At 72.0% G+C, this 57537-nt stretch carries 50 protein-coding genes, 1 pseudogene and 1 riboswitch (1 of these 52 cut by a window edge); of the genes and pseudogenes, 31 read left to right on the top strand and 20 right to left on the bottom strand.

Annotated elements, in window-relative coordinates:
• Both CF165_RS32185 and CF165_RS32180 read left to right on the top strand, forming a co-directional pair.
• Positions 1 to 353, top strand: the end of a protein-coding gene (locus tag CF165_RS32185) for an LCP family protein (RefSeq protein ID WP_093951339.1). Its footprint begins 1057 nt before the window's first position; the window shows 353 of its 1410 coding nt (coding positions 1058–1410); its start codon lies off the left edge, out of view; the stop codon is at positions 351 to 353.
• Between the two features lie 238 nt (positions 354 to 591).
• Positions 592 to 1206: a hypothetical protein gene (locus tag CF165_RS32180; RefSeq protein WP_240521893.1), complete on the top strand. Its 615-nt coding sequence runs from the start codon at positions 592 to 594 to the stop codon at positions 1204 to 1206.
• Here CF165_RS32180 and CF165_RS32175 read toward each other — a convergent pair.
• The 5 genes and pseudogenes from CF165_RS32175 to CF165_RS32155 all read right to left on the bottom strand — a co-directional run bounded on the left by CF165_RS32175 (position 1197) and on the right by CF165_RS32155 (position 6812).
• Complete coding sequence (locus CF165_RS32175) at positions 1197 to 3548, bottom strand: FdhF/YdeP family oxidoreductase (RefSeq protein WP_093951338.1); 2352 nt, start codon at positions 3546 to 3548, stop codon at positions 1197 to 1199. The two genes, CF165_RS32180 and CF165_RS32175, sit on opposite strands and share 10 nt — an antisense overlap.
• A gap of 42 nt (positions 3549 to 3590) precedes the next feature.
• Positions 3591 to 4893 (bottom strand): annotated as a pseudogene (locus CF165_RS32170) (MFS transporter).
• Positions 4894 to 4979: 86 nt separating this feature from the next.
• On the bottom strand, positions 4980 to 5417 hold the full coding sequence (locus tag CF165_RS32165; protein WP_093951337.1) for a MarR family winged helix-turn-helix transcriptional regulator: 438 nt from the start codon (positions 5415 to 5417) through the stop codon (positions 4980 to 4982).
• Positions 5418 to 5464: 47 nt separating this feature from the next.
• Entirely contained in the window at positions 5465 to 6463 is a 999-nt protein-coding gene (locus CF165_RS32160) for a hypothetical protein (RefSeq protein ID WP_093951336.1), read from the bottom strand.
• A 55-nt stretch (positions 6464 to 6518) separates the two neighbouring features.
• A complete protein-coding gene (locus CF165_RS32155; RefSeq protein WP_093951335.1) occupies positions 6519 to 6812 on the bottom strand; it encodes a hypothetical protein in 294 nt (97 codons plus the stop codon).
• A 56-nt stretch (positions 6813 to 6868) separates the two neighbouring features.
• On the opposite strand from CF165_RS32155, the gene CF165_RS32150 reads away from it, so the two are divergent.
• A complete protein-coding gene (locus CF165_RS32150; RefSeq protein ID WP_093951334.1) occupies positions 6869 to 9490 on the top strand; it encodes a valine--tRNA ligase in 2622 nt (873 codons plus the stop codon).
• Between the two features lie 291 nt (positions 9491 to 9781).
• On the opposite strand, the gene CF165_RS32145 is transcribed toward CF165_RS32150, so the two are convergent.
• Positions 9782 to 9961 (bottom strand): hypothetical protein, encoded by a 180-nt coding sequence (locus tag CF165_RS32145; protein WP_093951333.1) that lies wholly within the window; start codon positions 9959 to 9961, stop codon positions 9782 to 9784.
• A gap of 39 nt (positions 9962 to 10000) precedes the next feature.
• Positions 10001 to 10891 carry a LysR family transcriptional regulator gene (locus CF165_RS32140; protein ID WP_240521892.1) on the bottom strand — a complete coding sequence of 297 codons (891 nt, stop codon included), beginning with the start codon at positions 10889 to 10891 and terminating at the stop codon, positions 10001 to 10003.
• 83 nt (positions 10892 to 10974) lie between these two features.
• Between CF165_RS32140 and CF165_RS32135 the strand changes: the two genes are divergently transcribed.
• A complete protein-coding gene (locus CF165_RS32135; RefSeq protein WP_093951332.1) occupies positions 10975 to 11736 on the top strand; it encodes an alpha/beta fold hydrolase in 762 nt (253 codons plus the stop codon).
• Between the two features lie 10 nt (positions 11737 to 11746).
• Positions 11747 to 12523 (top strand): alpha/beta fold hydrolase, encoded by a 777-nt coding sequence (locus tag CF165_RS32130; RefSeq protein WP_093951331.1) that lies wholly within the window; start codon positions 11747 to 11749, stop codon positions 12521 to 12523.
• Here CF165_RS32130 and CF165_RS32125 read toward each other — a convergent pair.
• Together CF165_RS32125 and CF165_RS32120 are read right to left on the bottom strand one after the other, a co-directional pair.
• Positions 12507 to 13376 carry an SGNH/GDSL hydrolase family protein gene (locus CF165_RS32125; RefSeq protein WP_093951330.1) on the bottom strand — a complete coding sequence of 290 codons (870 nt, stop codon included), beginning with the start codon at positions 13374 to 13376 and terminating at the stop codon, positions 12507 to 12509. The genes CF165_RS32130 and CF165_RS32125 overlap by 17 nt on opposite strands.
• 70 nt (positions 13377 to 13446) lie before the next feature.
• A complete protein-coding gene (locus CF165_RS32120; protein WP_093951329.1) occupies positions 13447 to 14082 on the bottom strand; it encodes a class I SAM-dependent methyltransferase in 636 nt (211 codons plus the stop codon).
• 71 nt (positions 14083 to 14153) lie between these two features.
• Between CF165_RS32120 and folC the strand changes: the two genes are divergently transcribed.
• Both folC and CF165_RS32110 read left to right on the top strand, forming a co-directional pair.
• Positions 14154 to 15809 carry a bifunctional tetrahydrofolate synthase/dihydrofolate synthase gene (folC, locus tag CF165_RS32115; RefSeq protein WP_093951328.1) on the top strand — a complete coding sequence of 552 codons (1656 nt, stop codon included), beginning with the start codon at positions 14154 to 14156 and terminating at the stop codon, positions 15807 to 15809.
• A gap of 32 nt (positions 15810 to 15841) precedes the next feature.
• Entirely contained in the window at positions 15842 to 16198 is a 357-nt protein-coding gene (locus CF165_RS32110; RefSeq protein WP_093951467.1) for a DUF4233 domain-containing protein, read from the top strand.
• Between the two features lies 1 nt (position 16199).
• Here the strand turns inward: CF165_RS32110 and CF165_RS32105 are convergent, their stop codons facing one another.
• Genes CF165_RS32105 through CF165_RS32095 form a run of 3 tightly spaced genes read right to left on the bottom strand, consistent with a single transcriptional unit; the run spans position 16200 to position 19756 of the window.
• Entirely contained in the window at positions 16200 to 16511 is a 312-nt protein-coding gene (locus tag CF165_RS32105; RefSeq protein ID WP_093951327.1) for an ArsR/SmtB family transcription factor, read from the bottom strand.
• Complete coding sequence (locus tag CF165_RS32100) at positions 16508 to 17365, bottom strand: hypothetical protein (protein WP_093951326.1); 858 nt, start codon at positions 17363 to 17365, stop codon at positions 16508 to 16510. Before CF165_RS32100 ends, CF165_RS32105 begins: the two co-directional genes overlap by 4 nt.
• A 33-nt stretch (positions 17366 to 17398) precedes the next feature.
• Complete coding sequence (locus CF165_RS32095) at positions 17399 to 19756, bottom strand: penicillin acylase family protein (protein ID WP_093951325.1); 2358 nt, start codon at positions 19754 to 19756, stop codon at positions 17399 to 17401.
• 124 nt (positions 19757 to 19880) lie between these two features.
• Between CF165_RS32095 and CF165_RS32090 the strand changes: the two genes are divergently transcribed.
• The 7 genes from CF165_RS32090 (at position 19881) to CF165_RS32060 (ending at position 28905) form a co-directional block, all read left to right on the top strand.
• The gene (locus CF165_RS32090) at positions 19881 to 21434 is read left to right on the top strand and encodes an alkaline phosphatase D family protein (RefSeq protein ID WP_093951324.1); all 1554 of its coding nucleotides are present in this window, start codon (positions 19881 to 19883) and stop codon (positions 21432 to 21434) included.
• A gap of 121 nt (positions 21435 to 21555) precedes the next feature.
• The gene (ndk, locus tag CF165_RS32085) at positions 21556 to 21966 is read left to right on the top strand and encodes a nucleoside-diphosphate kinase (protein ID WP_093951323.1); all 411 of its coding nucleotides are present in this window, start codon (positions 21556 to 21558) and stop codon (positions 21964 to 21966) included.
• 52 nt (positions 21967 to 22018) lie between these two features.
• Entirely contained in the window at positions 22019 to 22726 is a 708-nt protein-coding gene (locus CF165_RS32080; protein WP_093951322.1) for a maleylpyruvate isomerase family mycothiol-dependent enzyme, read from the top strand.
• A gap of 105 nt (positions 22727 to 22831) precedes the next feature.
• Positions 22832 to 26134, top strand: coding sequence for a phosphodiester glycosidase family protein (locus tag CF165_RS32075; RefSeq protein WP_205661024.1), 3303 nt, complete (start codon positions 22832 to 22834; stop codon positions 26132 to 26134).
• A gap of 66 nt (positions 26135 to 26200) precedes the next feature.
• Positions 26201 to 27157, top strand: a complete 957-nt coding sequence (locus CF165_RS32070) for an ABC transporter ATP-binding protein (protein WP_093951321.1) — start codon at positions 26201 to 26203, stop codon at positions 27155 to 27157.
• 119 nt (positions 27158 to 27276) lie between these two features.
• Entirely contained in the window at positions 27277 to 28083 is an 807-nt protein-coding gene (locus CF165_RS32065; RefSeq protein ID WP_093951320.1) for an ABC transporter permease, read from the top strand.
• On the top strand, positions 28084 to 28905 hold the full coding sequence (locus CF165_RS32060) for an ABC transporter permease (protein ID WP_093951319.1): 822 nt from the start codon (positions 28084 to 28086) through the stop codon (positions 28903 to 28905).
• 9 nt (positions 28906 to 28914) lie between these two features.
• Here CF165_RS32060 and CF165_RS32055 read toward each other — a convergent pair whose 3' ends face one another.
• On the bottom strand, positions 28915 to 30345 hold the full coding sequence (locus tag CF165_RS32055) for a S8 family peptidase (protein WP_093951318.1): 1431 nt from the start codon (positions 30343 to 30345) through the stop codon (positions 28915 to 28917).
• A gap of 552 nt (positions 30346 to 30897) precedes the next feature.
• Between CF165_RS32055 and CF165_RS32050 the strand changes: the two genes are divergently transcribed.
• The 5 genes from CF165_RS32050 (at position 30898) to proB (ending at position 37289) form a co-directional block, all read left to right on the top strand.
• A complete protein-coding gene (locus CF165_RS32050; protein ID WP_093951317.1) occupies positions 30898 to 33828 on the top strand; it encodes a translation initiation factor IF-2 N-terminal domain-containing protein in 2931 nt (976 codons plus the stop codon).
• A 163-nt stretch (positions 33829 to 33991) separates the two neighbouring features.
• Positions 33992 to 34306: a 50S ribosomal protein L21 gene (gene rplU / locus CF165_RS32045; RefSeq protein ID WP_003067132.1), complete on the top strand. Its 315-nt coding sequence runs from the start codon at positions 33992 to 33994 to the stop codon at positions 34304 to 34306.
• Positions 34307 to 34360: 54 nt separating this feature from the next.
• Positions 34361 to 34621: a 50S ribosomal protein L27 gene (rpmA, locus tag CF165_RS32040; RefSeq protein WP_093951316.1), complete on the top strand. Its 261-nt coding sequence runs from the start codon at positions 34361 to 34363 to the stop codon at positions 34619 to 34621.
• Between the two features lie 104 nt (positions 34622 to 34725).
• Positions 34726 to 36183 (top strand): GTPase ObgE, encoded by a 1458-nt coding sequence (obgE, locus tag CF165_RS32035; protein WP_093951315.1) that lies wholly within the window; start codon positions 34726 to 34728, stop codon positions 36181 to 36183.
• Positions 36180 to 37289 (top strand): glutamate 5-kinase, encoded by a 1110-nt coding sequence (gene proB / locus CF165_RS32030; protein ID WP_093951314.1) that lies wholly within the window; start codon positions 36180 to 36182, stop codon positions 37287 to 37289. Before obgE ends, proB begins: the two co-directional genes overlap by 4 nt.
• A gap of 203 nt (positions 37290 to 37492) precedes the next feature.
• Here proB and CF165_RS32025 read toward each other — a convergent pair whose 3' ends face one another.
• Positions 37493 to 38206: an SDR family oxidoreductase gene (locus tag CF165_RS32025; protein ID WP_093951313.1), complete on the bottom strand. Its 714-nt coding sequence runs from the start codon at positions 38204 to 38206 to the stop codon at positions 37493 to 37495.
• Positions 38207 to 38267: 61 nt separating this feature from the next.
• On the opposite strand from CF165_RS32025, the gene CF165_RS32020 reads away from it, so the two are divergent.
• Positions 38268 to 38843 (top strand): TetR/AcrR family transcriptional regulator, encoded by a 576-nt coding sequence (locus CF165_RS32020; protein WP_093951312.1) that lies wholly within the window; start codon positions 38268 to 38270, stop codon positions 38841 to 38843.
• Here CF165_RS32020 and argS read toward each other — a convergent pair.
• Positions 38840 to 40561: an arginine--tRNA ligase gene (gene argS, locus CF165_RS32015; protein ID WP_093951311.1), complete on the bottom strand. Its 1722-nt coding sequence runs from the start codon at positions 40559 to 40561 to the stop codon at positions 38840 to 38842. The genes CF165_RS32020 and argS overlap by 4 nt on opposite strands.
• A 245-nt stretch (positions 40562 to 40806) precedes the next feature.
• On the bottom strand, positions 40807 to 42918 hold the full coding sequence (locus tag CF165_RS32010; RefSeq protein ID WP_093951310.1) for a RecQ family ATP-dependent DNA helicase: 2112 nt from the start codon (positions 42916 to 42918) through the stop codon (positions 40807 to 40809).
• Between the two features lie 179 nt (positions 42919 to 43097).
• Here CF165_RS32010 and nadD point away from each other — a divergent pair, with 179 nt between their 5' ends.
• The 7 genes from nadD (at position 43098) to CF165_RS31975 (ending at position 49574) form a co-directional block, all read left to right on the top strand.
• Positions 43098 to 43667 (top strand): nicotinate-nucleotide adenylyltransferase, encoded by a 570-nt coding sequence (nadD, locus tag CF165_RS32005; RefSeq protein WP_240521910.1) that lies wholly within the window; start codon positions 43098 to 43100, stop codon positions 43665 to 43667.
• Positions 43668 to 43726: 59 nt separating this feature from the next.
• The gene (gene rsfS / locus CF165_RS32000) at positions 43727 to 44122 is read left to right on the top strand and encodes a ribosome silencing factor (protein ID WP_003067112.1); all 396 of its coding nucleotides are present in this window, start codon (positions 43727 to 43729) and stop codon (positions 44120 to 44122) included.
• Entirely contained in the window at positions 44119 to 44733 is a 615-nt protein-coding gene (locus CF165_RS31995; RefSeq protein WP_093951308.1) for a histidine phosphatase family protein, read from the top strand. Before rsfS ends, CF165_RS31995 begins: the two co-directional genes overlap by 4 nt.
• Before the next feature lie 3 nt (positions 44734 to 44736).
• On the top strand, positions 44737 to 45465 hold the full coding sequence (gene octT / locus CF165_RS31990) for a diglucosylglycerate octanoyltransferase (RefSeq protein ID WP_093951307.1): 729 nt from the start codon (positions 44737 to 44739) through the stop codon (positions 45463 to 45465).
• A 4-nt stretch (positions 45466 to 45469) separates the two neighbouring features.
• A complete protein-coding gene (locus tag CF165_RS31985; RefSeq protein WP_093951306.1) occupies positions 45470 to 46327 on the top strand; it encodes a DegV family protein in 858 nt (285 codons plus the stop codon).
• A 164-nt stretch (positions 46328 to 46491) separates the two neighbouring features.
• Positions 46492 to 47202 carry a ComEA family DNA-binding protein gene (locus tag CF165_RS31980; protein ID WP_093951305.1) on the top strand — a complete coding sequence of 237 codons (711 nt, stop codon included), beginning with the start codon at positions 46492 to 46494 and terminating at the stop codon, positions 47200 to 47202.
• Entirely contained in the window at positions 47199 to 49574 is a 2376-nt protein-coding gene (locus CF165_RS31975) for a ComEC/Rec2 family competence protein (RefSeq protein WP_093951304.1), read from the top strand. The genes CF165_RS31980 and CF165_RS31975 overlap by 4 nt, the downstream gene beginning before the upstream one ends.
• An 11-nt stretch (positions 49575 to 49585) precedes the next feature.
• Here the strand turns inward: CF165_RS31975 and CF165_RS31970 are convergent, their stop codons facing one another.
• On the bottom strand, positions 49586 to 50092 hold the full coding sequence (locus CF165_RS31970; RefSeq protein WP_093951303.1) for a DUF4231 domain-containing protein: 507 nt from the start codon (positions 50090 to 50092) through the stop codon (positions 49586 to 49588).
• A gap of 123 nt (positions 50093 to 50215) precedes the next feature.
• Positions 50216 to 51481, bottom strand: a complete 1266-nt coding sequence (thrC, locus tag CF165_RS31965; protein WP_093951302.1) for a threonine synthase — start codon at positions 51479 to 51481, stop codon at positions 50216 to 50218.
• Positions 51482 to 51493: 12 nt separating this feature from the next.
• Positions 51494 to 51627, bottom strand: a riboswitch (SAM riboswitch).
• 144 nt (positions 51628 to 51771) lie between these two features.
• Here thrC and holA point away from each other — a divergent pair.
• A complete protein-coding gene (holA, locus tag CF165_RS31960) occupies positions 51772 to 52752 on the top strand; it encodes a DNA polymerase III subunit delta (protein WP_093951301.1) in 981 nt (326 codons plus the stop codon).
• A 291-nt stretch (positions 52753 to 53043) separates the two neighbouring features.
• Here holA and rpsT read toward each other — a convergent pair whose 3' ends face one another.
• A complete protein-coding gene (gene rpsT, locus CF165_RS31955; RefSeq protein ID WP_013228460.1) occupies positions 53044 to 53304 on the bottom strand; it encodes a 30S ribosomal protein S20 in 261 nt (86 codons plus the stop codon).
• A gap of 346 nt (positions 53305 to 53650) precedes the next feature.
• On the opposite strand from rpsT, the gene CF165_RS31950 reads away from it, so the two are divergent.
• Complete coding sequence (locus CF165_RS31950) at positions 53651 to 54514, top strand: EamA family transporter (RefSeq protein WP_093951300.1); 864 nt, start codon at positions 53651 to 53653, stop codon at positions 54512 to 54514.
• Positions 54515 to 54536: 22 nt separating this feature from the next.
• The gene (locus CF165_RS31945; protein ID WP_093951299.1) at positions 54537 to 54911 is read left to right on the top strand and encodes a VOC family protein; all 375 of its coding nucleotides are present in this window, start codon (positions 54537 to 54539) and stop codon (positions 54909 to 54911) included.
• On the opposite strand, the gene CF165_RS31940 is transcribed toward CF165_RS31945, so the two are convergent.
• Positions 54908 to 55528 (bottom strand): class I SAM-dependent methyltransferase, encoded by a 621-nt coding sequence (locus CF165_RS31940; RefSeq protein ID WP_093951298.1) that lies wholly within the window; start codon positions 55526 to 55528, stop codon positions 54908 to 54910. The two genes, CF165_RS31945 and CF165_RS31940, sit on opposite strands and share 4 nt — an antisense overlap.
• A gap of 115 nt (positions 55529 to 55643) precedes the next feature.
• Between CF165_RS31940 and lepA the strand changes: the two genes are divergently transcribed.
• On the top strand, positions 55644 to 57485 hold the full coding sequence (gene lepA / locus CF165_RS31935; RefSeq protein ID WP_093951297.1) for a translation elongation factor 4: 1842 nt from the start codon (positions 55644 to 55646) through the stop codon (positions 57483 to 57485).
• The last annotated feature ends 52 nt before the right edge of the window (positions 57486 to 57537 follow it).

Here is a 57537-nt window from a genome sequence, read left to right as displayed (position 1 = left end):
CCGCCGCCCCGGTGACCGTCGACGTCTCCAACGCGGGCCCGAAGGAGGGGCTGGCGGCCCGGGTGGGCGGGTTCCTGGAGCAGCACGGGTTCACCCAGGGCACGCCCAAAGCCACCGGCTCGCGGCGGACGTCGCTCGTGCGCTTCGGCCCGGACCTCGCCACGCGCGGCGCCGAGGTCGCCAAGCTGCTCGGCGGCCTGGCGACGCAGGAGTCCGCGGCGGTCCCGGCCGGGCACATCGAAGTGATCCTCGGCACGGTTTACTCCGGTCCCGGCGTGGCCGCCGGCGGCGGCGCGCCCGCGGGCGCCGGGGACGAACCGATCACTTCGGACGGAGTCGTCTGCGTGAATTGATCATCGCCCTTTCCGTTTGATTCCACGAATGCGCACGGATTTCCGCGAGGACCCGAGCCGCTTTCCGGCCCGCTGGACCACGGTGGACCACGCGGGTCACTGGTCTTGACGCTGCGGCCCTGGTGAGGCAGTGTGCGGGGACCGTCGGCGGTTGTACCGGCCGGCGGCGCGGGAAGTTCACCCGATCGGTGAGCGCTCCGGAAAGACAATTTCAAGGAATACGGAAAGTCCGGAATTTATGCGCAGCACCGTCACCCGCCATGGGTGGATCTTGTCGATCCTCGCTTCAGCCGTTCTCTGTGCCGGGTGCCAGTCGGCGTCCGCTTCGGTGCACTACCCCGGCGCGATAGACGCCTGCCGGCTGCCCGGGCCGAACGCGCGGGCGCAGCTCGCGCCCGGGACCGTCGAGATCCCGCCCGACTCGATCAAGACCGCCGACGCCAAGGTCGTGCCGGAGGACCAGCCGGGTGACGGCAACGAGATCACCGGCTGCAAGCGCCTGTTCGCCCGCGACCTCGGCGGCGGGAAGCCCGACCTGCAGGACTACCGGCTCGTCACGATCGCCGTCGTGCGGTTCACCGACCCCGACGCCGACCAGGCGGCCGCCAAGGCCAGCCAGCTGATGACCGACGCGCTCGGCGACCACTCGGGCGTCCGGCTCGCCACCGGGGTCGGTGACGAGGCCGGGTTCTCCGAGCAGTGGGCCGCCGTGCGCACCGGCAACGTCGTGCTGGGCCTGGTCGTCGCCGACGGCGGGACCGAGGCCGCGCTGATCCCGCCCGCGACGCTGGACAACGTGCAGGCCGTGGTCACGGACATGGCGAGCACGCTGCAGCGGGACTATCAGGGCTGAGGCTCTTCCCGGACTGGCTCTTCCCGGACTGGCTCTTCCCGGACTGGTTCGAGCCGGACCACGATCGCCTTCGACACCGGCGTGTTCGACTTGTCCGCGACCGAGTCCAGCGGCACCAGGGCGTTCGCCTCCGGGAAGTACGCCGCCGCGCAACCGCGCGCCGTCGGGTACGAGACGATCCGGAAGGCCGCTGCGCGGCGGTCGCCGTCGCGCCACTCGGACACGAGGTCGACGACGGCGCCGTCGGCCAGGCCCAGCTCGGCCAGGTCGTCCGGGTTGACGAGCACCACGCGCCGGGCGTTCTCGATGCCTCGGTAGCGGTCCGACAGGCCGTAGATCGTGGTGTTGTACTGGTCGTGGCTGCGCATGGTCTGCAGCAGCAGCCTGCCCTCGGGCACCTGCGGGTACTCCAGCGGCGACACGGTGAAGTTGCCCTTGCCGTTGGCGGTGCCGGTGAACTCGCGGGAGTCGCGCGGGGCGTGCGGCAGCACGAAGCCGTCGGGCTCGCGGACGCGCCGGTTGTAGTCGGCGCAGCCCGGCACGACCCGCGAGATCCGGTCGCGGATCAGGTCGTAGTCGGTCTCGAACGTCCGCCACGGCACGGCGTGCCCGGCGCCGAACAGCGTCTCGGCCAGCCGGCAGATGATGGCGACCTCGGACAGCAGGTGCCCGCTCGCCGGCTCCAGGCGCCCGCGTGAGGTGTGCACCTGCGACATCGAGTCCTCGACCGTGACGAACTGCTCGCCGCTCGCCTGGACGTCGCGCTCAGTGCGGCCCAGCGTGGGCAGGATCAGCGCGGTGCGGCCGGGCACGACGTGGGAGCGGTTCAGCTTCGTCGACACGTGCACGGTCAGCGCGCACGAGCTCAGCGCCTTCTCGGTCAGCGCCGAGTCCGGCGTCGCCGACGCGAAGTTGCCGCCGACGGCGAAGAACACCTTGCCGCGGCCGTCGCGCATCGCGCGGATCGCGTCGACGGTGTCCCAGCCGTGCTCGCGCGGGACGTCGATGCCGAACTCGGCGGCGAGGGCGTCGAGGAACGACTGCGGCATCTTCTCCCAGATGCCCATCGTCCGGTCGCCCTGGACGTTCGAGTGCCCGCGCACCGGGCACAATCCCGCGCCGGGCTTGCCGATCATCCCACGCACCAACGCCAGGTTCGCGATCTCGGAGATCGTCGGCACGGCGTGTTTGTGCTGCGTGAGCCCCATCGCCCAGCAGTAGATGGTGCGCTCGGAGGAGGCGATCATCCGCGCGACGCGTTCGATCTGCTCGCGCGGCAGCCCGGTCGCGCGCTCGACCTCGGGCCAGTCGATCTCGCGGAGGTGCTTCGCGTAGTCGTCGAAGCCTTCGGTCGCCTGCTCGACGAACTCGCGGTCGATGATCGCGCCGGGCGCTTCGGCGTCCCAGGCCAGCAGCAGGTGCCCGACGGCCTGGAACAGCGCCAGGTCGCCGCCGAGGCGGATCTGGGCGAACTCGTCGGCCAGCGGCGTGCCCTTGCCGACGACGCCGCGGACGTTCTGCGGGTTCTTGAACCGCATCAGCCCGGCCTCGGGCAGCGGGTTGACCGCGATGATCTTCGCGCCGTTCCCCTTCGCCTCTTCCAGCGCCGAGAGCATCCGCGGGTGGTTCGTGCCCGGGTTCTGCCCGACGACGACGATCAGGTCGGCCCGGTGGATGTCCGCGAGGCTCACCGAGCCCTTGCCGACGCCGGTGGTGGCCGACAGCGCCGCGCCCGAGGACTCGTGGCACATGTTCGAGCAGTCCGGCAGGTTGTTGGTGCCGAAGGAGCGCACCAGCAGCTGGTAGAGGAACGCGGCCTCGTTGCTGGTCCGGCCCGAGGTGTAGAAGATCGCCTCGTTAGGGTCGGTCAGCGCCTTCAGCTCACCCGCGACCAGCTCGAACGCGTCGTGCCAGGAGATCGGCTCGTAGTGCGTCGCGCCTTCGCGCAGGACGAACGGTTCGGTGATCCGGCCCTGCTGGCCCAGCCAGTAGTCGGTCTTCCCCCGCAGCTCGGAAACCGGGTGGGCGGCGAAGAACTCCCGGCCGACGCGCCGTTTCGTGGCCTCCTCGGCGACGGCCTTGGCGCCGTTTTCGCAGAACTCGGCCAGCTTGCGGTGTTCGCCGTCGATCTCCCGCGGCTCCGGCCACGCGCAGCCGGGGCAGTCGAAGCCCTCGCGCTGGTTCAGCAGCCGCAGCGCCTTGATCGTCCGGCCGGTGCCCATCTGTTCGACGCTGCGCGCGAGCGACACGGCCACGCCCGGTATCCCGGCCGCCCAGCCTTTCGGCTTGCCCACTTCGAGGCGGGTTTCGTCCACGTCCTGTGCCGGCGCTTCACGGGTCATGCGTTCATCGTCCGCCTCGATGATCGTGCCCGCCAGGAGGGGTCAGGCTTCGGCGGTCCGCAGTCCCCGGTCGGCGACCGTGACCACGAACAGGAGCCCGGTGATGGCGATCAGGGCCAGTGCGAGCCGGTGCAGGCCCGCGGAGTCGGCGTGCGGGCCGTAGCAGAGCGCGATGAGCGTGGAGGCGACGATCGCGCCGAGGTACTGGGCGGTGCGGAACAGGCCGCTCGCCGTGCCCATTTGGTCGGCGGGGGCTTCCTGGTAGAGCGTCGTCTGGTTGGCGACGCTGGTCAGGCCCTGGGCCAGGCCGAACAACGCCGCCAGTGCCAGCAGCGCGACGACGCCGGTGCCGTCGTGGACGAACAGGAGCAGTGCCGAGCCGACGGCCAGCGCGACGGCGACGGTGACCAGCCGGGCCTTGATCCCGGACGCGCGCCCGGAGAAGGCCGCGGCGCAGACGGCGGTGCCCGACATCGGCAGCAGCATCAGCCCGGCGGCTTCTTCGCTCAGCCCGCGCGCGGTCTCCAGCCACTGCACGTAGCCGAACATGATCGCGTAGATGGCCATGAAGCTCAGCGACTGCCGCAGGTAGGTGCGCAGGATCGCGCCCGTTGGCCGCGAGCATCCGCAGGTCGAGGAACGGGGCACCGCGCCGCAGCTCCACGAGCGTGAAGGCGGTCCCGGCCGCGGCGACGACGGCGAGCAGCCAGGCCTCGGCGCCGGGGTTCATCAGGAAGAACAGGAGCGCGAGGAGGGTCGCGGAGAACAGTGCGATGCCGAGCACGTCGATCCGGGTGGCGGTGCGCTCGCCGCGGTCGTCCTTCGGCACCCACAGCAGCGCCAGCACCAGCGACAGGCCGGCGAGCGGGATGTTCACGGCGAAGATCGCGGGCCAGCCGAAGAGGCCGATGAGCACCCCGCCGAGCGTCGGGCCGATCACCATCACCGTCTGCGCGGACATGGACAGCACCGACAGCACACGCGCGGGCACGCCCTGGCCGGTCGCCTCGGCGTGGTGACGCAGCACCGCCATCGCCGCCGGGAACCCCGCGCACGTGCCCAGGCCCAGCACGACGCGTACGCCGGTCAGCCAGCCCACCGAGATCGGGATCATGCCCGCGATCCCGGCGACGATCACCAGCGTCGCGCCGCCGAGCAGGACGCGTCGGGCGCCGTAGCGGTCGACCAGCAGGCCGACCACCGGCTGCCCGACCGCGGTGGCCAGGTACAGCGCCGAAATGAGCCAGGCGGTCTGGCCGGGACCGGCACCGAAGCTGCGCCCGATCGGCACGAGCGCGACGGCGATGAGCGTGGAGTTGATCGGGTTGAGCACCGCGCCGGCCACCAGCGGGGTGACCAGGCGGGCGCCGAACTTGGCGGGGGCGGTGGCGGTGGTCGTAAGGACTCCCTGTTTTTACAGGCCGACTGGGTTCAGTGCTGGGCGACGCGCTGCAGCAGCGGCAGGGCACGGGTGACGGCGTCGAGCTCGGCGGGGGACAGCTCGTCTGCCAGCGCCTGGGCGAGCCACTCGTCGCGATGCCGCTGGATCCCGCGCACGGTGTCGGTGCCGTCGTCCGAGAGGCTGATCACCACGCGGCGCCGGTCGGCCGGGTCGGGGGTGCGGGCGAGGTAGCCCAGCTCGTCGAGGACGCCGAGGGTGGCGGCCATCGACTGCTGCCGGACGTGCTCGGCGGCGGCCAGCTCGCCCTGCGTGGCGGGGCCTTCCCGGTAGAGCCGGTTGAGCACGGCGGACTGCGAAGGCGTGAGGATGCCGGCGTTGTCGACCTGGCGCAGCCGGCGGTGCAGCTGCCCGACGACCGCGCGGATCCAGCCGGCGCTCTCGGCGACGTGCGGAGATACTTCGCCCATACACACAGTCTAACTGTTCAGTCCAGACTGTGCATCCGGGCGGCGGTTCAGTCGTGGCAGCCGTCGAGGGTCGGCATCGGGTACTTCGGGTCGTAGTAACCCGGCGCCTCCTGGTCACCGCTGGGAGGGGCCGCGACCGGCGGGTTCGTGTAGCCGGGGGCGAGGAAGCCCTCCTTGGCGGCGGCGCAGCCGACCGACGAGAGCGCGCTCTGGCCGGTGTCGAGCCACAGCCCCAGGCTGCGCTTCGCGAAACTCGAGCCGCTGCGCACGACGTACGTCTCGTCGACGCGCAGGAAGCTGACGATCTCGTTCGGGCTGGTCAGCGTCTTGGGGTGCGCGTCGTCGAACGCGTACGCGACGACGTACTTCGCGTCCACGGCCAGCTCGCCGGGCTTGTCGCCGGCGCGCGCGGTGAGCGTGCCGAACGTGCGGGGACCGGCGTCGAGGAGGTGGTAGCCGTCGGCGATTTCGGTCACGTAGGAGTCGAAGCCGCCTTCGTCCTTCGTCGGCTTCCGGGTCAGCCGCGGCGCCAGCTGGTCGCGCTGGTCGGGCGCGAACAGCGCGAGATAGCCCTTCGGATCGTGCGAGTAGAGCACGGCGGGGTCGAGGTTCGCGGCGGTGATGGCCTGCCGGACCTGCGCGTAGGCGGCCGCGACCGCACTGGCCTTGAACGGCCCGACCGCGGCCGCGGCGGGCGAGGTGACGCCGTCGAGGCCCTTCGGCCAGGTGTCGGCGGGGGTGTGCGCGTACGGCCGGGCCAGGTCGACGGGAGCGACCTCCGGCACCGACGTCGGGTTCGGCGGTGCGGCGTCCTGGACGGGCCGGCGGCCGATGAGCACGATCGCCGCCGTGGTCACGGCGAGGATCGCCACGAGCACCGCGAAGATCCACCAGCGGCGGCGCGGGCCGCGCGCGGCGCGTCGCTGCTGCTTGCGGAACTGCTTGCGGTCCTTCTTCGAGCCCAGCCACGCGTCGGTCTGCGCGTGCTTGCGCCACTCCGGGTCCGCCAGGTCCGGGTGCGAGTCGAGCAGGTTGTCTTCGTCCATGTGTCCCCCCAAGCCGACGTCTGATCATCGACCGCGGGGGACGAGCGTTACGGGCCTAGCCGAAAAACGCGAACTCGTTGACGCCGACGCCCTGGAGCTGGTGCACGATGACCGCCGCCGCGACCAGCCCGACCACGATGAGCAGGGCCAGCACGCCCGGCCAGCGGCTCTGCCCCGGCCGGGGGTGGCCGCCCGCGTGGCGCTCGCGCTTGCGGCGCTTCTTCAGGTCCTTCTTCGCGCCCAGCCAGGCGTCCCGTGCGGCGTACTTCTGCCAGTCCGGGTTCATCAGGTCCGGGTGCGTCTCGAGGCGCCGGTCGTCCGGATCCTGCGGCTGCTGAGGCTCTGCCATCCCGAGTGCCTTCCCCCTGGGTGACCCGCCGTGACGGGTTCGTAGACTTGTCCATTGTGACCGAGAACGCTCCGCAGCAGACCACCGACCTTCCGGGTGCCTGGGACCCGGCCGCCGAGGAAGCACCGATGTACGACCGCTGGGTAGCGGCCGGGTACTTCACGGCCGACGCCTCGTCGGGGAAGCCGCCGTTCTCGATCGTACTGCCGCCGCCGAACGTCACCGGTTCCCTGCACATGGGCCACGCCCTCAACCACACGTTGATGGACGCGATGAGCCGCCGCCGCCGCATGCAGGGCTACGAGGTGCTGTGGCTGCCGGGCATGGACCACGCCGGCATCGCGACGCAGAACGTCGTCGAGCGCCAGCTGGCCGGCGAGGGCCTTTCGCGCCACGACCTGGGCCGCGAGAAGTTCGTCGAGCGCGTCTGGGAGTGGAAGGCCGAGTACGGCGGCAAGATCCTCGGCCAGATGAAGCGCCTCGGTGACGGCGTCGACTGGTCGCGCGAGCGGTTCACCATGGACGAGAACCTGTCGAAGGCCGTCCAGACGGTGTTCAAGAACTTCTACGACGAGGGCCTGATCTACCGGGCCGAGCGGATCATCAACTGGTGCCCGCGCTGCCAGACGGCGCTCTCGGACATCGAGGTCGACCACAACGACGACGACGGCGAGCTCGTGTCGATCCGCTACGGCGACGGCGACAGCGCGATCGTGGTGGCGACGACCCGCGCGGAGACGATGCTGGGCGACACCGCGGTCGCCGTCCACCCGGACGACGAGCGGTACGCGCACCTGGTCGGCACCGAGGTCGACCTGCCGCTGACCGGCCGCCGCATCCCGATCGTGGCCGACAAGCACGTCGACCCCGAGTTCGGCACCGGTGCGGTGAAGGTCACCCCGGCGCACGACCCGAACGACTTCGAGATCGGCCGGCGGCACGACCTGCCGATGCTGACGATCATGAACGAGCGTGCCGAGATCACCGCGCCCGGGCCGTTCGAGGGCCTGGACCGCTTCGAGGCGCGCCCGGCGGTCGTCGCCGCCCTGCGGGAGGCCGGCCGGATCGCCGCCGAGAAGCGGCCGTACGTGCACGCGGTCGGGCACTGCTCGCGGTGTGACACGGTCGTCGAGCCGCGGCTGTCGCTGCAGTGGTGGGTCAAGGTCGAGGAGCTGGCCAAGCTGGCAGGCGACGCGGTCCGCGACGGCCGGACGAAGATCCACCCGCCGGAGCTGGGCAAGCGGTACTTCGACTGGGTCGACAACATGCACGACTGGACGATCTCGCGCCAGCTGTGGTGGGGTCACCGCATCCCGGTCTGGTACGGCCCCGACGGCGAAGTGGTGTGCGTCGGCCCGGAGGAGCAGCCGCCCTCGGGCGACGGCTGGACGCAGGATCCGGACGTGCTGGACACGTGGTTCTCGTCGGGCCTGTGGCCGATGTCGACGCTGGGCTGGCCGTCGTCGTCGGAAGACCTGGACCGCTTCTATCCGACCAGCGTGCTTTCGACCGGCTACGACATCCTGTTCTTCTGGGTCGTCCGGATGATGATGTTCGGCGTGCACCAGATGGACGGCAAGCAGCCGTTCGACCACGTGTACCTGCACGGCCTGATCCGCGACGCGCAGGGCAAGAAGATGTCCAAGTCGCGCGGCAACGTGATCGACCCGCTGGAGTGGATGGACGCCTACGGCGCGGACGCGACCCGGTTCACCCTGGCCCGCGGCGCGAACCCGGGCGCGGACATGGCGCTGGCCGACGAGTGGGCGGCGGGCTCCCGCAACTTCTGCACGAAGCTGTGGAACGCGACGAAGTTCGCGATGATGAACGGCGCTTCGGTCGCCGCCCCGTTGCCTTCTGCCGCGGAGCTGACGGAAGCGGACCGCTGGATCCTGGGCCGCCTGGGCGCGCTGGTGTCCGAAGTGGACGGACTGTTCGAGGACTTCCAGTTCGCGAAGGTGGCGGGCGCGCTCTACCAGTTCACCTGGAACGAGCTGTGCGACTGGTACCTGGAGCTGGCGAAGGTCCAGCTGTACCAAGGAGACTCCTCGCGCGTCGCGGCGACCCGCGCCGTCCTGGGCCACGTGCTGGACACGGTGCTGCGGCTGCTGCACCCGTTCATCCCGTTCATCACCGAGAAGCTGTGGACGGCGTTGACCGGCGGCGAGTCCCTGGTGGTCGCCGCGTGGCCGGTTCCTTTCGAGGGCTACGCGGACTCGTCGGCCGACGCCCGGATCGCGGACGTCCAGAAGCTGGTGACGGAGATCCGCCGCTTCCGCGCGGACCAGGGCCTGAAGCCGGGCCAGAAGGTGGCGGCCCGCCTGGCGGGGTACACCGGCGGCCACGAAGAGGCGGTCCGTTCGCTGGTGCGTCTGACGGCGCCTTCGGACGAGTTCGCGGCAAGCGCGTCGCTGGAGGTGGCCCTGGCGGACGGCGTGGTGACGGTGGAGCTGGACCTGTCGGGCACGGTCGACGTCGAGGCGGAGCGCAAGCGCCTGCAGAAGGACCTGGCGGCGGCCCAGAAGGAGCTGACGCAGACGGAGGCCAAGCTCGGCAACGAGGCGTTCATCGCGAAGGCCCCGGCGCCGGTGATCGAGAAGATCAAGGCCCGCAAGGAGACGGCGGTCGCGGACATCGACCGCATCACGGCCCGCCTGGCGGCGCTCCCGGCCTCCTGAGGCTGTTGACGAAAGCCCGGCACTCTGTCGCGGAGTGCCGGGCTTCGTCGTGTCCGGGATTGTGAAGCCGGACAGGAAGTGCCGAGGTCGGGGCGGCTATTGCCGCCGATCGGCGCGTTGACAAGCCGCCCTGCACCGGGGCAGAGTCGGTCGGTGGTCGAAGACCGGGTTCCTGGCACACCTGGGCCGCGCATGAAGCAGTACGAGTGCAGGGTGCCGGGCTGCAAGGAGCGGAAGAGCTCTTTCGGCAAGCCGGACTGTCCCAAGCACAAGCGGCCGATGAAACTGTCCTCACCCCCGGGGAACTGAGCCGGGTTCCGTCGAGAAGATCACCCGCAGAGTCGTGCAGTACCCGCGGGCGCTCGCGAGTACCTTGCCGACGAACTGGGACAAGGCCTCGGGCGGCTTCTGCTCCTTCTCGGCAGGCTTGCTGCCCGGCTCGGCGTCGGCCACCCGGACATGATGGCCCATCGGGGACTCCGGATCCGGGCAACGCGCCGCGAAGGCTGCTCAGCCGGCCTCCACGGCCCGCGCGGCTTCGATCAGCGCCACCAGTTCCGGCGTCAGCCGCCGGTCCGCGGGGGTCGCCAGGTAGGCCGGCATGCGTGGTGACGGGTCCCGCAACGGCCGGAACACCACCCCCGGCACCGGCAGCAGCTTGGCGTGGGCCCGGTAGAACACCGTCCAGTGTGGACGGCCGAAGCCCAGTGTGCCCAGTGTGTCCTGCGCCGTCGTGAACTCCTTGCCCAGCACCGGCTCGAAGCCCGCTTCCCGGCAGCACGAGAGCACGAGGTCGGCCAGCGGCCGGTTCCGTTCCGGTGAGCTGAGCCGCAGCGGCAGCGGCGCCAGCGACGCGAACGAAACCACGTCCGAAGCGGCCAGTGGATGGGAATCCGGCAGGGCCACCCAGACCTCGTCCGTCCACAAAGGAGTGAAGTCGAGGCCGGAAGCGGGCCACGAGCCGCGCACGATGGTCGCGTCCAGCGAGCCGTCGCGGACTCGTTGCAGCCGTTGGGTGGTCGGCGCGTGGACCAGCTCGAGGGAAGCCGAAGGCGCAAGCTGCGCGAAAGCGCGAAGCAACGCCTCCAGCCGGTCACCCAGACCCTCGCTCGTCCCCAGCCGGACCAAAGCTCCGGACGGCCGGAACTCCCGGACCGAGTCCACCGCCCGGTCCGCTGCCGCCAGCACGGCCCGTGCGTGCGGCAGGAACCGCTGGCCGGCCTCCGTCAAGGACACGCTGCGCGTCGTGCGCTCGAGCAGCTCGACACCCAGTTCCCGCTCCAGCCGCCGGACCTGCTGGCTCACCGCTGGCTGGACGATGTGCAGCCGCTCCGCCGCGCGGCCGAAGTGCAGCTCCTCCGCCACCGTCGCGAAATATCTCAGCTGACGCAGCTCCACCACGCCCCCATTCATCAGGTTCCGTGATCAGTGTAGGAGCGGACTGCTCATCGAAAACGCCCGGCGCGGAAGGTTCCCTGAACGGCATGGCCCACCTGGAAGTCAACGGAACCCGCCTCCACTACGAAGACGCCGGCACCGGCCCGGCGCTGCTGCTCCTGCACGGCTGGGGGACCAGCGGCCGCGTCTGGTACTCCTGCCTGCCCGATCTCGTGCGCGACCACCGCGTCATCACCCTCGACTGGCGCGGGTGCGGCCGCTCGGACCACCCCGTCGAGGGGAACACCATCGGCGGCGTCACCGCCGACCTCGCGGCCGTCATCGAAGAGCTCGGCGTGAAACCCACCGTCGTCGGGTCGAGCATCGGGGGCATCTTCGCCACCGAGCTGGCTCTCGCGCGGCCGGAGCTGGTCGAGCGGGTCGTCGCGGTCGACAGCCCCGGGTACTGGCCGAGCACCGGCATGCTCGAGCAGGTCCGCGACCTGCGCCGGCAGCTCGTCGACGACCGTGCCGGCACGGTGGCGGGCTGGGTGCCGGGCTGGTTCGCCGCGGGCGCCGCGCGCGAGCTCGTCGACTGGACGATCCGCCAGCTGCTCGACTCCGGTGTCTACATCGACGAGCTGTTCACCGAGTGCACCGCCTACGACCCGCGGCCCCGGCTCAAGGAGCTCGCGGTCCCCATCACGTACCTGCACGGCGAGCTGGACGCGCAGATCCCGCTCGAAGTGCCGCGCGCCTGCGCCGCGGAAACGCCCGGCGCCCGCGTGCACGTGCTCGCCGGCTGCGGGCACGTCCCGCACCAGGAAAACCCGCGTGCGTTCACCGCCGCCCTCCGCGAGATCGCCTGAAGGAGCAAGAATGCCCGAAGTCACCCTCGCAGGCGCCGTCGTCCACTACGACCGGACCGGCGACGGCCCCGCGCTGCTCCTGCTGCACGGCACCGCCGCGTCCCGCGAACAGTGGGGGCCGCTTACAACGCAAGCCGGCGGGTTCACCGTCCTGGCCCCGGACTTCCCCGGCTCCGGCCTGACCACCGACGACGGCGGCCCGATCACCGTCGAGGGCCTCGCCGCTCAGGCCGAAGCCGTCCTGGACCACGCCGGATTCGAAACCGCCCACGTCGCCGGGCACTCGCTCGGCGGGGTGGTGGCGGCCCACTTCGCCGGTACCCGCCCGGACCGGGTGCGCTCGGCGGTGCTGCACGCTGCGTGGCCGGTCACCGACGTCCGGCAGGACGCCGAGTTCCGCTACTGGCTCGAGCTGCTCGAAACCGGGACCTTCGCCCGGATGCTGCCGCTGATGGCCTTCGGGCCGCGCTACTGGGAGCAGGCCACCGCGGAGAGCAACGAACAGCTCGTCAAGACGCTCACCGACGTGGTCCAGCCCGGGGCGGACCGGCAGATCGAGGCCGACCGCGCCGTCGACCTGCGGCCGGTGCTCGGGCGGATCACCGCGCCGGTGCTGGTGCTCGGCAGCGCGCACGACCGGATCGTCACGGCGGACCAGCAGCGTGCGCTGGCCGCCGCGATCCCGGACGCGCGCGCCGCCGAGATCGACGCGGGGCACGGCGCCCCGGCCGAGCTGCCGGACGAGTTCGCCCGGCTCGTGCTGGACTTCGTCAGTGCAGGGCTTTGAGCACGATCGCCGCCACGCCGGCCATCCCGGCTTTCACCGGGTGGTAGGCGGCCGCGGCGAACACGTCCTGGTCCTTGCCGTTGATCCACGCCGACCCGCCGCGTGCGCAGGCGTCATGGCCGCGAGAGGGGCCGAACGCGTCCACGAACTCCGCGTCGCCGTTCGCCGCCGCGTCTTCGAGGGCCTGGTTCAGGTCGCGCTCGACCTGGTTCAGCCAGGCGTAGTCGCCGTCGGCGAACGGGAGGACGTCCGGGCAGTAGCCGCTCTCCGGGGCGATCCGCGGGTAGCCGACGACGAGCACCCGCGCGCCCGGCGAGCGCTGGCGGATCGCGGCCAGCGCGGCGTCGATCCGCGGCCGGATGGTGCCGATGACCGTCTTCACCGTGTCGACGCCGTTGGTCGTGAAGTGCGCTTCGCAGGGGTTGCCGGTGGGGTCGCCCGGCCGCAGCCCCGGGCACGTCGTGACCAGCCGGTCGAAGAGGCCGAAGTCGTTGCCGCCGATGCCGAGGGTGACCAGGTCGGTGTCGAGGCGCAGGGCGTCCAGCTGCGGGGCGTTGGTGCCGTTGAGGGGCACCCGCTGGGGGCGCGTCAGGTCGGTCGTGTCGGCGCCGGCGCAGCTGACGTCGGTGAACGCGCCGACGTGGAGGGCCGCCGCCACGACCGACGGGTAGTTCGCCGTCGACCGCCCGCAGCCCAGCGGGTCGAGCCGCTGGGCCGGGATGAACGGCCCGGAGGTGTACGAGTCGCCGAGGGCGACGTAGTGGTGGAACCCCGCCGCCGACGCGGTGGCCGCGGTGGTGGTGAGGAGGATGGCTGCCGAGGAGACGGCGACGAGCAGCCGGGTGATGCGCATGAAGACCCCGTTCTGTTCCGGTTACGCTCCTTCCACATCTAGCGAGCACCGGACGGCTCGGGGCCGGACTTCACCCGTCAGTCGGGTCATCGTCACCGTGTTCACGGTAAGTGATCAAGGTCCGCCAGAACAGCAGCGGCCGGACCGTGCTCCCGGGCAGCAGGCGGGCCGCGTCGCGGCGCACCTCGGCCAGGGTCGGGAAGTCGTCGACGACCGGGGCTTTCGGGCCTTCTTCGGGACCGCCGTTCAGCCGCTCTCCGGCGTAGACCACCAGCCGCGCGAGCGCGTTGACCGGGACCGCCGCGACAGCTCGCGCCCAGTCCGCGGGCGTGCTGGGTCTCGCCAGGCCGAGCACCACGAGCACGCCGCCCGGCACCAGCGCGCGGCGCAGCTTGGTGACCGTCTCGAACGGCATGTGGTGCAGGGAGGCCAGGCACGAGACGTAGTCGTAGTGCCGCTCGGGCAGGGCGTCGGTGGTGATGTCGGCCTGCCGGTAGACGATCTCGCCGGGGCCCGGCGACCCCAGCCCCGCCGCCGCCCCGACCATCGCGGCCGAGACGTCGACCGCCTCCACCGCCATGCCGGTCGCGGCCAGCCGCCGGGCGAACCGGCCGGTGCCGCACCCGACGTCCAGCGCGATCCCCGGGCCCGGCGGCAGCAGATCCAGCAGCAGCGGGTGGTAGTGGTCGTTGTGGTTGAACGGCATGCGTCGAGAGTGCCACCGGCGGCGCACGTAGACTCGTCTGGTCAGGTGAATCCCGGTCCGGAGGAGAGTCAGTGCCGCAGGATGAGACAGGTCGCAGGCCGGACCTGTCGGATCTGGACAGCTTCGCGGGCGTCGACGAACTGGGGTCGTCGGGCTACGAGGAGTCCGACGACCACGACCCGGAACTGGACGTCCGCGACACCGCGTTCGAGGCGGGCGGCGGCGCGCGCGGCGGGATCGGCGGCGTCGGCCAGCTGGGCGACAACCTCGCCACCGGACCGGTGCCCGACCTGACCGTGCCCGAGGACACCGAGCTGCACGAGCTCGACGACCAGGGCGAACCCGAGGTCTACGGCAGCCCGGACGGCCCCGAGGCCCGCCGCGAGCTGCTGGCCGTCGAGGCCGAGCTGAACCAGCGCTGGCCGGAGACGAAGATCGAGCCGTCGCTCACCCGCATCTCCGCGCTGACGCAGCTGCTGGGCGAGCCGAACCGCGGCTATCCGGTGCTGCACGTCGCCGGCACGAACGGCAAGGGCTCGACGGCCCGCATGATCGACGCGCTGCTGACCCGGATGGGCCTGCGCGTCGGCCGCTACACGAGCCCGCACCTGCAGCTGGTCACCGAGCGGATCGCGCTCGACGGACGACCGATCTCCGCCGCGCGCTACGCCGAGCTGTGGCAGGACATCGCGCCGTACGTGTCCATGGTGGACGGTGCGGCCGCGGACGGCGTCGCGATGAGCAAGTTCGAAATCCTCACCGGGATGGCGTTCGCCGCGTTCGCCGACGCGCCGGTGGAGGCCGCCGTGCTCGAAGCCGGCCTGGGCGGCGCCTGGGACGCCACGAACGTCGCGGACGCCGACGTCGCCGTCATCACCCCGATCGGCCTCGACCACGTCGAGTACCTCGGCCCGGACATCCTCGGCGCGGCGCGCGAAAAGGCGGGCATCATCAAGCCCGGCTCGGTCGCGGTCATCGGCGAGCAGGACCCCGAGGTGCTGAAGGTGCTGCTGGAACGCGCGGTCGAGGTCGACGCTGCGGTCGCGCGCGCGGGCAGCGAGTTCGGCGTGCTCGAGAAGGAGATCGCCGTCGGCGGGCAGCTGCTGAAGCTGCAGGGCCTCGGCGGGGTGTACGACGAGATCTTCCTGCCGCTGCACGGCGCCCACCAGGCCGCGAACGCCGCGCTCGCGCTGGCCGCGGTCGAGGCGTTCTTCGGCGCCGGCAAGGACAGGCAGCTGGTCGTCGAGGCCGTGCGCGAGGCGTTCGCCGAAGTCGAGACGCCGGGACGGCTGGAGCGCGTCCGCTCGGCACCCACCGTGCTGCTCGACGCGGCGCACAACCCGCACGGCGCCCGCGCGCTCGCGACGACCGTGGCCGAGGAGTTCGCCTTCCGCCGCCTGGTCGCGGTGGTCGGCGTGATGGCCGAGAAGGACGCCCACGGCATCCTCGACGCGCTGGAGCCGGTGGTCTCCGACATCGTCGTGACGCGGAACTCGTCGCCCCGCTCGATGCCGCTGGAAGAGCTGAACCAGCTGGCGATCTCGGTGTTCGGCGAGGACCGCGTGGTCGCGGAGACGGACCTGGAGACGGCGATCGAGACGGCGATCGCGCTGGTGGAGACCAGCGACGACCCCGAAGAGCCCTTGGCGGGCGGCGGCGTGCTGGTCACCGGCTCGGTGGTCACCGCGGGCGAGGCGCGCACGCTGTTCGGGAAGGAGCCGGCGTGACCGCGCAGGACGCACCGAAGCCGAAGGATCCGATGAAGGGCTTCCGCGGCGTGATGTCGGGGACGCTGATCATGGAGGCGATCACGGTCGCCCTGGCGCTCCCGGTGGTCAACAAGCTCGGCGGCGGGATCTCCACGGGCACCGGCTGGACGGTCATCGCCGTGGCCGTCGTGCTGCTCCTGACCTGCGGGTTCGTCAAGCGGACGTGGGCGGTGCCGCTCATCCTCGCGCTCCAGGCGGTGCTCATCGCGCTGGTGTTCTGGCTGCCCGCGATCGCCGTGCTCGGCGTGATCTTCCTGGCCGTCTGGCTGTGGCTGCTGTGGCTGCGCCGCGACGTGGCCCGCCGCATGGCGGCCGGCACGCTGGCGAGCCAGCAGCCCCAGCCCTGACTCACGGGTGCGGCGCCGCTTGGCAGGCCCGCACTTCGGTGGTGAGCGCCTCGAGGGCGTCGAGGGCGGCGGCCGGGACGTCGAGGCGGTAGATCCGGTGCGGGCCCGCCCGGCTCACCGCGAGCAGGCGGGCGTCGAGCAGGATCCGCAGGTGCCGCGACACGGTGGACTGCGGCAGTCCGAGCGCGGACTGCACCTCGCCGACCGTGGCGGCCCCGCCGCGGTCGAGGAACACCCCGACGATCTGCACCCGGGTCGCTTCGCCGAGGGCCCGCAGCACGGGCAGGGCCGTGGTCAGGGCGTCCTGGATCACGCGCTCACCCGCTCCAGCAGGTCTTCGATCCGGTCGGCCGGCAGGCCGTGCCGACGTCCGAGTTCGACCCAGTCCCGCAGCATCCGGAGTGTCTGCGTACCGTGCCCGCCGAAGTGGCCGCGGAGGTAGTGCGGCACGTCGAACGGCGCCAGCCGGGGGAGCACCGCCAGTGCCACGCGCACCGCGTGCGGGCTCACCGGACGCGGCGCCGGGGCCCCGAATTCGGCCGCGACCGCGTTGCGCGCCTGAGTCGCGGCCGCCGCGAGCCGCCGCGAGGACCGGCGGGCAGCCGTGAGGTCGAAGTCCTCGGCATGCAGCCCGGCCACGACGGGCATCGTGGCCGCCGCGGACACCAGGGGAGCCCAGAGCGGCGCGGTCCGCGACCACCGCGGGTGGGTGAACAAGGACCGCAGTGACGCCGACGCGGGACCGGCGACCGTGAACCGGACCCGCGCGGGCGGCCACCACCACGTCGGATCGGCACCGCCGGCGAAGAACTCCGGAACCACCAAGCCCCACGGCCGGTCGCCCGCCAGTTCGCGAAGCAGTTCCACTTCCGACGGCACCTGCGTGACCGCCGCGACGATCGGCGACTGCCCGAGCAGCTCGGCGACGCCCGGCGAGGCGGGCGAGGCCGTGCTGATCACCATGTCCCAGCCCGTTGCCCGCTCGCCGGCCGTCACCAGTTCGACGCTCCGCCGCTCGACCCGCCGGGCAGTGCGCAGCCGGCGGGTCCCGACGAGCCGGGACTCCGCCGTCCGCTCGCGCACCGCGAACCCGACCCGGTGCCCGGTGGCCATGGACGTCGCCAGCACCCCGGCCACCGGGCCGTGCCCCACCACGAGAACGCGCATGCCCGCACTATATCCGCATATCCGGATATAGTGCTAGTGCAGCACGACGGTCCGCAGCGCGGGCGAGCGCAGGATGTCGGATTCGCAGAAGCGTTCCTTCACCCATTCACCGCGGCTGTAGAGCTTCGTCTGGTCGCTGAAGTACGGCGACTCCGGGTTGGCCGACTGCGAGTACGTCAGCAGCGTCGAGGAGTCCGGGCACGCGCGCCCGCTGAACCCGACGACCTGGATGTAGCTGGAGCCGTGCGCGACTTCGGTGTTCCCGTGCGCCGGGTCCCACTGCGGCGTCATCACGTTGAGCACGCCGAGGAGGCCCTGCGCGCCGTGGATGGGGATGCGCTCGCCGTTCCGCGTGACGGACTGGCCGTCGCGCAAGCGTGCGTCCGGGGCGAGTCCCGCCGCGCGAAGCTCGGCGAGCGCGTCCCCGAATGCCTGCCGGACACCCGCGTCGCCGACGTTGAGCGTGTTCGGCGTGGTCAGCGGCGCCTTCGGGTCGAACGGCACGGTGAACCGGGCAACCCCGCCGAGCCGCACGGCAAACCGTTGGAACAGCAGCGAACCACGGCTGTCGAGCGAATACGTGTGGTCCCAATTCGCCAGCGCGGTGCACGCCGGGCCGACCGGCACCGGGCCGGACGACGACGGTGCCTGCCCGTCCGGGAACGACGCGCACAGCTTCGCCAGATCCGCCGCCGCCAGGTCGGCGAACAGGCTGTGGTCGGCGAAGAGCATCTGCTTCATCGAGTCCGTGGTGAACCCGCCCTTTTCGGCCGTGAGCAGTGCTTCCCGGGTCCGCGGGTTGCGCTCGGTGGCCTGGTCTCCGACGATGTGCGGGTACCCTGTGATCGGCGCCTTCGCGTTCGCCAGCCAGGCGCTGTCGTTCGTGTTCAGCTCGTAGTCACGGCGTTGCTGCTGCGGCAGCCGGGACGGCGCGAAGATGCCCGGTTCCACCGCGCCGGGGTCGGAACCCCACTGGCAGGACGACTTCCCACCGTCCAAAATGGCCAGCTGATCGCCGGGGAAGGTCTGGCGCCCCAAGGGAGTGCTGCACTTCTCCGCCAGCTCGTCGGTGACGTGCGGGACGACCTGGATGTCGGCGTAGAGCGCGTTGCCCGCCCGGTCGGTCGCGATGGTGTTGACCCACGGCACGCCCTGCGTACGGCTGAGCGCGCCGGCGATGTCGGCCGTGCTGCGGGCCTGGTCGAGTTCGAACCACGTGTTCAGCCCGCGCAGGTTGGTCGCGTTGGCGTCGCGCAGCGCGTACGCCGACTTCGCCGTCCACGGCACCGGGAACCCGTCGACGTCGTTCAGCACCGGGCCGTACCGCGTCGACCAGAACGTCTGCCGGACCGGCTTCAGCGAGCCGTCGGCCTGGCGCACCTGGACCGTGACGTCACGGGAGGTCATCTTCTCGGCCTTGCCGTCGACGAGGTACGTCGTCGGGTCGCCGGGCGTGAGCGGCACCTCGAACAGGCCGAACGTGACCGGTGTGGACACCGTGTGCGTCCAGGCCGCGTCCGCGGTGTGCCCGATCATCACGAACGGCATGCCGAGCAGGCTCGCCCCGGCCACGTCGACCCGGCCCGGGATGGTCAGCTGGCTCTGCCAGAACCGCCGTCCGTCGTGCCACGGGTAGTGCGGATTGCCGAGCAGCACACTGCCCTGGCCCGCCGCGGTCCCGTCACTGCCGATGGCGATGCCGTTGCTGCCGAGGCCGCCCTTGCCGAGCCCGTCCCGCAGGCTCGCGGACAGCTGTGCGGCCGTGCCCGGAGCCGGCGAAGGCGCACCGGACGGCGGCGTCGCGAACAGCCCTTCGGTGACGAAACCCAGGCCACCGGTGACCGCGATCGCGTAGAAGTGCCGGTAGAAGTCCCGTTCGGTGATCGGCCGGACCCAGTCCGCGCCGCGGCAGGCCGGATCGGAGATCCCGGACCGGCCGGTGCGCGCCAGGTAGGCGTTGAAGCCCTTGACGTAGCCGGCCACGATCTCGCGGACTTCGCGCCGCGGGCCCTGCGGCGCGGGTTGCGCGACCAGCCGGTCGACGATCCCCGAATCGTTGAGCTGCTGGAAGAAGAGGTCGCTGTGCAGGTTGCTGTCCGCCTCGGACAGCGACTCGTAGCCCTCGCCGTCGGGGCCGAAGTACCGCGACCGCTGCGCGCTCACCGTGACGTAGATCTTCGCGAGCTCGCAGACGTTGTCCGTCGCCGCGGCGAACCCGTACCCGTAGCCGAGGCCGCCGAAGTCCTTGGCGACGATGTGCGGGATGCCGTGTTCGGTATAGCGGACAACGGCTTTCGCGCCGTCTTCGCCCGCCGAAGCCACCCCGGTGCCGAGCGCGGTCACCGACAGCGCCGCCGCGAAAACGGCCAAGCCTTTCCTGAAGAGTGTCATTCGTACCCCCTTGTCGTGATCACCACGCTACCGACGGCGATCGCCTGCGGGTATGGGGGAAAACCCCAGTATTCGTTCATCCGCGCGCAAACCCGCGTTGGCCGCGGCGGGATAGAAACCGCGCATGACCGAACCGACCCCTTCCCGCCGTTCGCTACTCAAGGCCGGCCTCACCGGCGCTTCCGCCGTCGCCGCGGGCCTCGTCCTGCCGTCCACGGCCTTCGCCGCGGTCCCGCTCGTCCGCACCGGACGGCCCGCCCTCACCCACGGCGTCCAGTCCGGGGACGTCACCCCCGGCTCGGCGATCGTCTGGTCCCGGGCGGACCGGCCGTCGCGGCTGGTCGTCGAGATCGCGCGGGACCCGTCGTTCCGGCACGCCCGCCGGGTGCCCGGCCCGGTGGCGGGCCCGGACAGCGGCGGTACCGGCAGCGTGCGCGTCGCCGCCCTGCAGCCCGGCACCGAGTACCACTACCGCGTCACCGCCGAAGCACTCGACGGGCGCACCACGAGCGAACCGCTGACCGGCCGGTTCGCCACCGCGCCGGTGGGCCGCCGCGACACCCGGATCGTGTGGTCCGGCGACGTCGCCGGGCAGAACTGGGGAATCAACCCGGCACTGGGCGGGATGACGATCTTCTCCGCGATGGCCAACCGCTGCCCGGACCTGTTCCTGCACAGCGGCGACACCGTGTACTCCGACGGCCCGCTGACCGAAACCGTCACCCTCCCCGGCGGCCGGACCTGGCACAACGTCGTCACGCCGGAGAAGTCGAAGGTCGCCGAGACGCTCGACGAGTTCCGCGGCCAGCACGCCTACAACCGGCTCGACGACAACTTCAAGCGCTTCGCCGCGCAGGTTCCGGTCTATGCCCAGTGGGATGATCATGAAGTCCTGAACAACTGGTACCCGGGCAAGATCCTCGACAACCCGGCCTACACCGAAAAGCGCGTCGACGTCCTCGCGCCGCGGGCGTACCAGGCGTTCCACGAGTGGCACCCGATCGACGCCCGCCAGGCCGTCGACGGGCGCGTCTACCGCAGCTTCCGCTACGGCTCGCGGGCCGAAATCTTCGTGCTGGACATGCGGACCTACCGCAACGCCAACACCGCGGACCAGACCAAGCCGGGCTACATCCTCGGCGACGCGCAGGCCCGCTGGCTGGCCGACGCGCTCGGCCGCAGCACCGCGACGTGGAAGATCGTCCAGGCCGACATGCCGCTGGGCCTGGTCGTCCCGGACGGCACCGCGATCGAAGCGGTGGCGAACAACCTGCCGGGCGCGCCGGGTGGGCGGGAGACCGAGCTGGCCTGGGTGCTGCGGGAGATCCAGCGCCGCCGCGTGCGCAACGTCGTCTGGCTGACCGCGGACGTCCACTACACGGCCGCGCACCACTACTCACCCGACCGGGCGGCGTTCCAGGACTTCGACCCGTTCTGGGAGTTCGTGTCCGGGCCGCTGAACGCGGGCGCGTTCGGGCCCAACCAGCTCGACCCGACGTTCGGCCCCGAAGCGGTGTTCGTGCACGCCCCGCCGTCGGCGAACACCGCCCCGATCGACGGCTTCCAGCACTTCGGCGAGCTGAACATCGACGGCGCGAGCGGGGACCTGACGGTGGACCTGCGCGACGCCACCGGCGCGTCGCTGTGGTCGAAGAAGCTGCACCCGCAGGGCCGCTGAGCAGGGTCGGCTACGCTCACGCGCACCGACACCCACCCGCACAATGACATCCGGGGCTTCGTCCCGAGCCGGGGGCTCCGCCGCCCGGACCCCGAAAACAGTAGTAAGGAGAAACACCGTCGTGACTGAACGCACGCTGGTCCTGGTCAAGCCCGATGGCGTCGCGCGCGGCCTCGTCGGCGAGGTCCTCTCGAGGATCGAGCGCAAGGGCCTGAAGCTCGCCGCCCTCGAGTTGCGGACCGTTCCGCAGGCACTGGCCGAGGAGCACTACGCCGAGCACAAGGAGCGTTCGTTCTTCGGTGACCTGCTGGAGTTCATCACCTCGGGCCCGCTCGTCGCCATCGCCGTCGAGGGGCCGCGCGCCATCGCCGCGTTCCGCCAGCTCGCCGGCGGCACCGACCCGGTCGAGAAGGCCACCCCGGGCACCATCCGCGGTGACTTCGCGCTGGAGACCCAGTACAACCTGGTGCACGGCTCGGACTCGCCGGAGTCGGCCGAGCGCGAGCTGAAGCTCTGGTTCCCCGACCTGTGACCGGCACCGGGGCCACGTTCGCGTGGCCCCGGTTCCACTCTCCGGAGCCCTCATGACGACGATGCCGTTCCCGGCGCGTGACTACCTGCCCGTGCTGCGGGAGCTGACGGGCGCGTTCGCCGACGCCCTGCGCACCGGCGACCCGGCCGCTCCGGTGCCGGACTGCGCGGGCTGGACGCTGGCCGACCTCGGCACCCACCTCGGGAACGTGCACCGCTGGGCCGCGACGATCGTCACCACCGGGGACGTGCAGCCGCAGAACTTCGAAGACGGCCCCGGCGGCGCCGACTGGTACGCCGAGAGCGCCCAGCTGCTGCTCGAAGCGCTCGACGCAGCCACGCCCGAAGACCCGTGCTGGCACTTCGGCGGCACCGCGAAGACGAAGGCGTTCTGGTTCCGCCGCCAGGTCCACGAAACCGCCGTCCACCTCGCCGACTCGGGGAGCGACCACGTGCTCGACCCGGCCGTGGCCGCGGACGGCGTCGACGAGGTCCTCGGCACGCTCCTGCCGCGTGTGACGCGCTGGCACGCCGTTCCGCGGCTGCCCGGGCCGGTTTCGCTGCGCGCCACCGACACCGGCGACGTCTGGACCGTGCACCCCGGCGAGCCGCCCGCGCTGGGCCCGGCCGCTTCCGGTGCCGCGACCGTCGAAGCCCCCGCGCGTGATCTCCAGCTGTGCCTGTGGAAGCGCACCGTCCCGGCCCCGCGCGCGACCGGGGAAGCCGCGGAAACGCTGCTCGCCGCATCCCTCACCCCCTGATGGTGTTCTAGACCATTCAGGCGGCGTTCACCGGGAAGTCTTCCCCCGGCCGTGCCACTGCGCTGTGCTGGTCCGGCTCGCTCTCACTCGATACTGGGGTACCTGGTGAAGAAGTCACGCATCGCGTTGCCGTTCGTCGCCCTGTTCGCGTCGGTGTTCGTCGCCCCGGCCCACGCCGACCCGCTCAAAGCGCCGCTCGGCACGCCGCCGGTCGAGGCCGCGCCCGCCGCGTCGTCGGCCCATGAAGGCCCGGCCGGCTTCGCCGCCGCCGGTCCCGACGACGGGCTCGTCACCGGCAGCGCGACCACCGAGGTCGCGCCCGGGCTGAACCTCACCCAGTTCGACCGGTTCGACCCGGCCGGCTGGATCCGCGGCGACACCCTCGCCGTCGACCTGGGCAGCAAGGTGCTCAAGCCGACCTACCTGAGCCCGGGGACGGTCTCCGCGCGCACGCCGTTGTCGCAGCAGGCCGCCCGTGCGGGCGCGGTGGCCGGGGTGAACGGCGACTTCTTCGACATCAGCGCCACCGGCGCGCCGATCGGCGTCGGCATCGACCGCGGGCAGCTGCAGACCGCCCCCGCGGCCGGGCACAACCTCACCGCGTCGATCACCGACGCGGGCAAGGCGCGGCTGGCTTCGGTCTTCCTCGAAGCGAGCGTGACGCTGCCCGGCGGCACCGTGAAGGCGACCAACTTCAACAGTCCCGTCCTCGACACGGACGCGATCGGCGTCTACACGCCGTCGTGGGGTGCCTCGGCCCGGCGGTCTTCGGTGGCCGGCGCGTCCCGCGTGCTCGAGGTGGAACTGCGCGGCGGTGTCGTCACGCAGGTCCGCACCGCGCCCGCGGACGGCCCGATCGCGGCGGGGACGACGATGCTGCTGGCGCGCGAAGCCGGGGCGGACGCACTGGCCGCGCTCAAGCCGGGCGACGCGGTCGGCGTCACCTACGCGCCGCGTACGGACGCCGGGAAGATCGCGGTCGCGGTGGGCGGCAACGAAGTCCTGCTGCGCGACGGCGTCGTCCAGCCGGTCGACGACGTCGCCCTGCACCCGCGGACCGCGGTCGGCTTCTCCGTCGACGGCCGCCGGATGTGGCTGGCCACTGTGGACGGTCGCCAGTCCGACAGCCGGGGCATGACCGAGCTGGAACTGGCGCGGCACATGAAGAGCCTCGGCGCCGACGACGCGATCAATCTCGACGGCGGCGGGTCGTCGACGCTCCTGGCGCGCAACGAAGGCGAAGCCGCGCCGAGTGTCCGGAACTCGCCGTCCGACGGCGGGGAACGCCTGGTGCCCAACGGAATCGGGTTCGCGACCGTGCCCGGCAGCGGCAAGATCACCGGCTTCGCGCCGGCTCCCGCGGTGGCGGCGGACGGCGCGGACCGCGTGCTGTCCGGCCTCACCCGGCACCTGGTCGCCGACGGCCACGACGAGACGGGCGCCGCGGTCGCCGCCGACCCGCGCTGGAGCACCTCCGACCCGCGGCGGGCGACCGTGACGCGGGGAGTCGTCACCGGCCACGGCCCGGGCGGCGGCGTCGTCGACGTCGTCGCGCGCTCGGGCCGGGTGTCGGGGAAGGCGGCGCTTTCGGTGCTGGGCGAGCCGGTCCGGCTCGGCACGAGCACCGAGCAGGTCGCGCTGTCGGCCGCGGGCGCGAAGAGCACGTTCGAGGTCTACGGCTACGACGCCGACGGCTACGGCACCTGGCTGGAACCCGACGACGTCAAGCTGGACTACGACCACTCGGTCGTGCGGATCGAACCGTCGGGCGACGGGTTCACGGTGACCGCGCTGACCTCCTCCGGCGCGAGCGCGATCACCGCGGCGGCGGCGGGTCTCACCACTCACCTGGGGGTTTCGGCGGGCACGATGGCGCGGGTGGCGTCCCCCTTGGACGGTCCAGCGGGCTGGACGGCGACGGTGTACCCGGCGGTCGTCGGCGCGGCGCTGTCGGCGGCACCAGGGCGGAACGGCCAGGGGCTCGCGCTCGACTACCGGCTCACCGGCACGACTGCCACACGCGCCGCGTACGTCACGCCGTCTTCGCCACTGCCGCTCCCGGACGGCACGCAGAAGATCGGGCTGTGGGTGAACGGCGACGGCAAGGGCGCCTGGCTGCGGGCCGAGCTGCGCGACGCGGCGAACGTCGCGTCCATTGTGGACCTTTCGCTGAGCGTCGACTGGACGGGCTGGCGGTACGTCACCGCCACGGTGCCCGCCGGACTGCCCGCCGGACAGCGCCTGGCCCGCTTCTACGCCGTCGAAAACGTGCCGGACCAGCAGTACGAGGGCCGGCTCGTGTTCGACGACCTGACGTTCGAGGTGGCGCCGGCGACGGCCGTGCCCGCCGACCCGGCCCCGCACGACCCGGCGCTGGTCACGGACGGCTCCCTGGCGGGCGGTCTGCGCATCGCGGTGGTGAGTGACGCGCAGTTCACCGCGGACGACCCGGCCGGGCCGCTGGTCGCCCAGGCCCGGCGCGCGCTGCGGGAAGCCGTCGCGGCGAAACCCGGCCTGGTGCTGATCAACGGCGACTTCGTCGACCGCGGCACGGCACCGGACTTCGCGCTGGCCCGGCAGGTGATCACGGAAGAGCTCGACGGCAAGGTGCCCTGGTACTACGTGCCGGGCAACCACGAGGCGGAGGCCGGCAACGGGCTCTCGAACTTCCAGGCCGTCTTCGGCGTCACGCATCGGGTCGTCGACGTCCACGGCATCCGGCTGGTGCTGCTGGACTCCTCGCGCGGCTCGCTGCGGGCCGGCGGGTTCGACCAGGTCCGGATGCTGCGCTCGGCACTCGACTCGGCGGCGGCCGACCGATCCGTACGCGGAGTCGTCGTCGCGATGCACCACCCGGTGAAGGACCCCAGCCCGACCGGGAACTCCCAGCTCGGCGACCGGAAGGAGGCGGCCCTGCTGACGCAGTGGCTGACCGGGTTCGAGCAGTCGTCCGGCAAACCGGCCGCCGCCGTCGCCTCGCACGCGGGCGTGTTCTCGCTGTCCCGCGTCGACGGGGTGCCGTACCTGGTCAACGGCAACTCGGGCAAGACACCCGCGGCCGCCCCGGGCGACGGCGGCTTCGTCGGCTGGACGCTGCTGCGCGTCGACCCCGCCGACCGCGCCCTGCCGGTGCGGTTCGAGACGCGGCCCAACGTCGACTCGCTGACGCTCACCGGGCCGTCGTCGATGGCGCCCGGCGACCGCGCGGAGGTGCGCGCTTCCGTGCGGCAGGGGGCGCGGGACGTGCCGGTGTCCTATCCCGTGAGCGCGGACTGGCAGGTCGGCCGCGGCGTCGTCGCGTTCGACCCTCCGACGGGCGTCCTGACGGCGTTGCGGCCGGGCGTCGCGCGGCTGTCCGTGACGGTCAACGGGGTGACCCGGACGCTGGTCGTGACCGTGCGCGGCTGACGGGGACACCATCTCCCGGTGTGCCGTGGCGGCTAATCCGTTCGGTTTTTGTCGGTGGTGCGTCCTATGGTGCGAAGCGTGGACGAATCGGAGGAGCGGGAACCGGCACTGGTGCAGGCCAAGGCACTGGTCAAGCGCTTCGGCGAGTTCGAGGCCGTGCGCGGGATCGACGTCGAGGTGCGGCGCGGGGAGTCGTTCGGCTTCCTGGGCCCGAACGGCGCCGGGAAGTCGTCGACCATGCGGATGATCGCGTGCGTGTCGCCGAGGAGCGACGGCGACCTCCGCGTGCTCGGCCTCGACCCGGACGTCGCCGGGCCGCGGATCCGCGCCCGGCTCGGCGTGGTGCCGCAGCAGGACAACCTGGACGTCGAGCTGACCGTCCGGGAGAACCTGCTGATCTACGGCCGGTACTTCGGGCTGTCGCGGGCGGCGGCCCGGCGCAAGGCCGAGGAGCTGCTGGAGTTCGCCCAGCTGGGTGACCGGGCCGAGGACAAGGTCGACCCGCTCTCGGGCGGCATGAAACGGCGCCTGACCATTGCGCGCTCACTGGTCAACGACCCGGAGCTGCTGCTGCTCGACGAGCCGACGACCGGGCTCGACCCGCAGGCCCGGCACCTGCTGTGGGACCGGCTGTTCCGGCTCAAGGCCCAGGGCACGACGCTGATCGTCACGACGCACTACATGGACGAAGCCGAGCAGCTGTGCGATCGGCTGGTCGTGATGGACAACGGCCGGATCGCCGCGGAGGGCTCGCCGGCCGAGCTGATCAGGCGGTACTCCACGCGCGAGGTCGTCGAGCTGCGGTTCGCGTCCGGCGAGCAGGTTTCGGCGGCCCGGCAGGTGGATGGGCTGGCGGAGCGGGTCGAGGTGCTGCCGGACCGGGTCCTGCTGTACAGCGACGACGGCGAGGACACCCTGGAACGCGCGCATTCCCGCGGCGTGCGGCCGTTGTCGAGCCTGGTGCGCCGGAGCTCGCTGGAGGACGTGTTCCTCCGGCTCACGGGCCGGACGTTGGTGGACTGACTCGTGAGGGAGACGAACCGTGCGCGCGGAAAGTGCTCGTCCATGACCCTCGTCAGGGGCGCGGATCCCGGGACCTCCGGCCGCCGCCCGCGGCTCCGGCCGGGTTGCAGGAGGCGGGCATGACGACCGTCGAATCCACCGGCCGGGTGGTCGGCAAGTGGCAGGGCGCCTGGCTGCGCGTCGAGGGGCACTGGACCTGGTACCGCAGGCACTGGCTGTCCACTTTGTACTCCACCGGGCTGCAGCCGGTGCTCTTCCTGGCCGCGATGGGGCTCGGCTTCGGCTCGCAGGTGCGGCCGGGCGCCGTCACCGGCGGCCTGTCCTACCTGCAGTACATCGCGCCCGCGCTGCTCGCCGCCGGTGCCGCGCAGCAGGCGGTCGGCGAGTCCAGCTACCCCGTGCTGTCCGGCTTCAAGTGGCAGAAGGACTACCTGGCGGTCACGGCCACGCCGGTGTCGCCCGGCCAGGTCTTCGGCGGCCACCTGATCTGGTCGGCGCTGCGGCTGACGCTGGCGGGCGTGATCTACGCGTTCGTCGCGCTCTTCTTCGGCGCCTGGACCGGGCCGGGGGTCCTGCTGGTGATCCTCGCGGGCACGGTGACCGGGCTCGCCTGCACCACGCCGATGGCCGCGCTGGCGGCGCGGACCTTCGACGAGGGGCAGCGGTTCGGGCTGATCTTCCGCTTCGTCGTGATGCCGATGACGTTGTTCTCGGGCACGTTCTTCCCGATCTCCCAGCTGCCCGGCGCGATCCGCTGGCTGGCCTGGCTCTCCCCGCTGTGGCACGGCACGCAGCTGGCCCGCGGCGTCAGCGTCGGCGGGGTCGGCGGCTGGGCGGTGCTCGGCCACTTCGCGGTGCTCGTGGCGTTGTTCGCGGCCGGGTGGGCGGCGGCGCACCGGGCCTTCTACCGGAGGCTGGTGGTCTGAATGACGGCCGTCGAGGCCCGTGCCGGGCTGCTGCTGCGGATCCTCCCGCCGGGGCTGTACGCGGGCCGGGCGCGCATGCTCGTCGAGCGCTCGGTCATGGTCTACCGCGGCAGCTGGCTGATCTTCCTGTCCGGCGCGGCCGAGCCGTTCCTCTACCTGCTGGCGTTCCAGCTCGGGTTCGGCAGGCTGGTCACCGAGGTGGCCGGGCCCGGCGGGCACCCGATGAGCTACGTCGCGTTCGTGGCGCCGGCGCTGCTGGCGACGTCGGCGATGAACGGCGCCGTGTTCGAATCGACGTACAACCTGTTCTTCAAGCTGCGCTACGCGAAGCTGTACGACGCGATGCTGGCGACACCGATCGGCCCGCTGGACGTGGCGCTCGGCGAGCTCGGCTGGGCGATGACCCGCGGCGGCATCTACGCGGTGGCCTTCCTGGCCATCGCCGCGGCGATGGGGCTGGTGACCTCGTGGTGGGCACTGCTGATGGTCCCGGCGGCGCTGCTGATCGGGCTGGCCTTCGCGGCGATCGGCATGGCGCTGGTGACGTTCCTGAAGTCGACCTCCCAGTTCGACTACATCCAGCTGGGCCTGACCCCGATGTTCCTGTTCGCGACGACGTTCTTCCCGCTGTCGGTGTACCCGGAGCCGCTGCAGTGGGTGGTCCGCTGCCTTCCGCTCTACCACGGGATCGAGCTGATGCGCGGCCTGGCGACGGGCCTGCTGTCCGGCGGCATGCTGGTCAACCTGGCCTACCTGCTCGTCCTGGGCGTGGTGGGCCTGTGGGCCTCGACGCGCCGGATCGCGAAGCTGCTCCTGACGTGACGCCGGAGGTCACCGAGCCGGATCGGGCCGCCCGGCCGGCGGCGCGACGGCGGCGAGCGCGTCCACCATGCCGTGCCCGTAGAAGCCGTTGAAGCCCTCGTACCCCGCGCAGTAGGCGTCCTGGGTCCCGTCGCCGGTGAGGTCGTAGTCGGCCGGGCACGGCATCGGCATCGCCTGCGCTTCGAGCGTCCGGCGCAGCTGCCGCGGCCGCGCGTCCGGGGCGGCGGACGCCAGGAGCGCGAGCACGCCGGTGACGTGCGGCGCGGCCATCGACGTGCCGCACAGCGGCGCGTACCCGCCGGGCACCGTCGAGAGCACGCACTCGCCGGCTTCCCCGCCCGGCGCCGTGACGTCGATCACGCCGAGGCCGTACGAGCTGTAGCCCGCCTTGACCCGGTCGGCGCCGACGGCGGACACCGCGACGACGTCCCGCAGCCCGGCCGGCAGGGCTTCGCAGCCGGTGCCCGCGCCGGGCGTGCCGGACCGCGCCGACGGCTGCAGGTCGACGGCCTCGTTGGTCGCCGCCGCGACGTTCAGCGTGCCCGCCGAAGTGCTGTACTCGACCGCGCGTGCCAGCGCCTCGTGCACGACCCCGCGGTCGTCGCCGCGGATGCACGACAGCGTCCACGGGTTGACGAAGTAGCTGCTGTTGGTCAGCCGCATGTGCCGTGAGGCAGCCCACATCAGCCCGCAGACCGCGGCTTCGGGGTCGGCGTAGCCGCGGTCGTCGATCACCTTCACCGACGCCACGCGAACCCCGGGAGCCACACCCGTCACCCCGCGCCCGTCGTCGGCCGCGGCGATGATCCCCGCGACGTGCGTGCCGTGCACCGACGTCGTCGGCGCCCACGCGGACGGCGAACGGTCGGGGGCGCCGGTCAGGCAGCCGGCCGAGTCGCCCGCGTCGAGGGCTTCGGCGAGGTCCGGGTGGTCCGGGTCGATCCCGGAGTCGAGGACACCGACGACGACGTCGCGGCGGCCGCCCGCGACCCCGCGCGCCTCGCCGGCGTCGATCATCCGCATGTCCCACTGCCGCGCGCTCAGGTCCGCGGCCGGGACCTTCGCGGGATCGGTCCGGGGCAGCAGCGCCCGGGCCGGCTGCGGCTTGGCCGAGTCCGTCGCGCGCTGCGCGGCCAGCCGCTCGGCCTGGGCGCTGAACGCCCGGTCGAGCCCGATCCGCCCGCCGAAGCCCTGGTCACCGGAGGTGGCGATGGCGACGGCGATCTGCGGGTAGTAGACGGTGGTGGTCCCGCAGGCCCCGGCGATCCGCGCGCGGGCCTCGTCCTCGTCGGTGCCGCGGTCGAAGGTCACGACGTAGCGCAGGGACCGCCCGTGGCCGCAGCCGGGTTCGCCTGCCACCGCCGGACCGGCGGTGACACAACCCGAAAGCGCCAGGACGGTGCACACGGCCGCCCGCAGGGGCCGCGCCAGCAGGGACACCGGACCTCCCACCGGATGCAGGGACCGCGGGGACCGGCGCGCGAGATCCCGGTCACCCCGAGCCGCACGGTAGCCACCGTGTGCCCGGCGGACAAGCGCTGCGGCCAAGTTCCCCCCGGCCGGTGGGCGGGTGGGAGGCGGCACGGCGCGCCCGGCGGCGTGGGCGGAGGTACCGAGTACACCCGGGCAGTCACCCGGTGTGGGATACTCGGGGAGGCCACTGGGCCGCGGGGCGCATGTGAGAGGTGCTGCCTGCGGCGTTGTGGCCCGGTGATGTGCATGATCTTCCGCGGCGCGCGTCGCCGCCCGCGAACCGGGTGGCTGGACGACGTGGCGGGCGGTCCGGGGGCCGCGAGTGCCTTATGCACGCCGCCGAGCAGACCTTTGACCGGGTTGCGCCCCGCCGGAACCGGTGGTGCGTGGCGCCCGGTCGTCGGGCCAGGATTCCCGCCGCTGGTGACCACCACGGCGGAACGAACAGAAAGGGGCCCCTGCGCGGCCGCGTCCCTGCCGGTGAACACCGGCAGACGCGCCCGGGGGCGGAGGAGACATATGTCGAACGCGGAAACACCCGCCGAGCACGCCGGCGGGAATCCCGCCACACCCACGACCGGCCCGCTGGCCGACCTGCCCGCCCGGATCCGGGTGCACGCGCTGGCCAAGCTGCTCGAGTCGCACAGCCGGGACGTCCTCGCGAAGCTGGCCGAGCTGGGCGAAAGCGTCCGGAGCGCGCAGTCGAGCGTGACCAGGGAAGTGGCGCTCAAGGTGGCCGAGGCCTTCACGCCCGGCGACGTCGAAGAAGAAGCCCCCGCCGAGGCGTCTCGGCAGCCCGAGCGCCCGCCGGTGCCGCCGGTGCCGGAGGTGTCGTCGGTGTCGTCGGCGGAGGCCGAGAAGCCGCGGCCGCGGCAGAAGACCCGCGCGCACCTGCCGGTGTTCGCCGCGCCTTCGCCGGTGTTCCTGCCGCCGGAGCCGCCCGCCGCGAAGCCGTCCCGGAAGCCGGTCGACCCGTTCGCGGAGCCGCCGTCCCGCCCGGAGCCCGAGGTGGCCGAGGAAGCGGAGGCGGAGGACACGACGCCGGTCACCGACCCGGGCGCCGACGACGACGAGGACGCCGGCAGCCGGCGCCGTCGCCGCCGGGGCCGTCGCGGCCGTGGCCGGGGCAAGGGCGCCGACGGCGGCGACGAGACCACCGAGAACGAGGACGACCAGGTCGAAGAGCCGCGTCGTAAGGGCCGCAACGGGGACGAAAAGCCCGAAGCGGACACCGAAGAGGCGGAGGAAGCCGCCGTCGAGACCGACGCCGACGCCGACGAGGGCGAAGGGGAGGGCGGCACCAGGCGCCGTCGCCGCCGCCGTCGCCGCAAGGGCTCGGACGGCGAAGACGCCGAGGCCACCGGCACCGACGACCCGCCGAACACGGTCACGCACGTCCGCCAGGCCAAGGCCGAGGCCGCCGAGCGCCCGGCGCGCGACGAGGTGCGCAGCGTCCGCGGCTCGACCCGCCTGGAGGCCAAGCGCCAGCGCCGCCGTGACGGCCGCGAGGCGGGCCGCCGCCGCGCCCCGATCCTGTCCGAGGCCGAGTTCCTGGCCCGGCGCGAGTCGGTCGAGCGCACCATGGTCGTCGCGGAGCACGGCGACTCCACCCAGATCGCGGTCCTCGAGGACGGCGTCCTCGTCGAGCACTTCGTCACGCAGTCGGGCTCCGGCTCGATCGTCGGCAACGTCTACCTCGGCCGCGTCCAGAACGTGCTGCCCAGCATGGAAGCCGCGTTCATCGACATCGGCCGCGGCCGCAACGCCGTCCTGTACGCCGGCGAGGTCGACTGGGACGCCGCCGGCCTGGAGGGCAAGGCCCGCAAGATCGAGCAGGCGCTGTCCACCGGCGACTCGGTGCTGGTCCAGGTGACCAAGGACCCGGTCGGCCACAAGGGCGCCCGGCTGACCACGCAGATCTCGCTGCCCGGCCGCTTCCTGGTCTACGTGCCCGCGGGCGGCGCCACCGGCATCTCCCGCAAGCTGCCGGAGAACGAGCGTCGCCGGCTCAAGGACATCCTCAAGCGGATCGTCCCGGAGGACGCGGGTGTGATCATCCGCACCGCCTCCGAGGGGATCGGCGAGGAGGAGCTGGGGCGTGACGTCGACCGCCTGAAGGCCCAGTGGGACGTCATCAAGGAGAAGGCCGCCGCCGGTTCCGGCAAGAAGGGCGGCGCGCCGACCATGCTCTACGAAGAGCCGGACCTGCTGGTCAAGGTCGTGCGTGACCTGTTCACCGAGGACTTCACCAAGCTGGAGATCCAGGGCAACCGGTCGTGGGAGACGATCAACGACTACGTCCGGCACGTCGCGCCGGAGCTGACCGACCGGCTGAGGCGCTACGTCGGCACCGGCAACGCGTTCGCCGACCACCGGATCGACGAGCAGATCACCAAGGCCCTCGACCGCAAGGTCTGGCTGCCGAGCGGCGGTTACCTGGTCATCGACCGCACCGAGGCGATGACGGTGATCGACGTCAACACCGGCAAGTTCACCGGTTCGGGTGGCAACCTCGAGGAGACGGTGACCCGCAACAACCTGGAGTCGGCGGAGGAGATCGTCCGCCAGCTCCGGCTGCGGGACATCGGCGGCATCATCGTGATCGACTTCATCGACATGGTGCTCGAGTCCAACCGCGAGCTGGTGCTGCGCCGCCTCACCGAGTGCCTCGGCCGCGACCGCACGCGCCACCAGGTCGCCGAGGTCACCTCGCTCGGCCTGGTCCAGATGACCCGCAAGAAGATCGGCACGGGCCTGCTGGAGGCGTTCTCCACGCCGTGTGAGCACTGCAAGGGCCGGGGCGTGCTCGTCTCGACCGAGGTGCAGCGCACGAACGGCGGCTCGCCCTCCCAGGGCGGGAACGGCAACGGCGGGAACGGCGGCGGTGGCGGTGGCGGGGAGAAGAGCTCCCGCCGGTCGCGCGGCCGCGGCAAGGGCGACGAAGCCGCCAAGGCGGAGGCCGAGGGCGCCGTCAAGGCCGAGGTGCACGCGGTCCCGCCGCCCGAAAAGCGCGAGTCGATCGCGTCCGCGGTGGCGGCGATGGCGAACGCCTCGAAGGTCGCCAAGGAGCACGACCACGGCACCCTGAACGGGCACGTCCCCGAGCCCGCCAGGGAGGTCGCGGACGTCCCGGCGACCACGGAGGCGGACGAGACGCCGGTGGCGGCCGAACCGCCCGCGGAACCCGCCCAGGAGGTCGCCGGCACCCCGGTGACCACCGAAGCGGACCAGGCGCCGGTGCCGCAGGAAGACGAGCCCGAGGTCGAGGCGTCGTCGGCTCCCGAGCCGGCGGAAGAGCCCGTCAACGAGTCTTCGGAGCCGGCCCAGCCGGTCGCCGAACCCGAGGTCAGCGTGCCCGAACCGGCCGTGCGCTCCACCCGGCGCCGTCCGCGCCGGGCGGCGTCGCGGCCGGCGGGCCCGCCGGTGCACGCCTCGGATCAGAGTCAGTGAACGACTAGGGGGACCCCGGTGGTAACGCACCGGGGCACCCCACGTAACCTGTAGTACGGCCTGCCACCAGAGCAGGTCGCTGCGCGAGTCCAGGACCGCCGTTCCATCAGGTGGGCCGATCGCGCGGGCCCCCACCCATTGTCGAGTAATGCAGGAGACTTCCGTGTCGGCGTACGCGATCGTCAAGACCGGCGGCAAGCAGTACAAGGTGGCCGTCGGCGACGTCGTCGAGGTCGAGAAGCTCGAGGGCGAGCCGGGCACCGAGCACATCCTCCCCGCCGTTTTGTACGTCGACGGTGGCGATGTCACCACGGACGCCGACGCGCTGGCGAAGGTCTCGGTCACCGGCAAGGTCGTCGAGCAGACCAAGGGTCCGAAGATCCGGATCCACAAGTTCAAGAACAAGACGGGCTACCACAAGCGCCAGGGTCACCGGCAGAAGCTGACCCGCGTCGAGGTCACCGCCATCTCCCTGTAAGGGCTTCTCCGGATCTTCGTTTCAGGCTGAGATTTTTCAAGAAGGGCTTTCGCTATGGCTCACAAGAAGGGTGCGTCCAGCTCCCGCAACGGTCGTGACTCGAACGCGCAGCGCCTCGGCGTCAAGCGCTACGGCGGCCAGGAAGTCAACGCGGGCGAGATCCTGATCCGCCAGCGCGGCACCAAGTTCCACCCCGGCGTGAACGTCGGCCGTGGCGGCGACGACACGCTGTTCGCCCTGGCCGCCGGTGCGGTCCAGTTCGGCGAGAAGCGTGGCCGCAAGACGGTCAACATCGTCGTGCCGTCGGAAGCCTGATTCGGCTTCTGTCTAGACCTCTGACGAGGGGTGGGGCCGGAATATCCGGTGCCACCCCTCGTTTGTTTTTGTGTCCGATCTTCCGCAGGTGAAAGAGGCAAGTCATGGCGTCCCGGTTCGTGGACCGTGCGGTGATCCACCTGACCGCAGGTGACGGTGGGAACGGCTGCGCCTCGGTGCACCGCGAGAAGTTCAAGCCCCTCGGTGGCCCGGACGGCGGCAACGGCGGCAACGGCGGCGACGTCCTGCTGGTCGTCGACCCGAACGTGCACACCCTGCTCGACTTCCACTTCCGCCCGCACGCCAAGGCCGGCAACGGCAAGATGGGCCAGGGCGGCAACCGCGCGGGTGCGGCGGGGGAGACGCTGACGATGAAGGTGCCGTCCGGCACCGTCGTGTTCACCGAGGACGGCGAGCTGGTCGCCGACCTGATCGGCCCGGGCACCACGTTCGTCGCCGCCCAGGGCGGCCGCGGCGGTCTCGGCAACGCCTCGCTGTCGTCGAAGGCGCGCAAGGCACCCGGGTTCGCGCTGCTCGGCGAGCCGGGCGAGACCCGGAACCTGACGCTGGAGCTGCGCTCGGTCGCCGACGTCGGCCTGCTCGGCTTCCCGTCGGCCGGCAAGTCGTCGCTGATCTCGGTGCTGTCCGCGGCCAAGCCGAAGATCGCCGACTACCCGTTCACCACGCTGGTGCCGAACCTCGGCGTCATCACCGGCGGCGACACGGTGTTCACGATGGCCGACGTGCCCGGCCTCATCCCCGGCGCGTCCGAGGGCAAGGGCCTCGGCCTCGACTTCCTCCGCCACATCGAGCGCTGCGCGGTGCTGGTGCACGTCGTCGACTGCGCGACGCTCGACCCCGGCCGTGACCCGCTGTCCGATGTGGACGCTCTGGAGGCCGAGCTCGCCAAGTACACGCCCAGCCTCGGCGGGAAGCTCGAGGAGCGGCCGCGGGTCGTCGTCCTCAACAAGATCGACGTCCCGGAGGCGGCCGAGCTGGCCGAGTTCGTCCGGCCGGAGCTGGAAGCCCGCGGCCTGCCGGTGTTCGAGGTTTCGACGGCGTCCCGCAAGGGCCTGCGGGAGCTGACCTTCGCACTCGCGGCGATCGTCGAGAAGTACCGCGAGGCGCAGCCGGTGCTGGAGCCGGAGAAGATCGTGCTGCGGCCGCTGGCCGTCGACGACTCCGGGTTCACCGTCGAGGCCGACCCCGAGGAAGAGGGCGCGTTCATCGTGCGCGGCGCGCGGCCGGAGCGCTGGATCCGCCAGACCGACTTCGGCAACGACGAAGCCGTCGGCTACCTCGCCGACCGGCTCAACCGCCTCGGCGTCGAGGACCAGCTGGCGAAGCTCGGCGCGCGGCCCGGCAGCCCGGTCACGATCGGCGACGTCCAGTTCGAGTGGGAGCCGTCGACGCCGAGCGTCGCGATGCACCTGTCCGGGCGTGGCACCGACGTCCGGCTGGAACGCAACGACCGGATCGGCGCGACCGAGCGCAAGGAAGCCCGCCGGATCCGGCGCGAAGGCACGGACGAGTTCGAGGACGACCTGGACGCCGACGAGTGAGCGGCACTCGCGAAGCCATCGCCGCCGCGCGGCGGCTGGTGGTCAAGGTCGGCTCGTCGGCGCTGACCACCGCGGGCAGCGGGCTCGACCCGGCCCGGCTGGACGCGCTGGTCGACGCGATCGCCGAGCGCGTCGCCCGGGAGACCCAGATCGTCCTGGTGTCGTCGGGCGCGATCGGCGCGGGCTTGGCCCCGCTTTCGCTGGGCAAGCGTCCTCGCGATCTCGCGACGCAGCAGGCGGCGGCGAGCGTCGGCCAGCTGGCGCTGGCGCACGCGTACGCCGAGTCGTTCGGGCGGTACGCGCTGACGGTCGGCCAGGTGCTGCTGACCTCCGACGACGTCGTCCGCCGTTCGCACTACCGGAACGCGCAGCGGACGTTCTCGCGGCTGCTGGCGCTGGGCGCGGTCCCGGTCGTGAACGAGAACGACACGGTGGCCACCGAAGAAATCCGCTTCGGCGACAACGACCGCCTGGCGGCGCTGGTGGCCCACCTCATCGGCGCCGACGCGCTGATTCTCTTGTCCGATGTGGACGGTCTCTACGACGGTGACCCGCGGGACGGAGCCACCCGCAAGCTGACCGAGGTCCTGTCCGAGTCCGATGTGGACGGTATCTCGGTCGGCATGTCCAGCTCGGGCCTGGGCACGGGCGGCATGGTGTCCAAGCTGGCGGCGGCCCGCACGGCGGCGGGCGCGGGCATCCCCGTGCTGCTGGCAGCGGCTTCCGAAGCCTCGGCGGCACTGACTTCCGCTTCCCCGGGAACAGCGTTCGCCCCGGCGGACACCCGCCTGTCGGCCCGCCGGTTCTGGCTGGGCTACGCGGCGGACACGACGGGCAGGCTCCGCCTGGACGACGGCGCGGTGACGGCGGTGGTCCGCCGCCGGAGATCCCTGCTGGCGGCCGGCATCACGGGCGTGGAAGGCGACTTCCAAGCGGGTGACGTGGTGGACCTGGTGGACGCGAAGGACCGCCCGGTGGCCCGTGGCGTAGTGGCCTTCGACGCGACGGAGCTCCCGGAGCTGATCGGCCACTCGACCCCCGAACTCCCGGCGGAACAACGCCGCGAAGTAGTCCACGCCGACGACCTGGTCCCCCTCCGCCGCTGACCCGCACCCCTTGTGCACCAAGGGGCATCACCGGTGATCGCGGGGGCACCACTCGTGATCGGCCGTGTCGGCCCTTCAATCACGTGTGATGCCCCTCCAATCACGCGTCATGCCTCCTCAATCACGGCTGATGCCCGCTCCGTCACGGGCGATGCCTCTCGGCACACAAGTGATTCCCCTCGAGTCCGGCTGACGGCCCGGGCTCAGCCCAGGGAGACCAGCCGGGCGCCGCCGTCGGCCTCCAGGACCGTGCCGGTCAGGTTCGGGTTCGTCGCCGCCAGCGTCACCACCTCCGCCACGTCGTCGGCCGTCGCGACGCGGCGGGCCGGGATCGAAGCCGCCGTCTGCGCGAAGAACCCGTCCCGCATCTCCTCCGGGAACCCGCTCCACCAGGCCGTGTCCACCACGCCCGGCGAAACGGCGTTGACCCGCCGCGGCGCCAGCTCGACGGCGAGGGGTTTGACCAGCGCTTCGACCGCCGCGTTGAGGGCGCCGATCCCGGCCGTGCCCGCCATCGCCGCCCGGGCGGTGATGGCGCTGAGCAGCGTGATCGAGCCGTCCGCGGCCAGGTGCGGCAGCACGGCCTGGATGGTGGTCAGGTGCGCCCAGAACTTCGCGTCGAACGCCCGCCGCAGCATCGCGAGGTCCAGTGAATCGATCGGCCCCATGCCTTCGGTGCCGGAGAGGCTCACCACCAGGACGTCGACCGTCCCGAGCGATCCGGCCAGCGCGGCCATCGCTTCGGCGTCGCCGCCGTCGGCCTGGTGCCCGGTCAGCTGCGGGTCGCTCGCCGCGACGTCGTCGAGGCGTTCCTTGCCGCGCCCGGTGACGTGGACGTCGTATCCCTGCCGCTGTAGTCGCCGCGCGGTCGCCAGGCCGATGCCCGAAGTGCCGCCGGCGACGAGAGCGATGCTCATGCTTGTTCCTCATTTCGAACCGGTACGTATCGTTTCGAAATTGACGCTACCATCGGATCCCATGACCGACCAGTCCCGCCCCGGCCGCAAGCGCAGCGAACAGAGCAGGCTGGCGATCCTCGCCGCCACGCTCGAACTGGTCGCGGAGGCCGGCTACGGCGCGCTGACCATCGAAGGCATCGCGGCGCGCTCGGGCGTCGGCAAGCAGACGATCTACCGCTGGTGGCCGTCGAAGGCCGACGTCCTGCTCGACGCCCTGGCGACGAAGGCGGACCTGCAGATCCCGATCCCCGACGAGGGATCGTTGCGCGCCGACCTCACCCGGTTCCTGGGCCGCACCTTCGAGCTGGGCGACAAATCCCCGGTCGCGGACACGCTGCGGGCGCTGATGGCGCAAGCGCAGATCGACCCCGAGTTCGGCAAGCGGTTCCGCGAAGAGTTCCTGTTCCGCCGCCGCGACGCCCTCGGCCGGATCGTCGACCGCGCCCGCGAGCGCGGCGAACTCCCGGCCGGCGTCGGCTCCGGCACGGTGATCGACGTCGTGTTCGGCACGCTCTGGTACCGGCTCCTCGCGACGCGCGAACCGGTCGGCCGCGGCCTGGCCGGCGAACTGGTGGCGCTCCTCAGCGCCCGTTAAAGCTGTTCGGGCGCTTCGATGCCGAGCAGCGAGAGTCCCAGCGCGAGCGTTCGCGACGTCAATTCGGTCAACCTCAGCCGGGAATCCCGCAACTCCGGCGAAGACGCCTTCAGCACCGGACATTCCTCGAAGAACCGCGAGAAAATGACCGCCGTCTCGTACAGGTACGTACAGAGCTTGTGTGGCGCGTAGCCACTCGTCGCCGCCTTCAGCGCTTCGCCGAACCTGAGCAGCTTCAGCGCCAGCGCCCGTTCCTCCGGCGCCTCCAGCAGTACGTCGGTGCCGCCGGGCAGGCCGCCCGCCTTCCGGAGGATCGACCGCGTCCGGGCGTGCGCGTACTGGAGGTACACCGAAGTGTTGCCTTCCTTGGCGAGCATCCGGTCCCACGCGAAGACGTAGTCGCGCTCCCGGTCGCCGGACAGGTCCGCGTACTTGACCGCGCCGATACCCACCGCGCGGGCGACTTCCGCCTGCACCGCCGCGTCGAGCTCACTGCGTTCGGCGACGACCGCCGCCGCCTGCGTCACGGCTTCGGTGAGCAGGTCGGCCAGCTTGACCGTCTCGCCTGCGCGGGTGCGCATGGTCTTGCCGTCCGCGCCCAGCACCGTCCCGAACCCGACGTGCTCGGCGTGCCCGGTCAGCCAGCCCGCCTCGCGGCAGATCGCGAACAGCATCGCGAAGTGCTGCGCCTGCGGCGTTCCGACGACGTAGACCAGGTCGGTGGCGCCCCGCTCGGCCGTCCAGTACCGGACCGTCGCCAGGTCCGTGGCGGCGTACCCGTAGCCGCCGTCGCGTTTGCGGACGATCAGGGGTAGACGGTCGCCTTCACGGTTGCGGAACCCTTCGGGGAACACGCAGACCGCGCCGTCGCTGACGTCGGTGAGACCGGCCTTTTCCAGGTCCTCGACCACCGAAGCGAGGTACGGGTTGTAGAAGCTTTCGCCGTAGATGTCCTTGTCTGTCAGGGAAATCCCGAGCAGCGCGTAGACCTCGTCGAAGTGCCGTGTCGATTCGTCGACGAGCTCCTGCCAGACGGCGAGAGTGTCTTCGTCGCCGCTCTGCAGCCTGACGACGCGCGTGCGTGCCCGCGTCGCGAACGCTTCGTCGCTGTCGAACTTCCGGCGTGCTTCGCGATAGAAGGCGTCGAGGTCGGCGATCGCGCGTTGCCCGGCGGAGACGTCGAGAAGGTGCTCGATGAGCATGCCGAACGGCGTGCCCCAGTCGCCGAGGTGGTTGTGCGGCAGCACTTCGTGCCCGGCGAACCGCAGCAGGCGGGCGAGCGCGTCGCCGATCACCGACGAGCGCAGGTGCCCGACGTGCATTTCCTTCGCCACGTTCGGGCTGCTGTAGTCGAGCGCGACCCGCCGCGGCGCCGCGGTTTCCGGCACGCCGAGACGCGGATCGCCGAGCAGCGCGCCGGTGCGCGCTTCGAGCCATTCCCCGCGCAGCACGAAGTTCAGGAATCCCGGCCCGGCGATTTCGGGTGGATCGGCGATCCCGCCGAGCTCCAGCGCCCCGGCGATCAGCCCGGCGACCTCGCGCGGCGGGCGGCCGAGCCGCTTGCCCAGGCTCATCGCGAGATTGCCCTGGTAGTCGACGCCTTCGCGCGGCGACGCCTGGATCAGCGCCTGGTCCGGCGTCAGCTCCACGTCCAGCGCCCGGCCGGCGGCGGCCACCACGCGGCGCGCCAGCTCCTCGGTAACGTCGGCGGTCTGCACGGTTTCCCTCCTTCGGCTCGGTCGCGGAACTCGCAGCCTAGCGAGCGTGACCGGCCGGTGACGAAGGGTTTACCGCAGCTTGCTGCCCCTTGGTCTCCGGCAGCGTGAGGATCACCGCGAACGCGATCGTGGCGCCGGCGGTGACGTACCAGAAGCGGAGCGTCTGCGAGACGGTGCTGAACAGTTGCGGCTTGCGCCCGAACCGGTCCCGCCGAGCCGCGGACCGGCGCCCGGCCGGCCGGGAGTCAGGCCGTGCTGGCCAGCGCGAACGGCAGCACCGCGGGTGCCCCGGCCCGCCGCAGCAGCCGCGCGGCGAGCGTCATCGTCCAGCCGGTGTCGATGACGTCGTCCACGAGCAGCACCGGCCCGGGCGGCAGCGTCGCCGCGAGGTCGGCCGGCATGCTCAGCCGCCGCCAAAGGTCGGCCAGCCGTTGCGCGCTGTTCGCCCGGCGGGGCGGCGGCCCGTCCGCGTCGAGCGCGCCGAGGAAGTCCAGCCTGCCGATCTCGGCCAGCCGCGTCGCCAGGCTGTACACCAGCTGTGGCCGCGTCGACGACGGCACCGCCACCACCGCCACCGGCCGCTGGGCCCACTGCCACCCGGCGAGCACCTGCACGCACGCCTTGAACACCGAGTCGGGCACCTCGGCGTCCGCCGCCTGGGGACCGACGAGCTCCCGCAGCCGGTTGCCCCAGCCGACGTCGGTGAGCCGCCCGAGCACCTGGCCCGGCTCGGCCTGGTCGTCGGCGGAGATCCGGCCGGACACCGGAACGTCCAAAGAGGACATCCCGGTCGGCCACTGCTTCCGCGGCGCGACCTCCACGCCCGGCCGCTGCAGGCGTTCCCGGGTCGCGTCGACGACCTCGTCGGCCACCGACGTGTCCCAGTGCCGGCCCGTGCAGTTGTCGCAGCGGCCGCACGGCACCGCCTCGGGGTCGTCGAGCTGACGCCGCAGGTACTCCATCCGGCAGCCGTCGGTCGCGAGGTACCCGAGCATCGCGTCCTGCTCGCGGTCACGCGCCTCCGCGACCCGCCGGTAGCGCCCGCGGTCGTACTCCCAGTCCCCGCCCGTGCTCTCCCAGCCGCCCTTCACGCGCCGGACCGCGCCGTCGACGTCCAGCACCTTGAGCACCATTTCCAAGCGGGACCGCGAAAGCTCGACCGACGGCTCGAGCGCGGCCGTCGAGAGTGGACGGTCGGCGTACGCGAGCGTGTTCAGCACCTGGGTCACCCGCAGTTCGTCGGGGAAGGCCAGCGACCCGAAGTACGCCCAGATCGCCTTGTCCTCCTCGCCGGGCAGCAGCACGACCTCGGCGCGTTCCACACCACGCCCCGCGCGGCCGACCTGCTGGTAGTACGCGATCGGCGACGACGGCGCGCCGAGGTGCACGACGAACCCGAGGTCGGGCTTGTCGAACCCCATGCCCAGCGCGGACGTCGCCACCAGGGCCTTGACGCGGTTGCCGAGCAGGTCGTCCTCGGCCGCCTGCCGGTCGGCCGGGTCGGTCTTCCCGGTGTAGGCCGCCACCGGGTAGCCGCGGTCCTTCAGCAGGGACGCGACGTCGTGCGCCGCCGCGACGGTCAGGGTGTAGATGATCCCGGAACCGGGCAGCTCGGCCAGGTGCTCCGCGAGCCACGCCAGCCGCGCCTGCGAAGTCGGCAGGCGGCACACCGACAGCCGCAGGCTTTCCCGGTCGAGGCTCCCGCGCAGCACCAGCGTGTTCGCGCCGCTGCCGAGGCCCAGCTGCTCGGCGACGTCGGTGACCACGCGGTCGTTCGCCGTCGCGGTGGTCGCCAGCACCGGCACGCCTTCCGGAAGATCACCCAGCAGGGTGCGCAGACGCCGGTAGTCCGGCCGGAAGTCGTGGCCCCAGTCCGAAATGCAGTGCGCCTCGTCGACCACCAGCAGCCCGGTGCTCGCGGTCAGCTTCGGCAGCACGTTGTCGCGGAAGTCCGGGTTGTTCAGCCGTTCGGGGCTGACCAGCAGGACGTCCACCTCGCCCGCCGCGACCGCGGCCTGGACCTGGTCCCATTCCTGCGGGTTCGCCGAGTTCATCGTCGCCGCGTGGATCCCGGCACGGGCCGCCGCCGAGATCTGGTTGCGCATCAGGGCGAGCAGCGGCGAGACGATGACCGTCGGCCCGCTGCCCTGCTCGCGCAGCAACGCCGTGGCCAGGAAGTACACCGCCGACTTGCCCCACCCGGTGCGTTGCACGACCAGCGCGCGACGCCGCTGCGCGACCAGGGCTTCGATGGCCGTCCACTGGTCTTCGCGCAGCTTCGCCGCATCGCCGGCCAATGCCCGGAGGAGGGTCTCGGCGCGGTCGCGGAGGGCTGGGGTGGTGCTGGTCGTGTCCACGTCCCCACGTCTACCCCATGGCACCGACGAACCGGGAATCGGCGGCGTCACGAACGGACCGTTCGCGACGAATACGGGTGGTAATGTGACCTGAATCACAAGTCTGACTGAGCGCGCCCCGCGTCCCATGGCCCGGCTGTATAGGCTCTCCGGTCATGTCACCACGGCGGATCGGGGTCATGGGCGGCACGTTCGACCCCGTGCACCACGGCCACCTCGTCGCGGCCAGCGAGGTCCAGTCCCGGTTCGGGCTCGACGAAGTGATCTTCGTCCCGACCGGGCAGCCGTGGCAGAAGACCAGCCGCCAGGTGACCAAGGCCGAGCACCGCTACCTGATGACGGTGATCGCGACCGCGTCCAACCCGGTGTTCTCGGTCAGCCGCGTGGACATCGACCGCGGCGGCCAGACCTACACCGTCGACACCCTGCGCGACCTGCGCGCCGAGCACCCCGAGGACGAGCTCTTCTTCATCACCGGCGCCGACGCGCTGGAGCAGATCCTGACCTGGCACAAGGCCGACGAGCTGTTCGACCTCGCGCACTTCATCGGCGTCACGCGCCCCGGCTACCGGCTCAACTCGCACCACCTGCCCAGCGGCAAGGTGAGCCTGGTCGAGGTCACGGCGATGTCGATTTCGTCCACCGGCTGCCGCGAGCGGGTCGAACGCGGGGAGCCGGTCTGGTACCTCGTGCCGGACGGAGTCGTCCGCTACATCGTCAAGAACGACCTGTACCGGAAGAGCGACTGAAGCACCGCTGGTCCCGGCGGGTACCCTTCTCGGGCGAACCCGATCTGTGAAGGAGCACCGTGGCAGCCACGTCCGAGGCACGAGAGCTGGCCGTAGCGGCCGCACACGCGGCGGCGGACAAGAAGGCCAGCGACGTCGTCGTGCTGGACGTGTCCGAGCAGCTCGTCATCACCGACGCCTTCGTCATCGCCTCCGCGTCCAACGAGCGCCTGGTCGGCGCCATCGTCGACAACGTCGAAGAAAAACTGCGGGAGAGCGGCCACAAGCCGGTCCGCCGCGAAGGCGCCCGCGAAGGACGCTGGGTGCTGCTCGACTACGTCGACGTCGTCGTGCACGTCCAGCACGTCGAGGAGCGCACGTTCTACGGCCTCGAGCGGCTGTGGAAGGACTGCCCGCGCATCGAGGTGGCCGGACTCGAGGAGCCACCCGCCGACGAGGACCCGGACGTACCGTGAGCCCGCGGCGGCTGGTGCTCTGGCGCCACGGCGAGACGGACTACAACGCCGCCGGGCGGATGCAGGGACACCTCGACTCGGCGCTGACCCCGCGCGGCTGGAACCAGGCCCGGTTCGCGGTGCCCGCGCTGGCCCGCTTCTCCCCGGACCTCGTCATCGCTTCCGACCTGCGCCGTGCCACCGACACCGCCACCGTGCTCACCGACGCCATCGGCGTCCCGCTGCGCATCGACAAGCGGCTGCGCGAAACGCACCTGGGTGACTGGCAGGGGCGCACCGGCGAGGAGGTCGACCAGGCCTACCCCGGCGAACGCGACCGCTGGCGCACCGACGCGACCTGGGCGCCGCCGGGCGGGGAGAGCCGCGTCGACGTCGCCGACCGGGCGGGCGAGGTGGTCACCGACCTGCTGCAGGCCAACTCCGAAGCGGGCGAAACCGTGCTGCTCGCCGCGCACGGCGGGCTGATCGTCGCCCTCACCGCGCGGCTGCTGACCTTGCCGGTGGAGGTCTGGCCGTCGCTGGGCGGGATCGCGAACTGCCACTGGGTCGAGCTGGGCCGCCGCGACGGCAAGTGGCGGCTGCAGGCCTACAACGCGGGGATGCACGGCTAGCCGATGGGGCCGCGCCTGCTGGTGTTCGGCGATTCGCTGAGCTTTCACGGTCCCGAAGGACCCTGCGCCGCGGACGAGCCGCGGTTGTGGCCCAACATCGCGGCCGCCGCTCTCGGCGGCACCGCCGACCTGGTCGCCGGGATCGGCTGGACCGCGCGCGACGCCTGGTGGTCGCTGACCGGCGATCCGCGTGTCTGGGCCGACCTCCACCACGTCGACGCGGTCGTGCTGGCGGTCGGCAGCATGGACACGCTGCCTTCGCCGTTGCCGACCTACCTGCGCACCGGGCTGCGCTACCTGCGGCCCGACCCGGTGCGGCGGGTGGTGCGCAAGGCTTACCTCGCCGCGCAGCCACGGTTGTCGGTCGCCTTCCGCGGCCGTCCCGCCGTGCTGCCGGCCAAGCTCACCGTGCAGTACCTCGACACGGCCGTGAGCGCGCTGCGCGTCCTGCGGCCCGAGCTGCCGATCTTCGGCTGGCTGCCGTCGGTGCACCGGGCGGCGGCCTACGGCAACGTGCACACCGCGCGGCCGGCCGCGGCGGCCGCGATGGCGGCCTGGGGCGCGCGGGCGGGGGTTCCCTTGCTGGACCTCGAAAGGGTCGTCGGGGAGCACGTGCTCAGCGGCGCGGGCAACCCGGACGGCATGCACTGGGGCTGGCCGGGGCACGCCGCGGTGGGCGAGGCGATGTCCGTGTTGATGGCGCCGGCGCCGGCCCCCGGCCACGTAGGCTGACGGCGTGTCGGTCGCCGTAGTCACGGATTCCACCGCCCACCTGCCGGAGGGCTTCGCCGAACGGCACGCGGTCCGGGTGGTGCCGCTGCACGTCCTGGTCGACGGCGTGGTGTCCCTCGACGGTGTCGAGACCGGCCCGGCGGCGGTCGCCGAAGCGATGAAGCAGCGCAAGATCGTCACGACGTCGCGGCCGACGCCCACCGAGTTCGTCAAGGAGTACCGGGCCGCCTTCGCCGACGGCGCGGACGCGATCGTGTCGGTCCACCTCTCGCGCGAACTGTCGGGCACGTGGGAAGCGGCAGTGCTCGCGGCGCAGGAAGTGGGACCGGACCGGGTCCGCGTGGTCGACTCGCGGACGACCGCGATGGGCCTCGGGTTCGCCGCCCTGCACGCCGCCGACGCCGCTGCCGCGGGCAAGGACCCCGCCGGGGTCGAAGCCGCCGCGATGGCCGCGGCGAGCTGCTCGTCGACGTTGTTCGTCGTGGAGACCCTGGAGCACCTGCGCCGCGGCGGCCGGATCGGCCCGGCGGCGGCGCTGCTCGGCACGGCGCTGGCCGTGAAACCGGTGCTGCACATGGCCGACGGCCGGATCATCCCGCTGGAGAAGGTCCGCACCATGAACCGGGCGATGGCCCGGCTGGTCGAACTGGCCGCGGAAGCCGCCCAGGACGACGACGTCGAGCTCGCCGTCCACCACCTCGCCTCGCCGGAGCGGGCGGTCGAACTCGCGAACCGGCTCGAAGAAGCCGTGCCGCGCTCGGCCGGCTGCGTGGTCTCCGAGCTGGGGGCGGTGATCGGGGCGCACACCGGTCCCGGGGTGCTCGGCGTGGTCGTCCAGCGCACTGTTCCGTCCCGGAGCTAGCCGGCGCCGGGTGGCGCGCCGAACCCTCCAGCATGCCACCCGGGTACGACGGAAACGGCCGGTCCCGGCCGTCCCGGGCGAATCCGTCCACAACACCCCGGTTGTCCACAGGACGCGGCGGCACCCCTGTCGGACGCCTCCCCGCGGGCCCTAACGTCGATCGTGTGTTCGAGCAGTCCGCCCGTGATCCGGGCTCTTCCGTCAACGACCGGCTCGCCCGGCTGGCCGACCAGCTCTCGCCCGACGCGAGCACGGTCGGGCCCGGCGGCCGGCTGGTCCGGCGCTGGTTGCCGGCCGGACCGTCCGGTGCCGTCCGCCGCCGGTGGGCGTTCGCCGGCGTCCTGGCGGCGGTCGTGGTGATCGTCCTCGGCGCCGTCGCGCTCGCCGGCGGCCGTCCGGCGGCCGAGCCGCCGCCCGCGTTGCCCAGCGCGAAACCGGCGGGGGAGGCGCGGGCGGCGCCTCCGACCGGACTCGTCGTCAGCGTGATCGGCCGCGTCCGGTCCCCGGGCCTGGTCACCGTGTCCCCGGGCACCCGGGTCGCGGACGTGCTGCGCGCGGCGGGCGGCGCCGATCCCGGCGTGGACCTCGGCGCGCTGAACCTCGCCCGCAAGGTGACCGACGGGGAACAGCTCGTGGTCGGGATCCCCGCTCCCGCCGCGGTTTCCGGTGCGCCGGCGGGCGGCAAGGTCGACCTCAACGCGGCGTCCGCGGACCAGCTGGACACGCTGCCCGGCGTCGGCGAGGTGATGGCCAAGCGGATCGTCCAGTGGCGCACCGACCACGGCGGCTTCACGAAGGTCGAGCAGCTGCGCGATGTCGATGGCATCGGCGAAAACAAGTTCGAACGACTGAGAGAGCAGGTGACTGTCGGATGAGCACCCTTCCCACGACCGACACCCGGCAGGACATGCGGCTGGTCCCGGCGGCGCTGGTGTGCTGGCTCGCCGCGCTGGCCGGCCTGCTCTTCGGCTGGTGGACGGCGGTCGCCGCCGGGCTCGCTTCGGCCGTGGTCGCCGGGCTGGTGCTCTGGCGGGCGCGCGGCCGTCCCCGGGTCGTCGGCGCGGCGGCGGCCCTGCTGGTGCTGGGGCTCGTCGCCGCGGGTCCGGTCGCCTGGCAGATCCGTGACGCCCAGCGTGACGAACTGCGCGCCGCCGCGGCTCAAGGGCTCTCCGCGGCGTTGCGCGTGGTCGTCGCCGAACGCCCGAAGCCCGTGCGCAGTGCCGGGTACGCCGACCGGCAGGCCGGTGCGCGGTCGGTGGTGCTGGCGGCCGACGTGCGCACGGCGTCGGTCGACGGCCGGCCCGTCTCGTCGACCGGACGTGTCCTGCTGCTGGCGCCGGTCGCGCAGTGGTCGGCGCTTCTCCCCGGTCAAGAGGTCGGGGTGACCGGCCTGCTGATGTCACCGCGCGGCTCGGACCTGACGGTCGCGGTGCTGTCCGTACGCGGCCCGCCAGGGGAGCCCGGCCCGGCGCCGTGGTGGCAGCGGGCGGCGGCCACGCTGCGCGCCGGTCTCCATGACCTGTGCCGGTCGTCCCTCCCGGAGGAACCGGCGGGCCTGCTGCCGGGACTGGTCCTGGGCGACACGAGCGCGTTGTCCCCGCGTGTCGAAGAGGAGTTCGTCACCGCGGGCCTGGCCCACCTCACCGCGGTCAGCGGCGGCAACCTGGCCGCGGCCTGCGGCGCGGTGCTGCTCCTGTTGCGCCTGCTCCGGCTCGGGCCGCGGCTGTCCGCGGTGGCGGCCGGGGTGTGCCTGGCCGGGTTCCTCGTCCTGGTCGGCCCGGAGCCGAGCGTGCTGCGGGCGGGAGTCATGGCGGCGGTGGCGTTGCTGGCACTGGCACTGGGCCGGCGGGGCTCGGCGCTGCCCGCGCTGGCGTTCGCGGTGGGCGTGCTGGTGGTGGCGGATCCGGCGATGGCCACGGACTTCGGGTTCGCGTTGTCGGTGTTCGCCACCGCCGGGCTGGTCCTGCTCGCGCCCCGCTGGGCCGGGGCGCTCGTCCGCGGCGGTGTCCCGCCGGGGTTCGCGGACGGGCTGGCGATACCGCTGGCGGCCTTCCTGGTGACCGCGCCCGTGCTCGCGGGCATGGCGGGCTCGGTGAGCCTGGTCTCCGTGGTGACCAACGTCCTGGCCGCGCCCGTCGTGGCTCCGGCGACGGTGCTCGGCGTGCTGGCGACGGTCACCGGCCCGTGGTGGCCGGACGCCGGGAAGGTCCTGGTGCACCTGGCCGACCCGGAGGCCCGGTGGCTGATCACGGTGGCCCGGCACGGCGCGCGGGCCCCGGGCGCGGTCGTCGCCTGGCCCGGCGGCTGGGTGGGCGGGCTCCTCGCCGCCGCCGTCGTCGCGGTGTTCGTGCTGGCGGCCCGGTACAGGTGCGCGCGGCTGCTCATGGCGGTCCTGGTCGTCGGCGCGCTGCTGGTGTTCGTGCCGGTCCGGGTGCTGGCGCCGGCGTGGCCGCCGCGGGACTGGGCGATGGTCGAGTGCGACGTCGGCCAGGGTGACGCGGTCGTACTGGCGACCGCCGAGCCGGGACGGGCCGTCGTCGTGGATGCCGGGCCGGAGCCGGGGCCGGTCGACGAGTGCCTGCACCGGCTGGCCGTCGACCGGATCCCGCTGCTGGTGCTGAGCCACCTGCACGCCGACCACATCGGCGGGCTCACGTCGGTCTTCGACGGCCGGGCGGTCGGCGGGATCGCCGTCGGACCGGGACGCGCGCCGGCGTGGGCGTGGCGGCAGGTCGCCGAGGAGGCCGTCCGGCAGGCGGTCCCGCTGGTCGAGCTGAACCCGGGCGAACGGCTGGAGTGGCCGGGACTCGCGCTGGATGTGCTCGGCCCGCGGTACGTGCCGGCTCGCTCGGCCGGGCTGCAGGACGGGACCACGATCAACAACAGCTCGGTGGTGCTGCGTGCGGAAACCCCGGTCGGCCGGGTCCTACTGACCGGCGACGTCGAACTGGCCGCGCAGGCCGACCTGCTGGCCGACATCGGAGATCTGAAGGCGGAGGTGCTGAAGGTCCCTCACCACGGCTCGCGGTACTCGCTGCCTTCGTTCCTCGCGGCGGTGGCGCCGCGGGTGGCGTTGGTCAGCGTGGGCGCGGGAAACACGTACGGGCACCCCAGCAAGTCCACAATGGACACCTTGGCTGCGCTCGGCGCGCGGGTGACTCGGACGGACGTCGACGGAGACACGGCGGTGGTCACCGGAACGGCGATAGTCCGCCGGGGTGAGCCGCGTGGGCCGCCCCGCCGGTGACCAGGAGGCCGTCACTCCACGGGCTTCCGCGGGGTCTCTTGGACCTGGCGGCTGCGTTCGACGCTCATCCGACGTCGAGCCCACTGCTGCCCACCCTCGTCCGACAGGGTCTCGACCCGGGCGACCAGCACTTGGACGGCGTCCGCGCGATCGTAAGGCGGTGACGAATGGAGGAACAATGCGGCTTCACGCTCGATCGCATAGCCGATCTGGCTGTGCTCCACCCAGTTCTCGTGCAGACCGAAGGTGGTCCGGATCCCGGTGGCGATGAGGACGAACGCGCCCAGCGCGGCGATGACGACGGAGTCGAGATGGGCGGCGGCGGCCACCGGGATCGCGGCCGAACCGGCGAGAGCGGCGATTTCGATGACCGCGTATCTCAGCCGGTCTCGCCGGGATCCCGTCTTGTACCACCGCCACTTCGCGACGACCGTCACCGGCAGCTGCCGGCCATCACGCTCGGCGGTGATCATCCAGTGCGTGCCCAGATCGCCGGACGTGTCCGCAGCCCACCGCATACCCCGAACCTCCGCGAACGAGTCGACCCACTGGTGGATGCCGACCTTAGCGGCCCTGAAGTGCGGAAGGGGGAATTGCTGTTCGGGGGCGAGCCGCTTCGCTCGCCCCCGAACAGCGGATGATCAGTAGCCGAGTGCCTTGTTCACGGCCGCGGCCGACGGCGGCAGGACCGCCTTGGGACCCACGTGGCTCTCGATCGCGTCGAGGGTCTTGAGGCCGTCGCCGGTGATGAGCAGCACGGTCTCGGCGTCCGGGTCCAGCTTGCCGGTCTCGACGAGCTTCTTCGCCGTGGCGACGGTGACGCCGCCGGCCGTCTCGGTGAAGATGCCTTCCGTGCGGGCCAGCAGCCGGATCCCTTCGACGACCTCTTCGTCGGTGACGTCCTCGATCGCGCCGCCGGTGCGGTTGACGATGTCGAGGACGTACGGGCCGTCGGCCGGGTTGCCGATCGCCAGCGAGCGGGCGATGGTGTCCGGCTTCACCGGCTGGACCACGTCCTGGCCGGCGCGGAACGCCGCCGACACCGGCGAGCAGCCGGTGGCCTGCGCGCCGAACACCTTGTAGGGGCTGGCGTCCACGAGACCGAGCTGACCCAGCTCGCGGAAACCCTTGTCCACCTTGGTGAGCTGCGAACCGGAGGCGATCGGCACGACGATCTGCGGCGGGATGCGCCAGCCGAGCTGCTCGGCGACCTCGAAGGCCAGCGTCTTCGAGCCTTCCGAGTAGTACGGCCGGACGTTCACGTTGACGAACGCCCACTTCGGGTGCTCGCCGGCGAGTTCGGTGGCCAGGCGGTTGACGTCGTCGTAGTTGCCGTCGATGGCGATGAGGTCGCCGTCGTACACGGCGGTGGTGAGGATCTTGGCGCGCTCGAGGGTCTTCGGGATCAGCACGACCGACCGCCAGCCGGCGCGGGCCGCGGCGGCGGCCGTCGCGTTGGCCAGGTTGCCGGTCGACGGACAGGCGAGCACCTCGAACCCGAACTCGCGGGCGGCGGCGAGCGCGACGGCGACGACGCGGTCCTTGAAGGAGTGCGTCGGGTTGCCGGTGTCGTCCTTGACCCACACGCGCTTGAGGCCGAGCTCCTTGGCGAGGCGGTCGGCGCGGATCAGCCGGGTCGCGCCGGGCTCGGTGTTCGGGATTTCTTCGACGTTGGACGGAACCGGGAGGAGCTTCTTGTAGCGCCAGATGTTCTTGGGGCCGGCCTCGATGTCTTCGCGGCGGACGCGGCCGAAGTCGTAGGCGACCTCGAGCGGCGAGAAGTCTTCGGCGGAGACGAATTCGGGAGCGAGCGGCTGCCGGTGGCCCTCTTCCTTCGACACCAGCTCGACGGCGGGACCCAGATCCGGGGTCTTGGTGGTGGAGGACGTGCCGAGGGTTGCGGTCATCACGAGGTTCCTTCCTCATCTGCCCCGCCGAAGCGGGCCGGAATTGGCACCGTGGTCGTCAGCTATCCCGCGATCGCGGGATGACGGGCTGTACGCCGGTTGCCGGGGCTTCGTCGGGCCGTTCCCTCTGCCCCTCTGGATGAGCGGTATTCGGTTGTCGGCGCAGGCCACCGGAAGTCCGGGGCGGCTGCCTCGGCTACACCGTACGACATGGCGCTTGCGCCGTGCCACGGTGCCCGCTCGACATCACCGGAGCGGGGGCACGACAGCGCAAGTGAGAGGATTCACCGGTGACCGCGCAAGCCACCGCCCCGGCCCCGCTTCACCTGGTGCTGGGTGAGGAAGAACTGCTGATCGAGCGGGCCGTTCGCGAAACGCTCGCCGCCGCCCGCGCGATGGACGCGACGGCCGAGCTGACCCGCGCCCGGGTGTCCGATCTCACAGCCCCCGAGCTGGCCGAACTGGTCAGCCCGTCGCTGTTCAGCGAAGGCCGGGTGATCGTCCTCGAATCGGCGCAGGACATCTCGCAGGAGCTGGCGGACGCCGTCGCGGCCTACCTGAAGGACCCGGCGGACGGGGTCGTGCTCGTCGTCGTGCACACCGGCGGCGGCCGCAGCAAGGCGGGCAAGACGCTCCCGGCGGTGCTGAAGAAGGCCGGCGCCGAGGTCACGGAGTGCCCGAAGCTGACCAAGCCGGCCGAGCGCGAGCAGTTCGTGCGCCACGAGGTGCGTCGGGTGAATGGCAAGATCGACCCGGCCGGGGTGGCCGCGCTGCTCGACGCCGTGGGCTCCGACCTGCGGGAACTGTCCTCGGCGGCGACGCAGCTGGTCGCGGACACCGGCGGGACCGTCGACGCCGAGGCGGTCCGCCGCTACCACCGCGGCCGAGCCGACGTCACCGGCTTCGCGGTCGCGGAGAAGGCGGTGAGCGGTGACCGCGCGGCGGCGCTGGAGTCGCTGCGGTGGGCGATGCAGCTCGGTGTCCCCCACGTCCTGGTCGCCGACGCGCTGGCCGACGCGGTCCGCACCATCGCGCGGGTCTCGGGCGCGGGCCGGGGCAACCCGAACCAGATGGCGGGCGAGCTGGGCATGCCGCCCTGGAAGATCCGCAAGGCGCAGGGGCAGTCCCGCGGCTGGAACCCCGACGGCCTGGCCACGGCGATGCGCGTGGTCGCGCGGCTGAACGCCGAGGTCAAGGGCGTGGCGGCCGACCCGGGCTACGCGCTGGAGCGCGCGGTCCTCGAGGTAGCCGCGGCCAAGGGCGACCGCTGACCGAGGCGGGCAAGCCGGGCTGGCTGATCATCCGCTGGTGGGCTGGCGGCGGTCGCCAGGACCATCGGCTCCGCCGCGACGGCTGACTCGACAACCTGCCGACCTCGCGGTGGCTGCCCAAGCGGCCGGGTCCACGAGGCAACGGCCCTGGCTGCCTCCACGGCGGGCCGAGCGGCCTCCAATCGCCATGCGGAGCCGCTGTCCCCGCCCCAGCGGTCGCGGCCGCCCACCGACCTCCAGATACGAAGAAAGCCCCGGCCGAAGCCGGGGCTTTCCCAGAAATCGTGCGGCTCAGAGCGCGTTGACGCGCTTCGCCAGCGCCGACTTCTTGTTGGCGGCCTGGTTGGCGTGGATGACGCCCTTCGAGACGGCCTTGTCCAGCTTCTGGGCGGCGTCGCGCTGCAGCTCGACGGCCTTGGCCTTGTCGCCGGCCTCGGCGGCTTCGCGGACCTTGCGGATCGCGGTCTTCACCGAGGACCGGATCGCCTGGTTGCGCTGACGCGCCTTCTCGTTCGTCGTGATGCGCTTGATCTGCGACTTGATGTTGGCCATAGGGCAACTCCTGTTTCACTCGGTGAGATCGCCGCCGCGCTGAAGTGGCCCCGGTAAAACCGGGTTTCCTCCATGACGGAATGCCGCACGGGCAGCGAGCGACCACTCTAACAGCCCAGCTCGCGGCGGCTCGCGCCGGGATCCGATCACCAGGAGTACCGTCGGTCACGGTAGTGCCCAGGTTCCGCCGCCGGTCCGACACACCCGAGCACGACACAACCAGGACCGGCGGGCCTGGTCCGAGCGGCACCGTCGGCGGGCCCGGACGGCCGGTCGTTCATCTGACGGGGGGAAAGCCTGGAGGACCGGGTTTCCGTGCGCGCGGAAACTTCTCGTAAGGGGTCCCATGAACGCCACCGCGCTGTCGCTCGTCCTCGTCGCCGCCGTCGTGCACGCGGCGTGGAACCTGGCCGCGAAACGGATCTCCTCCGGGGGCACCCAGTTCGTCTGGCTCTACTACACGGTTTCCGCCGTCGTGCTGCTGCCCGTGACGGTCGTGCTGCTGGCCGTCGAGCCGCAGCGTCCACAGTGGAGCTGGCTGCTCGCCGCCGCCGGCACGTCGGTGCTGCACGTCGCCTACGGCATCGTGCTCCAGCGGGGGTACCGGGTCGGCGATCTCTCGGTCGTCTACCCGGTCGCGCGGGGCACCGGGCCCCTGCTTTCGGTGCTGACCGCCGTCCTCGTGCTCGGCGAGCGGCCGGGGTGGCTGGGCCTGCTCGGCGGGTTCCTCGTGATCACCGGGGTGCTGGTCATCAGCACCGGGCGCAAGGCGGACGACCCCCGGGCGGTGAAAGCCGGGATCTTCTACGGCCTCCTGACCGGGGCCGTCATCGCCGGCTACACGCTCTGGGACGCGCACTCGGTGACCGGCGTCGGCGTGCCGCCGGTCGTCTACTTCGGCCTCGGTTCACTCCTGCAGAGCGTCATGCTCGTGCCCGGTGCGCTGGCCGGCCGCGCCGAGGTGGCCCGGATCTGGCGGGAGCAGCGCCGCGAAGTGCTGCTCGTCGCGCTGTTGTCGCCGCTCGCCTACATCCTCGTGCTGTTCGCCCTCACGATGGCACCGGTCAGCCTGGTCGCTCCCGCGCGGGAGCTGAGCATCGTGCTGGGCGGTCTTGCCGCGTGGCTGGTCCTCGGCGAGCGGGACGCCGTCCGCCGCCTGGCCGGGTCGGCGATCGTGCTGTCCGGGATCGTCGCGATTGCGGCGGCCTGAGCCCGTCCGGTAGGGATGTCGGATGGAGATCCTGAAGAGCCGGTTGCTGATCCGCCCGCGTGACGCCGCGGCGTCCACGGCGTTCTACCGCGAGACCCTCGGCCTGGCCGTGGAGCGGGAGTTCCCCGGCGGCACGGTGTTCTTCCTCGGCCACGGGTCCCTGGAGGTCTCCGGTCAGGGGGAGGCGGGGGCCTCGCCCGACCTGGTGCTCTGGCTGCAGGTCCGCGACCTGGCCGGCACGCTGGCCGGCCTCGAGGCGAAGGGCCTGGAGCCCGTGCGGGACGCCCGGCGGGAGCCCTGGGGCCTCGACGAGGCCTGGATCGCCGATCCGGACGGCACGCGCATCGTGCTGGTCGAGGTACCCGAGGGCCACCCGATCCGCACGGACACCCGCTAGGCCGGTTTGACGGCGCGCAGCTGCGCGGCCAGCGCGGCGAAGCCCGGCGGTTCCCAGGTCCAGGTCTGCAAGTCGGTGAACCCCGCCGAGGCCGCCTCGTCGGCCAGCACGTGCCTGCTCACGGGCAGCCACTTCTCGTGCGCGGACAGCAGCAGCCGCCCGCCGGGGCGCAGCACCCGGAACAGCTCGGCGAAGCCTGCCGCACGGTCGTCCCAGAGCATGACGTTGTTGACGCTCAGGACGACGTCGGCCGACCCGTCCGGCTCGCCCGTGCGGGCGGCCGAGCCCTCGCGCAGCTCGACGCGGTCGCCGCAGCGCTCGTGGCACAGGGCGAGCATCTCGGGGGAGGGGTCGACGCCGACGGTGCGCCCGGCCAGGCGCGCGGCGGCGTCCAGCCCGACGCCGGGGCCGGGCCCGACGACCAGGACGGTCTCGTCCGGCTCGATCTTCGCCAGGTCGACGACGCGGTGTTCGGTGGCGGCGTTGCCGCGGGCCATCAGCCAGCCGCCGAGGCGGCCGAGCGCTCCCGAAGGGTGACCGAAAGCACGGTCGAGGACGCGGGCGAAGCCGCCTGGATCCGGCTGGGGAGGGGGTGCCGGCTGGTGCGAAGTGCTCATACTTCGAGGGCACCACTTCTCGGGAAAGCTCGCATCGGGGATGACCCCCACCCGCACCCGGAGGGCCATGGGACCATAGAGGTGGCCATCCCCGACTTTCCGAGGACTCATTCGAGTGACGACGTTCGCCGACACCACCTTCACGCCTCCGGAGCTCATCCGGAACTTCTGCATCATCGCGCACATCGACCACGGCAAGTCCACCCTGGCCGACCGCATGCTGCAGCTCACCGGCGTCGTGGAAGAGCGGGCCATGCGCGCTCAGTACCTCGACCGGATGGACATCGAACGCGAGCGCGGCATCACGATCAAGGCGCAGAACGTCCGGCTGCCCTGGCAGGTCGACGGGCAGGACCACGTCCTGCACATGATCGACACCCCCGGCCACGTCGACTTCACCTACGAGGTCTCCCGGGCCCTGGAGGCGTGCGAAGGCGCTGTCCTGCTGGTCGACGCCGCGCAGGGGATCGAGGCCCAGACGCTGGCCAACCTCTACCTCGCGCTGGAGAACAACCTCCAGATCATCCCGGTGCTCAACAAGATCGACCTGCCTTCGGCCGACCCCGACAAGTACGCGGGTGAGCTCGCCCACATCATCGGCTGCGAGCCCGAGGAGGTCCTGCGGGTCTCGGCCAAGACCGGCATGGGCGTCGGCGAGCTGCTCGACGCCGTCGTGAAGCAGGTCCCGGCGCCGCAGGGCGACGCCGACGCACCCGCCCGCGCGATGATCTTCGACTCGGTCTACGACACCTACCGCGGCGTCGTCACCTACATCCGGGTGGTCGACGGCAAGATCACCCCGCGCGAGCGCATCAAGATGATGTCCACCGGCGCCACGCACGAGCTGCTGGAGGTCGGGATCATCTCGCCGGAGCCCAAGGCCAGCAAGGGCCTCGGCGTCGGCGAGGTCGGCTACCTGATCACCGGGGTGAAGGACGTCCGGCAGTCCAAGGTCGGGGACACCGTGACGTCGGAGCGCCACGGCGCCAAGGAAGCGCTGGCGGGCTACCGCGAGCCGAAGCCGATGGTCTACTCGGGCCTGTACCCTGTGGACGGTTCGGACTACCCCGAGCTGCGCGAGGCGCTGGACAAGCTCCAGCTGAACGACGCCGCCCTCGACTACGAGCCCGAGACGTCGGTGGCGCTGGGCTTCGGCTTCCGCTGCGGCTTCCTCGGCCTGCTGCACCTGGAGATCACGCGCGACCGGCTCGAGCGCGAATTCGGCCTCGACCTGATCTCGACGGCGCCGAACGTGGTCTACGACGTGGTGCTGGACGACGGCAAGGAAATCCACGTCACCAACCCGTCGGACTGGCCGACCGGGAGCAAGATCGACAAGGTGCTCGAGCCGGTCAGCAAGGTCAGCATCCTGGCGCCGTCCGAATTCATCGGCACGATCATGGAGCTGTGCCAGAACAAGCGCGGTCAGCTGCTCGGCATGGACTACCTGTCCGAGGACCGGGTCGAGCTGCGCTACAACATGCCGCTGGGCGAGATCATCTTCGACTTCTTCGACACGCTGAAGTCGCGTACGCGCGGCTACGCGTCGCTGGACTACGAAGAGGCCGGTACGCAGGCGGCGGATCTGGTCAAGGTGGATATCCTTTTGCAGGGCGAGGGCGTGGACGCGTTCTCCGCGATCGTGCACAAGGACGACGCCTACAACTACGGCAACCGCATGGTGAACCGGCTCCGCGAGCTGATCCCGCGGCAGAACTTCGAGGTGCCCATCCAGGCGGCCATCGGCGCCCGGATCATCGCCCGCGAAACGATCCGCGCGATCCGCAAGGACGTTCTCGCCAAGTGCTACGGCGGTGACATCTCGCGTAAGCGGAAGCTGCTGGAGAAGCAGAAGGAAGGCAAGAAGCGGATGAAGACCGTCGGCCGGGTCGAGGTCCCGCAGGAGGCTTTCGTCGCCGCACTGTCCACTGAGGACTCCGGCAAGAACAAGAAGTAACTGTTTCCTTGGCGTGACTGTTTCATTGATGTGACAGCGGCGCCCATATTCG

It is taken from the genome of Amycolatopsis vastitatis, assembly GCF_002234595.1.
GTDB lineage: Bacteria > Actinomycetota > Actinomycetes > Mycobacteriales > Pseudonocardiaceae > Amycolatopsis > Amycolatopsis vastitatis.
This window is presented reverse-complemented; position numbering and strand designations above follow the sequence as displayed.

Bases quoted from the DNA above. Each gene is read 5' to 3' on its own strand.
- CF165_RS32120 (WP_093951329.1), bottom strand. From the start codon at position 14,082: ATGCCGTTCAACCACAACGACCACTACCACCCGCTGCTGCTGGATCTG.
- CF165_RS32130 (WP_093951331.1), top strand. From the start codon at position 11,747: ATGCCCGAAGTCACCCTCGCAGGCGCCGTCGTCCACTACGACCGGACC.
- CF165_RS32020 (WP_093951312.1), top strand. From the start codon at position 38,268: ATGACCGACCAGTCCCGCCCCGGCCGCAAGCGCAGCGAACAGAGCAGG.
- CF165_RS32065 (WP_093951320.1), top strand. From the start codon at position 27,277: ATGACGACCGTCGAATCCACCGGCCGGGTGGTCGGCAAGTGGCAGGGC.
- CF165_RS31950 (WP_093951300.1), top strand. From the start codon at position 53,651: ATGAACGCCACCGCGCTGTCGCTCGTCCTCGTCGCCGCCGTCGTGCAC.
- rpmA (WP_093951316.1), top strand. From the start codon at position 34,361: ATGGCTCACAAGAAGGGTGCGTCCAGCTCCCGCAACGGTCGTGACTCG.
- CF165_RS32070 (WP_093951321.1), top strand. From the start codon at position 26,201: ATGGTGCGAAGCGTGGACGAATCGGAGGAGCGGGAACCGGCACTGGTG.
- rpsT (WP_013228460.1), bottom strand. From the start codon at position 53,304: ATGGCCAACATCAAGTCGCAGATCAAGCGCATCACGACGAACGAGAAG.
- CF165_RS32180 (WP_240521893.1), top strand. From the start codon at position 592: ATGCGCAGCACCGTCACCCGCCATGGGTGGATCTTGTCGATCCTCGCT.
- CF165_RS32145 (WP_093951333.1), bottom strand. From the start codon at position 9,961: ATGGGCCATCATGTCCGGGTGGCCGACGCCGAGCCGGGCAGCAAGCCT.
- CF165_RS32100 (WP_093951326.1), bottom strand. From the start codon at position 17,365: ATGCGCGTTCTCGTGGTGGGGCACGGCCCGGTGGCCGGGGTGCTGGCG.
- CF165_RS32110 (WP_093951467.1), top strand. From the start codon at position 15,842: ATGAAGGGCTTCCGCGGCGTGATGTCGGGGACGCTGATCATGGAGGCG.
- CF165_RS31975 (WP_093951304.1), top strand. From the start codon at position 47,199: ATGAGCACCCTTCCCACGACCGACACCCGGCAGGACATGCGGCTGGTC.
- CF165_RS32135 (WP_093951332.1), top strand. From the start codon at position 10,975: ATGGCCCACCTGGAAGTCAACGGAACCCGCCTCCACTACGAAGACGCC.
- CF165_RS31940 (WP_093951298.1), bottom strand. From the start codon at position 55,528: ATGAGCACTTCGCACCAGCCGGCACCCCCTCCCCAGCCGGATCCAGGC.
- CF165_RS32050 (WP_093951317.1), top strand. From the start codon at position 30,898: ATGTCGAACGCGGAAACACCCGCCGAGCACGCCGGCGGGAATCCCGCC.
- obgE (WP_093951315.1), top strand. From the start codon at position 34,726: ATGGCGTCCCGGTTCGTGGACCGTGCGGTGATCCACCTGACCGCAGGT.
- nadD (WP_240521910.1), top strand. From the start codon at position 43,098: ATGGGCGGCACGTTCGACCCCGTGCACCACGGCCACCTCGTCGCGGCC.
- CF165_RS32025 (WP_093951313.1), bottom strand. From the start codon at position 38,206: ATGAGCATCGCTCTCGTCGCCGGCGGCACTTCGGGCATCGGCCTGGCG.
- CF165_RS32125 (WP_093951330.1), bottom strand. From the start codon at position 13,376: ATGCGCATCACCCGGCTGCTCGTCGCCGTCTCCTCGGCAGCCATCCTC.
- CF165_RS32175 (WP_093951338.1), bottom strand. From the start codon at position 3,548: ATGACCCGTGAAGCGCCGGCACAGGACGTGGACGAAACCCGCCTCGAA.
- CF165_RS32080 (WP_093951322.1), top strand. From the start codon at position 22,019: ATGACGACGATGCCGTTCCCGGCGCGTGACTACCTGCCCGTGCTGCGG.
- CF165_RS31945 (WP_093951299.1), top strand. From the start codon at position 54,537: ATGGAGATCCTGAAGAGCCGGTTGCTGATCCGCCCGCGTGACGCCGCG.
- CF165_RS32155 (WP_093951335.1), bottom strand. From the start codon at position 6,812: ATGGCAGAGCCTCAGCAGCCGCAGGATCCGGACGACCGGCGCCTCGAG.
- thrC (WP_093951302.1), bottom strand. From the start codon at position 51,481: ATGACCGCAACCCTCGGCACGTCCTCCACCACCAAGACCCCGGATCTG.
- octT (WP_093951307.1), top strand. From the start codon at position 44,737: ATGGGGCCGCGCCTGCTGGTGTTCGGCGATTCGCTGAGCTTTCACGGT.
- CF165_RS32090 (WP_093951324.1), top strand. From the start codon at position 19,881: ATGACCGAACCGACCCCTTCCCGCCGTTCGCTACTCAAGGCCGGCCTC.
- CF165_RS31970 (WP_093951303.1), bottom strand. From the start codon at position 50,092: ATGCGGTGGGCTGCGGACACGTCCGGCGATCTGGGCACGCACTGGATG.
- CF165_RS32165 (WP_093951337.1), bottom strand. From the start codon at position 5,417: ATGGGCGAAGTATCTCCGCACGTCGCCGAGAGCGCCGGCTGGATCCGC.
- CF165_RS32160 (WP_093951336.1), bottom strand. From the start codon at position 6,463: ATGGACGAAGACAACCTGCTCGACTCGCACCCGGACCTGGCGGACCCG.
- CF165_RS32060 (WP_093951319.1), top strand. From the start codon at position 28,084: ATGACGGCCGTCGAGGCCCGTGCCGGGCTGCTGCTGCGGATCCTCCCG.
- CF165_RS32095 (WP_093951325.1), bottom strand. From the start codon at position 19,756: ATGACACTCTTCAGGAAAGGCTTGGCCGTTTTCGCGGCGGCGCTGTCG.